This is a genomic window from Novosphingobium sp., assembly GCF_019748365.1.
In the GTDB taxonomy this organism is placed as follows: Bacteria; Pseudomonadota; Alphaproteobacteria; order Sphingomonadales; family Sphingomonadaceae; genus Novosphingobium.
Genome location: NZ_JAIEPN010000018.1, coordinates 1 through 56,343 on the forward strand (window position 1 = coordinate 1; position 56,343 = coordinate 56,343).

Here is a 56,343-nt window from a genome sequence, read left to right on the forward strand (position 1 = left end):
TCGTCCGCCAGGATCACGCGGCTGTAGTCGCCATCCCAGATGCGGCCGAACTCGAGCTTGAAATCGACGAGGCGGATGTTGATCGCGGCGAACATACCGACCATGAAGTCGTTCACGCGGATCGCCATCGAGGAGATGTCCTGCATTTCCTCGTTGCTGGCCCAGCCGAAGCAGGCGATGTGCTCTTCGGCGACCATCGGATCGCCCAGTGCATCGTCCTTGTAGTAGTATTCGATCAGGGTGTGGGGCAGCGGCTCGCCCTCGGGGATGCCGAGGCGCTTGCTGATCGAGCCGGCGGCGACATTGCGCACGACGACTTCGATCGGGATGATCTCGACCTGCCGCACCAGCTGTTCGCGCATGTTGAGGCGGCGGATGAAGTGCGTGGGGATGCCGATGTGGGCGAGGCGGGTGAACACGTACTCGCTGATGCGGTTGTTGATCACGCCCTTGCCGTTGATCGTGCCGCGCTTCTGCGCGTTGAAGGCGGTGGCGTCGTCCTTGAAGTACTGGATGATCGTGCCGGGCTCCGGACCTTCGTAGAGGATCTTGGCCTTGCCTTCATAGATCTGGCGGCGACGGGACATGGGCGATTCTTTCACTGGCGCTTGCGGCAAAGATAGGGCCGAAACGGTAAATCAAAAGCCCCGGCGCGTGCGGGATATCACGGCGAAGCGATATCGGCGCAGGGCCGGGGCGTCGCAGCGCCCTTAGGGCAAAACGCGCGTCCACGCAAATGGGTGCGTGCGGCGCTGAACGTTCGATAAGATGGAACAATAAACCTGAATTTATCCGGCTGAACCGGACCATCGGCGCGCGGTAGAAAGGCTTCACACGAAGCGGCGAGCGCGATTCGGTGCCCCCGCACAGCAAAAGGATACATCCGATGGCAAAGGTTCTGGTGCTCTATCATTCGGCTTATGGCCATGTGGAAACGATGGCGAACGCGATCGCCGAAGGTGCGCGCGCGGCGGGCGCCGAGGTTGACGTGAAGCGCGTGCCGGAAACGGTTCCCGAGGACGTCGCCAAGGCCCATCACTTCAAGCTGGATCAGGCAGCGCCCGTTGCGACGGTGGCGGAACTGGAGAATTATGACGCGATCGTGGTCGGCACCGGCACGCGGTTTGGCCGGATCTCGAGCCAGATGGCGGCGTTTCTGGATCAGGCCGGCGGCCTCTGGGCGCGCGGCGCGCTCAATGGCAAGGTCGGCGCGGCATTCGTTTCGACTGCTTCGCAGCACGGCGGGCAGGAGACGACGCTGTTTTCGGTGATCACCAATCTGCTGCATTTCGACATGACCATCGTGGGCCTCGACTATGGCTTCCAGGGCCAGCTGCGGAATGACGAAGTGGTCGGCGGGGCGCCTTATGGTGCCACCACGATTGCGGGCGGCGACGGCAGCCGCCAGCCGAGCGAGACCGAGCTGGAAGGCGCGCGCTATCTGGGCAAGCGGGTGGCGACGACGGCGGCGAAGCTGTTCGGGTAAGGCTGTCCGTCCAATCCCCTCTCCCAACCCTCTCCCCTGAAGGGGAGAGGGCTTTGGGCGTTTTGCGTTTTTGGAATGTGGCGCATCGCCTTTGGCCTCGCTAGATACGCGGCGCTGAAGGAGACCACCATGAGCCGTGCCGATACGATTGCCCTGCTGACCCGCTATTATGCCGCGTTCAATGCGGGCGACTGGCAGGGGATGCTCGATTGTCTGAGCGAGACGGTCGCGCACGATGTGAACCAGGGCGAGCGCGTGATCGGCAAGGACAAGTTTGCCGCGTTCCTTGGCCATATGGAGCGCTGCTACAAGGAAGAGCTCAAGGACATCGTGCTGATGGCGACCGATGACGGGTCGCGCGCGGCGGCGGAGTTTGTGGTGCATGGCGCGTACCTTGCGACCGATGAGGGGCTGCCGGAGGCGAATGGGCAGACTTATGTGCTGCCGGCGGGCGCGTTCATTGCGGTGGATGGCGGCAAGATCACGCGGCTGACGATGTATTACAATCTGGCGGACTGGACCGCGCAGGTGGTCGGGTGAGCATTGTCGTCCGCCCGCTGACCGGCGCGGAAATCGGGGCGGCGCTGGGGGATCTGGCCAAGCTGCGGATCACGGTCTTTGCGGCGTACCCTTACCTTTATGACGGCGATGCGGCTTACGAGGCCGAGTATCTGGCTGAATATGCGGCGGCGGCGGATGCGGTGCTGGTCGCGGCGTTCGATGGCGCGCGGATTGTCGGCGCGGCGACGGCGGCGCCGATGATCCACCAGAAGGCGGAGTTCCGCGAACCGTTTGCGGCGCGGGGGCTGGATGTGGGCCGGCTGTTCTACTTCGGCGAAAGCGTGCTGCTGCCGGAGTATCGCGGGCACGGCATCGGCCATGCGTTTTTCGATCACCGCGAGGCGCAGGCGAGGGCTTGCGGCGCAACGGCGGCGTGTTTTGCGGCGGTGATCCGGGCTGAGGACCATCCCTTGAAGCCGGCGGGCTATGTGCCGCACGATGCGTTCTGGACGAAGCGCGGCTATGCCGTGGTGCCGGGGCTGGTGACGGAACTGGCCTGGAAGGAACATGGCGAGGAGGGCGAGAGCCTGAAGGCCATGCAGTATTGGCTGAGGCGTTGGTGAAGGCCGCCTGCCCACCCCAAACCCCTCCCGCAAGCGGGAGGGGCTTACAGTGCTGCGCCATCCTCTCCCCTCCCGCTTGCGGGAGGGGTCGGGGGTGGGCATGGAGCGACCTATGACCCGCTACACTATCGCCGCCGCGCAGTATCCGATCGAGCAGCTGGCCGATTGGGCCGCCTATGAGGCCAAGCTGACGCGCTGGGTAGCGGAGGCGGCGGACGGCGGCGCGGCGCTGGCGGTGTTTCCCGAATACGGGGCGATGGAGCTGGCCAGCCTTGAGCCCGAAACGATGGGTGATCTGGCGGGATCGCTCGCGAGCGTGGCGGGGCTGATCGGGCGGGTGGATGCGCTGCATGCTGAGCTCGCGGCGCGGTTTGGCATCCACATTCTGGCGGCGAGCCTGCCCCGGCTGGATGCGGACGGGCGCTATCGCAATGCGGCGCGGCTGTTTGCGCCGAACGGCAAGGTGGGCACGCAGGACAAGCTGGTGATGACGCGCTTCGAGCGTGAGCAGTGGTTTGTTTCGGCGGGGGTGGACGGCCTTGCGCTGTTCGAGACCATGCTGGGCAAGCTGGCGGTGCTGATCTGCTATGACAGCGAGTTTCCGCTGCTGGCGCGCGCGGCAGTGGATGCGGGGGCCGAGGTGCTGCTGGTGCCGAGCTGCACCGACAGCCTGCATGGCTATTGGCGGGTGCGACTGGGGGCGCAGGCGCGAGCGCTGGAGGGGCAGTGCTATGCGGTGCAATCGCCGACGGTGGGCGTGGCGGACTGGTCTCCGGCGGTGGATGTGAACCGGGGCGCGGCGGGGGTCTATGGGCCGCCGGATCGCGGGATGCCCGAGGACGGGGTGATCGCCATCGGTGCCGAGGGCGAGAGCCAGTGGGTGTTCGCTGAAGTCGATCTGGCGCGCGTGGCGGAACTGCGCGCCGATGGCGGCGTGCTCAATGCGCGGGACTGGCGCGATCAGCCGGGCGCGGGGCCGCTGCCGCCGGTGCGGGTGGTCTCTCTCCTGTAATCGCTGCGGCCTAGCGGGTCCATTTACCTGAGAGTTTCGCCATGATGATCCGCCTCGCTCTGCTGCTTCTGGGAATGGTGATGACCGCTGCGCCGCTTGCCGCCAAGCCGCTGATCTTCGCGCACCGCGGGGCTTCCGCGTGGCTGCCGGAAGAGACGCTCGCGGCTTATGAGAAGGCGATTGCGGACGGGGCGGATTTCATCGAGCCGGACCTCGTGCCGACGAAGGACGGCGTGCTCGTCGCGCGGCATGAGAGCAATATCACCGAGACGACTGACGTGGCTGCGCATCCGGAGTTTGCTGGGCGGCAGGCGGTGAAGGTGATCGACGGGCGGCGGCAGGAAGGCTGGTTTACAGAGGACTTCACGCTGGCGGAATTGAAGACGCTGCGCGCGAAGGAGCGGCTGGGGGCGCTGCGGGCGGAGAGCATGGCTTTCAATGGCCGGTTCGAAGTGGCGACACTGGACGAGATCGTTGCGCTGGCAGAGCGGAGCAAAAGGCCGGTCGGGCTGATCCCGGAACTGAAGCATCCGACGTACTTTGCGGGGCTGGGGTTTGACACGCCGGGCAAGCTGGTCGCCGCGATCAGGGCTTCGGCCTATCTGCGGCGCGCGCCGGTGATTGTGCAGTGCTTCGAGATCGCGACATTGAAGCGGCTGCACAAGGAACTGGCCGGGCAGCGCAATGTGGCGCTGCTTCAGCTGATCCAGTCGCCCGATGTGAAGCAGCCGGCGGACGTGGTCGCGGCGGGCGGCGCGCTGACGTTTGAGGATATGGTGACACCGCAAGGCCTCGCCGAGATCGCAACCTATGCGCAGTGGATCGGCCCGCCGCTGCGGCGAGTGATCCCGCTTGATGCTGCGGGCAATGCCGCTGCGCCGAGCGCGTTTATTGCAGACGCACACCGGGCGGGGCTCAAAGTGGGCGTGTTCACATTCCGGCCGGAGAACCAGTTCCTGCCGGCAAACTTGCGGCAGGGTGCAGACACCGCGCGCTCGCCGCAGGGCATGATCGCCGATGTGCGCAGCTTCGTGGCGGCGGGGGTGGACGGGTTTTTTACCGACGATCCGGCGCTGGGGCGCGCGGCGGTGGAGGGCACTGCGGCGCAGTGAGCGTTCAAGCCGTCCGCAGCAGAGGGGCGGCAGGCGCGGGCGCGGTTTCTTGCAGGTCCGCCTTGGCCTGATAGAGCGCCTTGTCGGCGAATTCGAACAGCGCGTCTGCGTCTGCACCGTCATCCGGCCAGAGCGCGGCGCCGACGCTGGCGCCCACGGTGATGGGCAGGCCATCGATGCTGTGCGGGCGAACGAGCGCGATGAGGAGCTGGTCGGCCAGCGGCGCGGTGATCAGCGGGGAATGCGGGGGGATGAGCACGGCGAATTCGTCGCCGCCCTGCCGCACGACGAGGCCGCGACTGCCGATGGTTTCGGTGAGGCGCACGGCGACCGAGCAGAGCAGCCGGTCGCCGAAGGCATGGCCGTAGCGGTCGTTCACCGACTTGAAGCCATCGAGATCGAGCAGCGCAAGGCGGAAGGGGCGCGGATGGCCGGACGGGCGCAGGAATTGCGCGATCTGTTCATCGAGAGCGCGGCGGTTGGCGAGGCCGGTGAGCGGATCGGTGTGCGCGAGATCGCGGGTCTGCGCCTGGAGCTGGAGCAGATCGACCAGCATCGCGTGGCCCTGCAGGATGAAGCGGATGAGGATCGCGGTGGCGAGAACGAGGCTGGTGGCAGCCGCCATTTCCCCCACCCGGCCGGACGAAAGCATCAGCGCCGTGATCGGCACCACCCCGACCGCGAGATTGAGGATCGCGGCGGCGCGGATCGAGGAGAGGCAATAGGCCGTGGCGAGCGAGCCCATGGTGAGGATCATCGCGAAGTTGGCGTGGTTCTCGGGCGGGGAGGCAAGCCAGTTCACCACGCACCACGCGCTGCACATCATGCCGACCCAGCCGGAGACATGGTTGGTCTTCGCCACGAGGATCCGCGCACGGCGCAGGCTCATGCGGCGGCGGCGGCTCTGCGCATTCTCGAGGAGGCCGAGCACGCAGAGCAGGGCGAGCAGCGCCGGCATGCCGAAGCGCACACCCCAATGCACATCCGCGCCGCCGACCCAAGCCGCAGTGGGCGTGGTGGCGAGCAGCATGAGATACATCAGCGGCGTCTGCGATTCGACGCGCCGGGCGCGCAGCATGGTGAAATCATCCCGGATCGCTTCGGGAATGGGCGGCATGAGCCGCGCGCGCAGGCGGGTGAAAGCACCGATCATGCTCAGGGGTTCTACGGATCGGGCGTAAAGGCGGTGTTAACGATGATCCCGAGGTCGCGGATGTCTGCATCCCAAAATCCGCCGATTGATTGCCATCGGCCCGGCGCTGAAGCATATGGAATCAGCCAATCGATTGGAGAGTGAACCTCATGCGTATGGCATTCCCGCTCATGGCGATGGCAGCCATCCTCGCTGCGGTGGCGTTCTGGCATGGTGCCACGGAATCGCCCGCATCGAAAACGGCGCTGTACCTGCTTCCCTTTATCCCGGTGATCTTCCTGTTCGGATTTGCCCTGCATCGTTCGCGCTTGAGACGGCGCTGAGGGACTGGCCCAACCACAACGGGGCTGACGCGCCGCGGCGCATCGGCTAGGGCTGCCGGGATGATCACAGACGAAACCGGTTCGCGCTGATGGACGCCGCACAGCAGGTTCATGAGCAGTTTGTCGCCGCGCTGGATGCGGGGACGTTGCAGCGCAGGAGCAATCTGGGGCTCAGTGCGGTCGGGCTTGATCCGAAGCGCGCGGCGGCGATCCTGCATAGCCAGATGGTGAGCCGGCAGCTCGACCGGCTCAGCCGCAAGCTGCAGGCGCGGGGCGAGGGGTTCTATACCATCGGCTCTTCGGGGCACGAGGGGAATGCTGCGCTGGCCGAGGCGCTGCGGGTGGATGATATCGCGTTCCTCCATTACCGCGATGCCGCGTTCCAGATCCACCGCGCCAATCGCGTGCCGGGTGAAAACCCGATGTGGGACATGCTGCTTTCCTTCACCGCAAGCGCCGAGGACCCGATTTCGGGCGGGCGGCACAAGGTGCTGGGATCGAAGCGGCTGATGATCCCGCCGCAGACTTCGACGATTGCGAGCCACTTGCCCAAGGCGGTGGGGGCGGCGTTTTCCATCGGGATCGCGCGGCGGATGGGCTTCGAGGAGACGGTGCTGGCGAAGGACGGCGTGGTGCTGTGCTCGTTCGGCGATGCATCGGCCAACCATTCGACCGCAGTCGGCGCGCTGAACACGGCGGCCTGGGCGGCGTTTCAGGGCACGCCGATGCCCATCGTGTTCCTGTGCGAGGACAACGGGATCGGAATTTCGACCAAGACGCCCAAGGGGTGGATCGAGGCGAACTGGTCGGGCCGGGCGGGGCTGCACTATATCCAGTGCGACGGCTGCGATCTGGCCGATGCGTGGCGTGCGGCGAGCGAGGCGGTCGATTTTGCGCGGCGCTACCGCAAGCCCGTGTTCCTGCACATGAAGACGGTGCGGCTTTATGGCCATGCCGGGAATGACGTGCAAGGGGTCTATCTCAGCAAGGACGAGATTGCTGCGGACAATGCGCGCGATCCGCTGCTGGCAAGTGCAGCATTGCTGATCGAGGAAGGCGTGATGTCGGCCGCCGATGTGCGGCGCGAGTACGACGCCATCGAGGCGCAATTGCTGCGGCAGGTGGAACTGGCGATCAAGCGGCCGAAGCTGCCCGATGCCGAGGCGGTGATGGCAAGCATTGTGCCGCCGAAGCGCGAAGGTGTGGCGCGGCCCTTGGCCAGCGCCGAGGCGCGCACGGCGATCTTTGCGGACGAGGCAGCGGCGATGGAAAAGCCGCAGCATATGGCGAGGCTGATTTCGTGGGGCATGGCGGACCTGCTGCTGCAATATCCCAACGCGATTGTCTGCGGCGAGGATGTGGGGCCAAAGGGCGGCGTCTATAACGCGACGGCGCGGCTCCATGCGCGGTTTGGCTCGGCGCGGGTGATCAATACCTTGCTCGATGAGCAGGCGATTCTGGGGCTCGCCATCGGCGCTGCGCACAATGGCTTGCTGCCGCTGCCTGAAATCCAGTTCCTCGCCTATGTGCACAATGCCGAGGACCAGATCCGCGGCGAGGCGGCGACTTTGTCGTTCTTTTCCAATGGGCAATATACCAATCCGATGGTCGTGCGGATTGCGGGCCTGCCCTATCAGAAGGGCTTTGGCGGGCACTTCCACAACGACAACAGTCTGGCGGTGTTCCGCGATATTCCGGGGCTGGTGATCGCGGTGCCTTCGTGCGGGCGCGAGGCGGTGCTGATGCTGCGCGAATGCGTGCGGCTGGCGCACGAGGAGCAGCGGGTGGTGATCTTTGTGGAGCCGATTGCGCTCTACATGACGCGCGATCTGCATGCCGAGGGGGATGGGCTGTGGACTTCGGTCTATGAGGCGCCGGGGCAAGCCGAGATCCGCGTCGGCGAGATCGGGGTGCATGGGGACGGCGCTGATCTGGCGGTCGTGACCTATGGCAATGGCGTCTACCTTTCGCTGCAGGCGCAGAAGCTGCTGGCGGAGCAGGGCGTCAATGTGCGGGTGATCGATCTGCGCTGGATTGCGCCGCTTGCGGAGGATGCCTTGCTGGAGGCGGTGGCGCCGTGCAGCCGTGTGCTGGTGGTGGATGAATGCCGCGAGACAGGTTCGCAGAGCGAGGCCTTGCTGGCGCTGCTGGCGCTGAAGGCACCGGACAAGGCCTTGGGCGTGCTGGCCGCGACGGACAGTTTCATCCCGCTTGCACGTGCTGCAACGCATACCCTGCCGAGCCGGGACGGGATTATCGCCAAGGCGCTGGAGATGGTGCGTGGCTAAGGAAACCGTTGTTGTCGTGTGCCCGGGGCGGGGGACGTATAATGCGCCGGAGCTGGGCTATCTCGCGCGGCACCATGCGGGTTCGCCGTGGCTGGCGGACTTTGATGCTGTGCGCTCTGCTGCGGGGAAGCCGACGCTGAGCGATCTCGACGGCGCAAAGAAGTTCGATCCCAAGCTGCATCCGCGCGGGGATGTGGCGGCGCCGCTGATCCATGCCTGCGCCTTTCTGGATTTCCTGACGCTGGACCGGGAGCGGTTTGAAGTTGTCGCCGTGACCGGCAATTCGATGGGCTGGTATACGGCGCTTGCCTGCGCAGGCGCGGTTTCTGGCGAGCACGGGTTTGCGATTGCCGATGCGATGGGGATCAATTCGCAGAAGCATGCGCCCGGCGGGCAGGCGGTGATCGTGATCGCAGGCGAGGACTGGCGGGTTGATCCGGCGACCGTGCGTGCGGTCGAAGCGGCCTGCGCCAAGGTCGGCGTGCTGCCTTCGATCCGGCTGGGCGGGATGCTGGTGGTGGCGGGGCCGGAAGCGGCGCTTGATGCGCTGAATGCCGCCTTGCCGCCGCTGCCGCGCCCGCCGCTGCGGCTGCCGGGGCACGGGCCGTTTCACACGCCGCTGATGCAGCCGAGCGCGGACGCGGCGCGCGGCGCGCTGCCGGAGGCGTGGTTTGGCGCGCCGCAGGTGCCGCTGATCGACGGGCGCGGCAAGATCTGGCGGCGGTTCGAGACCGATCCTGTCGAGCTGTGGGACTATACTTTCGGGCACCAGATTCTCAGCGCTTACGACTTTACCGCAGCGATGACCGTCGCGCTGAGGGAGTTCGCGCCGGACCGGGTGGTGCTGCTGGGGCCGGGCGAGACGCTGGGCGGCGCCATCGGGCAAACCATGATTGCGCAGCGATGGCTGGACATTGACAGCAAACATGTGTTCTCCCTCAGGCAGGAAGAGGATCCGTTTCTCGTCGCAATGGGCAGGGAAGCCCAGCGGCGGGTCTTAGCCATCTGACCCATGAGGTATCTCGTGAGCCAGCCGTCCGTCCTGTTTGTGTGCCTTGGGAACATCTGCCGCTCTCCGCTGGCGGAGGCCGCGCTGCGCGCCGAGGCGGTTGCGGCGGGGCTGGCTGTCACCGTCGATTCCGCGGGGACCGGCGGATGGCATGCGGGCGAGCCGCCGGACCACCGCGCGATTGCCGAAGCGGCGCGGCACGGCGTCGACATTTCGGGCTATCGCGCAAGGCAGGTCCGCCGCGAGGATTTCCAGCGCTTCGGCCATATCTTCGCGCTCGACCAGCAGAACCTGCGCGACCTGAAGCGGATCGAGCCGAGCGGCCTGCTGGGCCGCTCCACCGCGCGTATCAGCCTGCTGATGGACATGGTGCCGGGGCGCGAGGGAACCGCGGTGATCGATCCTTATGGCGGGAGCGCGGAAGACTTCGCGCAGACCTGGATCGATGTGCGCGAGGCGGCGCGCTACATCATCACGCGGCTGGCGGGCTAGGCTTTGAGGCGCCGTTCGGCGTCGAGCAGGGCGCGCTTGCGATCGAGGCCCCAGCGGTAGCCGCCGAGGCTGCCGTCCGCGCGCAGGGCGCGGTGGCAGGGGATGAGCACGGCGATGCGGTTGGCGGCGCAGGCACTCGCTGCGGCGCGGACGGCGCGGGGCTTTTCGGCGCCGGCGGCGAGTTCCGAATAGCTGACCACATCGCCGGGTTTGACGGACATCAGGAAGCGCCAGACGCGGATCTGGAAGGCAGTGCCGCGCAGATCAAGCGGGAGATCGGGGCGCGGGGCGGCCTGTTCGAGATGCTCGGCGAGTGCGGCCATCCAGGCATCGAGCGGGGCGGCTGCCGCCAGCGCGGCGGGAAGCAGCGCGGCCTTGGGGAACTCGGCGGCGAGCTGGGCAAGCAGGCGCTCCGCGCTTTCGCCGAACTGGACGAAGCAGACGCCGCGCTGCGTGGCGGCCATCATCAGGAACCCAAGGGCGGTTTCGCGGGTGGCATGGACGATATGCTCGCCCTCGCCGCCCGCGCGGTAGGCGCTAGGAGTCATGCCAAGGCTGCCATCGGCCATATCGTAGATGCGGCTGGTCGAGCCGAAGCCGGCGTCGAGCCCGGCTTCGAGCACCCCTTCGCCTTCGCGCAAGGCCAGCTTGAAGCGGGCAAGGCGCTGCGCGGCCTGATACTCGCGCGGGGAGACGCCGAGCGCGGCCTTGAAGGCGCGCTGGAAATGCGTGGGAGCCATGCCCGCCTGATCGGCGAGGTGGGCGAGCGTGAGGCTCTCCTCGGCATGGCTGACGATATAGGCCGCCATGGCCTGCATCAGCGAGGTGGCCGGTTCCTGCGCGGCAGCGGGGTGGCAGCGGCGGCAGGCGCGGAAACCCGCCGCTTCGGCTTCGGCGGGGGCGGCGAAGAAGCTGACATTTGCGCGCTTGGCGGGGCGTGAGGGGCAGGAGGGGCGGCAATAGACGCCGGTCGTCTTCACAGCATAGACGAACTGGCCGTCCGCGGCCTTGTCGCGCGCGGTGACTTGCTGCCAGCGGGTTTCATCGAGCGTATCGGTCATGGCCTTGCCTTTCGCTATCACGCGGCGCGGGCGCGGTCGACGTCGGGGCTGCGGTAGACCGCCTCCGGGATCGTCGCGAGGGTCGAAGGGCGAAGCTGCGGGCCGAGGCCGTAGAACTTCTGGAAGCTCATGATGAGGGGCCGCCAGAGATCGGGATCGATGCGGTTCGGATCATCCGCCGAAACGATGCTTTCGTGGAGATGCACGCGGGTGATCCGCGCCTCGAAGGTAAGGATCTTGCCGGCCTGCGCGGGATCATCCTCGGCGAGGGCATGGACCGCCTCGATGCGCGCCTCGAGCTGGACAGGGGCTTCGGCGCCGCGGGGCGGGGCGACGGACTCGGACGGAACCGGGGTGAGCCCGGCGCGGGCGAACTTGTCGCCCACATGGCGGTAGCCGCGCGCGGCCTTGTAGGCGGGGACGGGATCGCTGGCGGTGGTGAGCGCGAGGGCATCGACGTGATGCGCCATCGCGGCGGAAGGCAGGTTGATCACCACTTCGCGGCGCGCGAGCAGGTTCCGCGCGGTCTGCGAGGCGGCGCCCAGGCCAAGCATGGCGCGCCAGCCGAGCCAGAACACCGAGGACATCGGCGCGAGATTGGCGCTGCCGTCGTCGTTCAGCGTGCTGAGCAGCGCAACGGGCGTGCCGAAATAGAGGATCGCGGGTTCGCGGGTGACGATCGGAGGCGTGGCGGGCATCGGCGGGGTTCCTTGCGGGGATTGGCTGGAACCCTTTTGGCCGATGCGGCGCGGCGGGGCGCTCCGGAGCTTGCGGTGCAATTCCCGTCACGGCTTGGCTGGTGCGGCTTCCTGCTGCGCGGCCATGCAGGTGTTCACCATGTCGAGATAGGCCGAGACGGTACGGCGCTGCTCCTCGCTCATCCGCGCGGCGGCGGCGATCATCGCTTCGGCGACGGGCAGGAGATCGAGCGCGGCACGCTCCAGCGCGGTGGGGGTCATCGACACGAGAACGCTGCGGCGGTCCTCGGGGTTCGCCTTGCGCACGATCATCCGCTTGCCCTCGAGCCGGTCGAGCAGCGCGGTGACGGAGGCCGAAGGCATCGACAGGCGCCTGCCGAGTTCGCCCGGCGAAAGATCGCCGCCCACTTGCAGGTGTTCGAGCGCGGCGACTTCGGCGAGGCCGATCTTCATGCGGCGGCCAGCGAAAGACGTGAAACTGAACAGCGCGGCGGCGTGGCGTTGCCATTCGAAGGTGAGTGCTTCCGGGCTCATATTTCTCTCACATACCGAGATAGTAGATATTAAAGTATTCCGAGTCTCGAGCATGATTGATAGATGGACCGACCATGAGCACGCAATCCCCGCTTGCGCCGCTGATGGGTCTGGCCCTCGGCATGGCACTTCTCCCCGCCCCGGCCAGCGCGGCTGACGGCATGGTCGGCATGGGTCTGGGGGTGGCGCCGCCTTATCCCGGCGCACGCGAGGTAATCCTGGTGCCGCTGCCCGCGCTGGAAGTGACGACCGGCGCGGTGACCTGGCGGACCAACAATTTCGGCGTCGAGGCCGGCCTGCCGCTGGGCGGCGGGGTGAGCGCCGGGCCGATCCTGCGCGTCGATGCCGGTCGTGGCTCGCTGTTTGCAGTGAAGGACGCGGTGATCGCCCGGCTCGTTCGGGTCAAGGCCGCACCCGAGGCAGGCGGCTTCGTTGAATTCGGCCGGCCATTGGGCGCGGGCGTGCAGCTGCGCGGGCGCGCCTCGCTGGTGCAGGGATTTGGCGCCGGGCACGGCGGCCTGCTCGGCGAGGCGAGCGTGACGGTGCTGGTGCCTGCTGCGCCGCGCCTGATGCTGGGCATTTCGCTGCAGGCGAGCTGGCAGGACCGGCGCTATGCTGCGGCCTATTTCGGCGTCGACCGGGCCGGCGCGGCGGCTTCGGGGCTGCCGGAATTCGCAGGCCGCGCGGGTTTGCGCGATCTGGGTGTCGGGTTCTTTGCGAGCCGGACGCTTTCGCGCCGCTGGTCGGCGAGCTTGCTGGGCACGCTGAGCCGTTTGCAGGGAAGCGCGGCGCGATCACCGGTGGTGCGCTTGCGCGGGCGGGCGGAACAGGTCTTCGGCGGGCTGGCGCTCGCCTATCGGTTCTGAAGGAGCGCGGGTGATGCCCTTGCCACCTGCCGGGGACCGCCCCGCAATCCGGGGGAGCCTGCTCGGCGCGCTGCTCGCGCTTGGGGTCAACCTCGGCATCCAGCTTTTCGGCGTGGGTGAGGAGCCGGCGGGGGCCGGTTATCCCGGGCCGGTCAACGCCGTGATCTATCAGATTGTGCCGTTCGTGTGGATCGGCCTGTTCGCGGCGATCGGCACGGCCTGGTTCCTGCTGCGCGCGGGTGGACGGTCTAGCGCAGTGCCTGCGGCGGCGGCGGCGCTGCTGCTCGCCAATTGCGCGCTCTATCCGGTCTATACGCTAGGCTTTTCCTCGCGCGAGCTGGGCCTTGCCGGCAATGGCCTCACGGCAGTGCTCGCCGCCTTTGCCATCGGCGCCGCGCTCGAACGCTGCCCCCGCGCCGCGCTGCTCATGGTGCCGGTGGTGATCTGGGTTGCGCTCGCCTCGATCGGGCTGGTCGCGGTGATGACCGGGCGGACATTCTGAATGAGAGGGAACCCGGCCATGCTGCGAGGATTGCCGCGCCAGATGGCGGTTGTTGCGGGGCTCTTGATCATGCTCGGGCTGAATCTCGGGCTCGGTGCAGACCCGGCCGATCTGGCGGGTGAGGGGCGCACCGGGGTCTATGCGCGCTACCCCAATGCGTTTGCGCCGCATCCGTTTACCTTTGCCATCTGGCTGCCGATTTTTGCTGGCGCGGCGGCCTTGACCATCGTTCAGGCGCGGCCTGCACGGCGGCTCGATGCAGTGCTCGATGCGGCAGGACCGTGGGCGGCCGCTGCCTTCGGACTGGTTGGCCTGACGGCGCTGACGCCGCTCGGCCTGAGCAACGTCGTGGTCGCGCTGGCGCTGGGGGCGAGCCTTGCCGCGCTCGCGGCGGCCCGGCCTTGCGCGCGCGGGGCGGACCGCTGGCTGGTGCGCGCGCCGCTCGGCCTCCTTGCGGGCTGGCTGGTCGTGGCGACGGCGCTCAACCTTTGCCAGCTTGCGGTCATGCTGGGCGTGACGATCGGACCGGCAGTGGCGGCGGTGCTGATGATCGGCGCAGGGCTGGCGGGGATGGCCATAACGCGGCGCTCGGGCGAGCCGGCGGCGGTGCTGGCACTGATCTGGGCGGGCGCGGGCATTCTTGCGGCGCACCCAGAAGAAGTGGCGATATGGCTGGGTCTATCCGGCATGATTCTGGCCATTATCCAGAAAAATTACCCAGAAGGCAAGATAAGACAAAATATAGTTTAAAATATACATCCAGAAATTTACGAGTTTATCGGGGAAATGATATCAGGATATTTGGATTTAAGCGTTATCTCAATAAGATAATATCTGATTATTTCATGATTTCATCGTTAATTCTGCCTAACTCTGTTGATTCACCCGAATTCTAACATGCCGATTAACGCTCTGCACCCTACCCCGGAACGATCATCAACAGGGGGATTCCGATCATGTCCTTGCGCCGATCGCTGCTTGCTATCCTTTCGATCTCTGCCGCGCCGGTGGCGTTGGCCCAGTCTGCGCCGCCCTTGTCCGGACCTGCGCCGGCATCGCCCGCCGGCACCGCGACGCCGCCCAGCCTGGGGCCGTGGGACCGCAGTTCCGAATGGCGCTGGCAGCCGGTCGCGATCGGTGCCGGGGGCTTCATGCGCGGCATGGTGATGCATCCCAGCTATGCCGATATCCGCTACGCCCGCTCCGATACCTGGGGCGCGTTCCGCTGGGACACCAGGACGCAGCGCTGGGTGCAGATGGTGACGCCGCGTGCGATCCCGGCGAGCGCGACGGTTGCGCGTTCGGACAACCTTGCGCAGCGCTACCAGCTCACGGCCAATCCGCTTGGTGGCGGGGTGTCGTCGGTCGCCATCGATCCGCGCAGCAGATCGCGGGTCTACCTTGCCATGGCGCCGAGCGCGCCCGGTGACATCACCGGCAATGCTGCCTTCACCGGCAATGTCTACGCAAGCCGCGACGGCGGGCGGACGTTCACGCCGGCGCGCGGGCTCGATCTGCCCGGCTATGTCAACAGCCAGTGCAGCGACAAGGAACTCGACGCGATGAACACGCGTGGCGAGCGCCTGGGGGTCGATCCCAACAATCCCAATGTCCTCTACCTCGGCTCGCAACGGAACGGGCTCTACATGAGCAACGATACCGGTGCCTCGTTCCGGGCGGTGACCGGCGCGGGCGCGCCCGGGGCCTGCACCAACCTCATCAATGTGCTGTTCGACAAGCGCCTGACCATGCGCCGGGTCATCGGCGGCAAGTCGATGATAGTCAGCCGCAACATCTACATCGTCGGCGCGACGACCACGGTGCGCGAGGGGGTCGATGCGAACGGGCAGAAGACGAGGGCCGAACTCTATACCGCCAATATCTATCGCTCCGCCGATGGCGGCGCGAGCTGGACCGATATCTCGACCGGGCCGGGCGCGATTTTCGAGAATCCGGAGGACTTCGGCGGCACCGCGATCGATGGGCAGGGCCGGGTGTGGATCACCGCAGGCCGCAAGGTAGCGGTCTACGAGGGAGGCCAATGGCGCAGCACCTACGTCTACCGCGCGGGCAATGCCATCGCGATCGACCCGACCAATCCGCAGCACGCCTATGTCAGCGATCCCTATACGCTCGGCCTTTCGCGCACCAACGACGGCGGCCTCACCTGGACCGATCTCGGCGAGAACCGCTCGATCCGTTCGGGTGACGGGATCGACTGGATCAACAAGCGCGCCCGGCATTTTCCCGCCACCGCCAGCCTGATGTTCGATCCCAACGTGCCCACGGCTGCGGGCAAGGGCCGGCTCTGGGCCTCGGGTGGCAACGACGGGATCTACTACGCCGATCTCGACGAGGCGCGGCAGGTGGACTGGACGGTCGGTGTCGACTGGGTGGAGCTTGCCAAGGGCATCGAGCAGATGGTCGGCCAGAACATCGTGATCCCGCCCGGCGGCAACAATGCGGCGATCCTCACGGTGGAGGACGAGGTGCTGTTCCGCGTGACCAATCCGACGAAGTTCACCGCGCAGCACTTCGACGTGGACCTCACGCAAGGCTACAACAACAACCTCGCCTCGAATGGCATGGTGGCCTACAGCCCGGACACGCCCTCGGTCATGGTGACGAACCCGGCCAACCTTTTTGCCAGCGGCTATCGCGGCGGCGCGTGGGAAACCAACTTCGCCAGCTATTCGGTGAACTATGGCCAGAACTGGTCGATCCTGCCCTCGATCACGGTGACGCCCGACCATCTGCGCAACACGCCCAACACCCTCGTGGCCGGGCAGATCGCGATTTCGGCGCGCGGCAACGTGCTGCCGGGCAAGGGCCAGCCGGTGTGGACGGGCAAGGACAACATCGTCTGGCTGACGCTGGGAAGCCCGAGTCCCTACTGGGGTTTCGGCTCCTACAACCAGCCGCCGCGCTATTCGATGGACGGCGGCAAGACCTGGGAGATCGGGCAGGTCTATGACCAGAACGGCCAGCGCGTCGACTTCGACAATGCGGGCTTCCAGATGATCTTCGGCAATGCTGCCAAGCAGTTTGCCGTAGTGGCCGATCCGGTCACGCCGCTCACGTTCTATGCGGTGACGGTCGCCAAGTTCATGGTGACCACCGACGGCGGCAAGACCTGGCGGATGAACCCGGGCAAGGCGAGCCCGTTCGATCCGGCCTACCCCTTCTTCATCAACGCCAAGCTGAAAGCCGTACCGGGCCGCAAGGGCGATCTGTGGTTCACCTCCGGACCGGGCGATCCGCGCGCGGGCGGCTACCTGTTCCACTCGACCGACGGCGGGCTGAACTGGACACGGATCCCGACGGCCAAGACCCATGAGATCGCCATCGGCCGGGGTGCCCCGGGGACCGACTATGCGCTCTACATGTATGGCAAGCCGACCGAGGCGCAGCCCTGGGGCGTGTGGCGGTCGGATGACAAGGGCCGGAACTGGTATCTCGTTTCGGGCGACGGTGTGACGGGCTATCCGATGAACACGCTGAACGAGACGTCGGACCTTGCCGCGAGCTGGGACCGCGAAGGGTTGCTCTACATCTCCTATGGCGGGATGAGCTTTGGCTGGGGATACCAGAAGCGGCTTGGCATTCCCTATCCGAACTAGGGGAACGCCCGGGTCAGCGCCCCGTTGCCGGCCCTCGGCAGCGGGGCGCGGCTGCGGGGTTCTCTGCCGGAAACAGACCTTGGCCGGAAGCCCGTCTGCCCCGGACTTGCCGCGTGTGGCGAGCACGTCCACTTTCGGCATGATTGAAGTTGCATTCGTAACCGGATGCGCTTATCGGCGCGTCCCGGACGGCGAATCTGCCGCCCTCAGGAGATAAGCATTGCTGGAATTTCAAAACCGAATGGGCGCAGCGCCCCGGTCCTTCCAGCCCTTCGCCTAACGCGCTTTCGCGCGCCGCGGCAGGGCCGGAGGGCCCTTGTGCGCGGCAATCCCATTTCAAACCGAAACACTGGGAACGTCTCCGTGCGCGCGCTTGCGTCCGGGGCGCGAAGCGAGATTTTATGGACGAGATTACGATTGCCCGGCGGATGCTCCTCCGGGCCATGCAGGGCGTGACGGCGGCTTCTCCGGCGGGAAAGACGCTGCTGGAGTTTGGCCGGCGCAATGCCGGTGCGCTGCTGGGCCTGCGCCCGGTGGTGGCGAAGAAGCTCAACTGGACGGCGCTGAAGCGGGCGGCGGCCGGCAAGGCGGTGCCCCGGCACGAGCCTTCCGGCGCGGTGCGGCTGGCGGGCGAAGTCGCGGCGCTGCTGCGGCTCGATCCTGTCGATGCCGGGATCGTGGCGGTGGTCTTCGCGATGAACCGGGTGCGCATGGTGCGCGATCTTGGCGATATCCTACGCGGACAGGGCGACAGCCTGCCGGCGATGATCGGCGAGATCGCGGGTGCGGACCGGCAGGATGCCGAGCGGCGCGTGCGGCTGAACCCGCTGTTCCGCATGGGGCTGGCCGTGTTCCGGGCGGACTGGCGCGGCCAGATCGAGCTGGAAACGCGCTGGGCGCTCGACAATCTGCTCGACCGCATGCCGGAGAGCGAGGACGGGATCATCGCGCAGCTGGTCGGCCCGCGCCAGAGCGGGGCGCTCTCGCTGGAGGCCTTTGCCCACGTGGCGGAGGCCGATTTCCTGCGGCGGCTGCTGGAAGGCACGAAGGCGGAGCGCGCGGGCGGCATCAATGTGCTGATCCACGGGCCGCCGGGCACCGGCAAGACCGAGTTCGCGCGCGCGCTGGCAGACGCGGCTGGCCTCACGCTGCACAGCGTGGGCGAGGCGGACGACGACGGGCGCGAGCCCGACCGGGCGGACCGGCTCGCCGCGTTCCAGATGGGGCAGCGGCTGCTGGCGGGGCGGGGCGATGCGGCGCTGCTGTTCGACGAGATGGAGGACCTGATCGGCGATGCCGCGCCGACGGGAGCCGACTTCATGCGCGGGCGGCAGGGCAGCAAGGTCTTCGTCAACCGGATGCTGGAGACCAATCCGGTGCCGGTGATCTGGACGACCAACGCGATCCGCAACATCGATCCGGCGATCCTGCGGCGGATGAGCTTTGTGCTGAATCTGGGCCATCCCTCACGCGCGACGGCGCTGCGCATGCTGGAGCATGTGGCGGCGGAGGAGCGCGTGGCGGTGGGCGCGGGCTGGGCGGGCCTCGTCGATGCTGCGCCCGAGGCGGCGTCTGTTCTGCGCGTGGCGGCGCGGGGCGGGCGGCTTGCGGGCGAGGCGGATGGCGGGCTGCGCGCGGCGCAGTCGCTGGTCAAGGCGCTGCGCGGGACGAGCGATCTGCCGCCGGGACACGACGGGACGATCGATTTCGACTTGTTCGAGACCGATCGCCCGCTGGGACCGCTGCTTGAGGCGGTGGCGACGAGCGCGCATGCCGACGTCTCGCTGCTGCTGACGGGGGTGCCGGGCACGGGCAAGACCGCGCTGGCGCACACCCTTGCCCAGCGGCTGGACCGGCCGCTGCTGGTGAAGCGCGCCTCCGACCTGCTTTCCAAGTGGGTGGGCGGCACCGAGCGGCTGATTGCGGAGGCCTTTGCCGAAGCGCGGGCGCGGGAGGGGGTGCTGCTGTTCGATGAAGTGGACTCGCTGCTGTTCGACCGCACCACGGCGCGGGCGAGCTGGGAAGTGAGCCAGGTCAACGAACTGCTGACGTGGCTCGATCGGCACCCGCTGCCGGTGGTGGCGGCGACCAACCATGTCGGCAAGCTCGATCCGGCGACGATGCGGCGGTTCGTGTTCAAGCTGGAGCTGCGCGCGCTTTCGCCGGCGCGGGCGGGGCGGGCGTTCACCCGCTTCTTCGGCATGGCGCCGCCGCCGGTGCTGGCCGATGTTCGCGGCCTGACGCCGGGCGACATGGCGGTGGTGGCGCGGCAGCTGCGCTTTGCCGGGAAGGCCGATGCGGGGGAGATCCTGGCGCGGCTGAGGGAAGAGGTGGCGGCCAAGCCGGAGACCGGGGGGAGGATCGGGTTCTAGGGCCTGATCCTTCCCATCGGGGCGGAAGATGATCACAAATCGGGCGCTTTCGGAGCGGTTTGTCGGCGCTGCACCAGCTATGCGGGAATAATGTGATCACATTTTGGTTGACGGAATCGGGGTGGCCGGGTTAGGCAGCAAGGGTACTTTTGCGAGTCCTTTGCCATGAACCTGCAGACTTCTGCCGAACCGACCGACCGCGTGATCGACACGTTCTCCCCCGCATCGCCCTATGCGGGCATGCCGACCTATTACGCCGCGAGCGCGAATCCGACGCCGCGGCGGCCCGAACTGCTGGGCGAGGAAGTGGCCGACATCTGCGTGGTGGGCGCAGGCTTCACCGGCATGGGCGCGGCGCTGGAACTGGCCGAGCGCGGTTACAAGGTGATCGTGGTCGAGGGCGAGCGCGTTGGTTGGGGCGCTTCGGGGCGCAATGGCGGACAGCTGGTCAACGGCTATAGCCGGCGCATGCTGGAAGTGCGGCAGCACTACGGCGCGGAGGCCGAGAAGGCGTTTGGCGCGATGGCGCTGGAAGGCCAGGGCATCATCCGCGAACGCGTGGCGAAGTACGGCATCGCATGCGACTTGCGCGCGGGCAACGCGATCATGGCGATGAGCAAGCCGCAGCTGAAGACGCTGGCCGAGCGGACCGAGGAATGGCACCGCCATGGCCATACCCAGATGTTCCTCGCCGAAGGCGCGGCGGCGCGCGAGCATATCAATTCGGACCGCTACATCGGCGGCATGTTCGATCCCATCGGCGGGCACATGCATTCGCTGAACTATGTGCTGGGCGAGGCGGCTGCGTTCGAGAGCCTCGGCGGGCGCATCTTCGAGAACTCGCGCGTCACGAATGTCGATCGCGGGGCGGAGCCGGTGGTGCATACTGCCAAGGGCAAGGTGCGCGCGAACAAGGTGCTGGTCTGCGGCAATGCCTATCTGGGGGACGCCGCGCCCGATCTTTCGGGGCGCATCCTGCCGGTATCCAGCCAGGTGATCGCGACCGAAGTGCTGGGGGATGAGCTGCTCGAAACGCTGCTGCCGACCAACTATTGCATCGAGGATATCCGCTATATCCCCGACTACTATCGCCGCACGGCGGACGGGCGGCTGCTCTATGGCGGCGGCACGATCTATGGCGGGTTCGATCCCGCGTCCATCGAAGGCAAGATCCTGCCGGAGATGTTCCAGACCTTCCCGCAGCTCAAGGGCGTGAAGGTGGACTTCCAGTGGAGCGGCAATTTCGCGCTGACGATGACGCGCTATCCGCAGATGGGGCGCGTTTCGGACAGCGTCTATTTCTCGCAGGGCGACAGCGGCCACGGCGTGACCACCACGCAGATGCTTGGGCGGCGCCTCGCCGAAGCCATCGATGGCCAGATGACCAAATTCGACGTCTTTGCCTCGCTGCCCTACATCCCGTTCGTGGGTGGCAAGCTGTTTCGCGTGCCCTACTGCGTGCTCGGCGCATGGTACTACGGGATGCGCGATCGTCTTGGAATCTAGGGATGAATCCTGAATCTCAAGTGAACTTTAGGTGCGATTCCGGTTCTTGATTCCTTTCAATGAGTTGTTTCGTTCGGCTGGCGGTTGCTCAGGGTGTCTTGCGGGCTGCCTTCCCCCCTCTTTCGTCATTCCCGCGAAGGCGGGAATCCAGGGACTGAAGCGCTGTGCGGGCCGCTCTGGATTCCCGCCTGCGCGGGAATGACGAAGGGGTGCTTCAGGCTGCACCTGCGAGAGCGGTACGGACTTTGGCGATCAGGTCGGGCTTCCATTCGGCGGGCTCTCCGGCCACTTCGGGGCGGTCGGCACACCAGCTGATGAGCATCAGCGAGCGCGTGAGCAGAAACAGATCGAGCTGCGCGAGCACGTCAGGTGGCAGCGCGCGGCGGCTGGTGTAGCCGGCGAGCAAGCTATCACGCAGGCCCGTGAAGTGCGGCTCGCCCCACGCGCTGCGCAGGGCGACGGCGATGTCGAAGATCGGCCAGCCCCAGGCGCAGTCGTCGAAATCGATGAGGCCCAAGTGATCGCCGCTGACGAGGACGTTGGCGGGGTGGGCGTCGGCGTGGATGAGGATCAGCGGGTCGGAAAGCGCGGCGAGCCGGGCGGCGACGAGATCGCGCGCCTTGGAGAGAGTCTGGCGCTCATCGGCGGTGAGACACACAGCTTCCCAGAAGCGGCCCCAGAACGGCGTTTCGCCGACAAGGCCATCGGAATCGAGGCGGTGGCGGGTGAAGGCGGGGGGCGGGGTCCAGCTGGCGGTGGCATTGTGGAGATCGGCGAGGAGTGCGCCGGTGCGTTCGAACCAGGACCAGGTTGCGGGGCCGCGATCCTCTTCGATCAGGTCGGCAAGCGTCTGGCCGGGGTGCCACAGGGTCATGCCGGCGAGACGGCTACCCTCGGGGTCGGGGGTCTGGACTTCGGTGTACCATGCGCCGCCGGTGGTGCGGCGGCCGGTGGGTACGATCATGCCGCAGGCGGCAAGGTGCGCGGTGAGTTCGCGATCGGATTCGAGCGCGGGGAGCGCGTGGTAGCCGGGACGGTGGAGGCGCAGGGCCCAGGTGGTGCCGTCCGGCGCATCGGCGCGGAAGACGACGTTTTCGCTTTTGCCGATGGCGTGGGGTTCGGTTTCGGGGAGGCCGAACTGGGCAAGGGCGGCGCGGGCGGCGGGGAGGTATTCCTCGATTTCAGGCACTTGCGCACACGCGGTCGAAGGCGTCGAGGAAGGCCATGGCGTCTGCGCGCGGGAGGACGAGCGGGGGGCGGATCTTGACGCAATTGTTGAAAGCGCCGTCGACCGAGGTGAGAAAGCCTTCGCGGCGGAGCGCGCAGACGAGGGTGAAGGCGCGGTGGGCGTCGGGATTGCCATCGGCGTCGACGAACTCGGCGGCGAGGAACAGGCCCTTGCCGCGCACGTCGATCAGGCCGGGGGTGTGGCCGAGGCGTTGGCGCAGCGCGGCTTTTAGTTCGGCACCGAGGGTGCGGGCATGCTCGACGAGGCCTTCCTCCTCGATCACATCGAGCACCGCGAGGCCGACCGCGCCTTGCAGGGGGCTGGCGGCGAAGGTGTTGAAATAGCGGGTTTCGGCGCGGAACTGTTCAACGACGTCGCGCCGCGCGCAGGTGGCCGCGAGCGGAAGGCCGACGCCCATCGGCTTGCCGGTGACGACGATATCGGGGGTGAGACCGACATGATCATAGCCCCACCATGTGCCGCTGCGGCCATAGCCGGCCTGCACTTCATCGGCGATGATCAGGCCGCCCTCGGCGCGGACGAGCGCGGCGGCTTTGGCCATGAAGGTTTCGGGGATATCGGGCAGACCCTCGTTGGCGAGGATCGGGCAGAGGATGAGCGCGGCGAAGCCCTGACCGCTCGCCTTGAGGTCGTCGATGGCGGCCTTGAGGCTTTCGACATAGGCATCCGCCAGCGCTTCTTCAGCGATGCCGGGCGTGATCGGGCGCAGCAATTCGGGGAAAGGGATCGAGCGGATATCGGCGTGGCGGGTATCGCCTGCAGGCAAGTTGGTGAGCGCGCCGACCACGGTGTTGTTGCCGTGGTAGGTGTGGTTTGTGCAGACGATCCCCTGCGCAGCCGTCGCCATGCGGGCCATGCGCAGCGCGATTTCGATGGCTTCGGTGCCGGAGCAGGAAAACACCGCGCTTTCCGTGACGCGCTGGCGCGCAGTCAGGCGTTCGGCGAGCGCAATCGCGGGTTCGCTGAGGTAGCGGCTGTGGGTGTTGAGCGTGGCCTGCTGGCGGGCCATCGCCTCGACAATGCGGGGGTGCGCGTGGCCGACGCAAGGCACGTTGTTGTACATGTCGACATAGCGGCGGCCCGCCGTGTCGAACAGGCTGGCGCCAAGCCCACGCACAAGATGGAGCGGCTCATCGTAGAACAGCTTGGCGCCGCGCCCGAAGGCGCGGTCGCGCCGAGCCAGCAGATCGTCAGGCGTTGCGGAGATACCAGTCATAGTCGAGCGCGGTGACCTCGCTGTAGAAGCGGTCCTGTTCGGTGCGCTTCACCGCGCAGTACATGTCGACGAAGGTATCGCCGAGATAGTCGCGCATGACGGGGGAAGCGTGGAGCGCATCGATGGCGGCGTACCAGTTGCCGGGGACCTGATAAGGGCTGTCTGCCGCGGCCTTGTAGCCATCGCCGACGACGGCCGGGCCGGGATCGATCTGGTTCACCATGCCGTGGTGGACGCCCGCGAGCATGGCCGCGAGCGCGAGGTAGGGATTGGCGTCAGCCCCGGCGAAGCGGTGCTCGACATGGCGTGAGGCGGCGGGGCCTGCGGGGATGCGCAAGGAGACCGAGCGGTTGTTGACGCCCCAGATCGGCGCGGTGGGCGCGTAGGAATTGGCGCGGAAGCGGCGGTAGGAATTGGCGTTGGGCGCGAAAATGCCGAAGGCCTGGCTCTGGGTTTCGCGCAGGCCGCCGATGGCGTGGCGCATCTGTTCGGTGCCTTCGGGGTCTTCGCTCGCGAAGACGTTCTTGCCGTCTGCACCCGCCATGCTGAAGTGGAGGTGCATCGAGCTGCCGGCGGAATGGCTGAAGGGCTTCGCCATGAAGGTCGCGGCCATGCCTTGCACTTGCGCGACGCCCTTGGCGAGGCGCTTGTACATCTGCGCTTCGTCTCCGGCGCGCAGCGCATCGGGGCGGTGGTGGAGGGTCAATTCGACCTGGCCCTGCGCGTATTCGGAGATGACGGCTTCCAGCGGGATGCCCTGCACATCGGCCTGCCGCCACAGTTCCTTGAAGAAGGGGGCGAAGTCCTGAATGTCGGTGAGGCTGAACACGTCGATGAGGTGCGGCTGCGCCTGCGAATGCGGCGAGCGGGCGAGGTGGACTTCGCCCTTGGGGCCGCGCACAGGATCGACGAGGTAGTATTCGATCTCGCAGGCGACGACAGGGGTGAGGCCGAGCGGCTTGAAGCGTTCGACCACGCGGGCGAGCACATGGCGCGGATCGAGTTCGCAGGGGGTGCCGTCGGCGTAGTACATCGATGTGATCACTTGCGCGACGTCGTCACCCAGCCACGGCGCCTTCACGAGCGTGCCGGGAACGGGGCGCAGCATGTAGTCCGGATCGCCGTTGCCCCAGACGAGGCCGGTGTCCTCGCAGTCCTGCCCGGTGATATCGGCGACCAGCATCGAGCTGGGGTAAAGGCGGCCGTTCTCGTAGATCGCCATAAGCTCGCTCTTGCGCACGCGCTTGCCGCGCGGGACGCCGGAGATCGCGGTGAAGATCACTTCGATGAAGGCGATCTCGGGGTTGGCGGCGAGGAAATCGCGCGCTTCGGCCGGATCGGCGATCATGCTGGCGGGAGCGGTCATGGGTCTGCAGGGTCCTCGAACGGCGTTGGCAAAAGGTGGTATGGAGCAGGGCGGGGGGTGTCAATCGCACTTGGCGTTCCGGCAAAAATGTGATCACATGGCGGCATGACGGCAACAGACCTCGTTGCAGAGACACAGGGCGGCGCGGATGATCCGCGCACGCTGCATCAGCAGGTGCTGGCGCGGCTGCGGCAGTCCATCCTGCTCGGGCGGATCGAGCCGGGGCAGGCGCTGACGATCCGGGGGTTGGCGGTGGAGCTGGGCGTGAGCGCGATGCCGGTGCGCGAGGCGCTGCGCCAGCTGGTGGCCGAACGCGCGCTGGAGCTGATGGACAACCGCCGCGTGCGCATTCCGCCGATGACGATCGAGCGCTTCGACGACCTGATCGCGGCGCGCGTGGTGCTGGAAGCCGAAGCGGCGGCGCGGGCCATGCCCTATGTGAACGAGGCGCTGATCGCGCGGCTGGAAGCGGAGGATGCCGAGCTCAACAAGGCGGTGGCGGAGCGCGACTACGACCGCTGGATCGGCGCGAATTATGCTTTTCATTCGATGCTTTACGGGGCGGCGGGGCAATCTGCCTTCCTGCCGCTGATCGAATCGCTGTGGCTGCAGATCGGCCCGTTCCTGCGCCGCGCGATGCGGACGATTTCGGGCCACTACACGGTGGACCGGCACAGCGAGGCGCTGGCGGCGCTGCGGCGGCGCGATACGATGGCGCTGCGGATCGCGATCGAGGCCGATATTCGCGACGGGATCGCGCATATCGGCTCCACTCTGATCAGGAGCGAGGCTTTGGGGGCTGGTGCTGCACGAGGCCCTTCGACAAGCTCGGGGCGAGCGGATGTTGTGCGTGAGACAGTCTAGAGCGGGGGACTTTATGGCATGAGCGAGCAGAGCTTGGCGAAAGGCGCATTGTCGGCGCTGGAATCGACCATCATGGGGATCGCGGGGACATCGCCCGCCTTCACCGTCGCGGTGACGACCGGCACGATCTATGCCGCCATCGGGCCGCTTTCGGTGGGAAGCCTGCTCTACAGCGGCGTGATCATGCTGGGCATCATGTTCGCCTTTGCCAAGCTCAACCGGGTGATGCCCGATGCCGGCGCCGCCTTTGCGTGGGTGGGCGCGGTGTTTGGCCCGACCTGGGGGTTCTTCGCCGGGTGGGGGCTGATGGTCGCCTCGGTGGTGTTCATGGTTTCCGCCACGCTGCCGGCCGCAACCGCCACGCTGCTGCTCTTCGCGCCTGCCGAAGTCGAGAACACGCCGCTGGTGACGGCCGTCGCGGCGGTCTGGCTCACGCTGGTGACCGCCATCGTGCTGCGCGGCATCAAGCATGCCAGCACCGCGCAGGTGACCGTGACGGTGATCGAGGCGGCTATCGTCGTCGCGCTGCTGGCTGCGGCGGTCTACTGGTTCGGTGCCACCCCGGCGCATGCGCCATCGCTCGAATGGATCGCGCCGGGATCGTTCACGTTCAAGTCGTTCGCGGATGGGGCCATCGTCTCGGTGTTCTTCTACTGGGGCTGGGACGTGACGATGAACCTGGGCGAGGAGACCGAGCCGGAGGACGCCTCCAAAGGCGCGTTCTGGGCGATGATCAACCTGATCGTGTTCTTCGTGATCCTGATGACGGTGGTGCTGATTGCCTTGTCCGACAAGGAGATCGCGGCAGCGAACACCAATGTGCTCTATGCGATTTCGGCCAAGATATTCCCGGCGCCGTGGAGCTATCTCGTCGTGCTGGCGACGGTGCTGAGCACGGTGGGCGCGCTGGAGACGCAGATCCTGCAGTTCAGCCGCAGCATGTACTCGATGGCGCGCGCGGATGTTCTGCCACCCTTCTGCGCTGCGGTGCACCGCGAATGGCAGACGCCATGGGTCGCGACGCTGGTGATCTGGGGTCTGGGACTCGTGCTCCTGTTCGGCGCGTCCTACATGCCATCGGTCGCGGAGATCCTGCAAAGTTCGATCGAGGCCATCGGGCTCCAGATCTGCTTCTACATGGGGCTGACGGGCTATGCCTCGGCGTGGCATTTCCGGGGATTGCTGCGCACCGACCTGCGCGAGGCCTTTACCCACGTGATCATGCCGTTGATCGGGGCGCTGTTCATGACGGGCGTCGCCGCGTGGGTGATCCCGACGTTCAATCAAGCCGTCCTGGTCGTGGGGATTGGCGGACTCCTGGCCGGCTTTGTGCCCCTTCTGCTTTGGGCAGCGTGGAAAGCTTGGGTGAGACGGCCGGTCGCGGTCTAAAACCTTCGGAATGTAACAAAATATGCCTGGATGTTAACCGCATGTTCGGTCTGCACTGCTAGCCCTTGAGGCTGGAGACAGTGGTTTGAACGACGCGTCCTTTACCATTCGGCCGGGGAAGGCTCACCTTCCCGGAGCGGGCAAGGCTGATGCCGGCCTTGTCGTGCTCCCTTGGCGCGCGTGGGATTCGCCGGACGCGCGCGGCGCTTGGGATGCCTTGGCCGCGCGGGCGGGGACGCCCAATCCGTTTTTCGAGGCGTGGTATCTCCTGCCGGGCCTGGCGCGGTTCGATCCGCTGGGGCGCATCCAGATCGCGGCGCTGATGCGGGGCGATGCGCCCGAGGCGCTGGTGCCGGTGCAGCGCGCGCGGCGCTATGGGCAGCATCGGCTGCCGCATCTGGCGATATGGCTGCATGCCAATGCCTTCCTTGGTGCGCCGCTGGTGGCAGAAGGGGCCGAGGAAGCGTTCTGGGAAGCGCTGCTGGACTGGGCGGACCGCAATGCCGGTACGGCGGCTTTCCTCCATGCCGCCGCATTGCCGCTGGAAACGGCGCTGGCCGAGGCGCTGCTGGCGGTCGGCGCACGGCAGGGCCGGCAAATCGTGCTCGTCCACCGTGAGGAGCGTGCGATGCTGGCCTCGCCGCTGGGCCCGGCGACGTATCTGGAACATGCGCTGCCGGGCAAGAAGCGCAAGGAACTGCGCCGGCAGCAGGCGCGGCTGGCCGAGCAGGGTGTGCTGGCCGTTTCGCGCCGCACCGATGCCGAAGGAATTGCGCTGTGGATCGAGCAGTTTCTCGCGCTGGAGGCGCAGGGCTGGAAGGGGAGCGCGGGCAGCGCGCTGGCCTGCGCGGGGGAGACGGCGGGGCTGTTTCGCGAAAGCATGATGGCGGCGGCGGAGCGGGGGTGCCTCGAGCGGCTGAGCCTTGAGCTCGACGGTGTGCCTATTGCCATGCTGGCAACGCTGATCGTGCCGCCGGGGGCGTTTTCCTACAAGACCGCGTTTGACGAGCGCTTTGCACGTTTCTCGCCGGGCGTGCTGCTGCAGCTCGAGAATCTGGCGCTGCTGGAGCGCGCGGGCGTGCGCTGGGCGGACAGCTGCGCGGCGCCCGACCATCCGATGATCGATTCGCTGTGGCGCGAGCGCCGCGCGATCGGCCGTATGTCCATCGCGATCGGCGGACAGGCGCGGCGCGCGCTGTTTCGCCGGATCGTTTCCTTTGAACTGTCTCGCAATCCGCAGGGCCTGAGATGAGCTTTACCGTGTTCGAAGCGGAAGCGCGCACCGCCTTCGCTGCAGCCTATCCCGAAGTGCCGCACCGCCTGCGGCATGAACTGCGCGGCCATCCGCTGCTGACGCTGGATGCGCTGGCGGAGCTTGCCGAGGCGCTGCCGGAGAAATCCCGCGAATACAACCGCGCCGATCTGCCGGTGGGGCTCAACGGCATCGTGCCGCCGGGCAATGGCCTTGGCATCGGCGAGACGATCCGGCGCATCAATGAGACGGGCAGCTGGGCCGCGCTCAAGAATATCGAGCAAGTGCCGGCCTACCGCGAGCTGTTGCATTCCCTGCTGGAGGAACTGCGCCCGTTGATCGAGGCGCGCACCGGGGCGATGCTGCGCCCGCAAGGCTTCGTGTTCATCACCAGCCCGAACGGAGTGACGCCCTATCACTTCGATCCGGAGCACAATATCCTGCTGCATCTGGCGGGCGTGAAGACGATGACGCTGTTTCCGCAAGGGAACGCGGCTTACGCGCCGGACGAGACGCACGAGGCCTATCACACCGGCGGCGGGCGCGAGCTGTTCTGGCGCGATGAACTGGACCGCGGGGGCACCGAATGGAAGCTGCGGCCGGGCGAGGCGCTCTACGTGCCGGTGATGGCGCCGCATTATGTGCGCAACGGACCCGCGAGCGCGATCTCGCTTTCGATCACCTGGCGTTCGGAATGGAGCTTTGCCGAAGCGGACGCGCGGGCGTTCAACGCGGTGCTGCGGCGCATGGGCCTTTCCCCGCGCGCGCCGGGGCGCTGGCCGGCGGACAACAAGGTGAAAGCGGCCGGCTGGCGCATGCTGCGGCGGCTGCCGGGGTTCGGCTGAGGGCAGCTTTCCGTTGACGCAAACGTCAGGTTGGGCAATGCCGCCCGCCATGAGCGAAACACCTGCAAGTTCCGATCCTGCCGATCTTGTCGAAGGCCTGCTGCGGCTGCTGGACGTGGCCGACGAGGGCAATGACCACTTTGCCGGGGCGCGCAAGCCGGGCGGGGTGGGGCGCGTGTTTGGCGGGCAGGTGATCGGGCAGGCGCTGGCAAGCGCCGAGCGCACCGTACCCGAGGACCGGCCGGTCCATTCGCTCCACGCCTATTTCCTGCGCGGCGGCAACGAGGATTTCGGCATCGATTTCGAGGTGATGCGCGACCTTGATGGCGGCAGCTTTGCCAATCGGCGGGTGGTGGCGAGCCAGCAGGGGAAGCCTATCCTGACGATGGTGGCATCGTTCCACAAGCGCGAGCCGGGGGTGGAGCACGCCGAGGACATGCCGGTGGTGCCCGAGCCCGAGACGCTGCGCAGCGAGGCGGACTTGCGCGCCGAATATGCCGACCGCGTGCCCGAGCGGCAGCGGCACATGATGCTGCAGCCGCGCCCGATCGAGCTGCGCCCGGTGGAATCGCGGCACTGGATGGGCGGCCCCCCCCGCGAGCCATTGTCGCACACCTGGATGCGCGCTGTGGCGCCGCTACCGGATGATCCCAAGATCCACCGCGCGGTGCTGGCCTATGCCAGCGACATGACCCTGCTCGGCACGGCAACGCTGCCGCACGAGATCAGCTGGGCCAAGGGCAACATGATGGGCGCGAGCCTCGATCATGCGATCTGGTTCCACGACGATTTCCGCGCTGACGAATGGATGCTCTATGTCTGCGACAGCCCGTGGGCGGGCCGTGCACGCGGGTTCAACCGGGGGCGGATCTTCACCCGCGAAGGCAAGCTGATCGCCAACGTAGCGCAGGAAGGGCTGATCCGGCCGATCACGAAGAAGACCGGCGGGACCTGACGGTTATTTCTTCCTGGCCGGGCAGTTCACGATGGCTTCGAGCAGGGTGGCCTGCACCAGCGAGGATGACACCATGGTGAGCAGGCGGTCGGTGTTGGTCTTGTCGCCCAGCGCGACGACGATGGCATCGAAAGCCTTGCAGCGCTGCAGCGTGGTGGCGCCGCCGCCGTATTGATTGCCGATCATCGTCAGGTAGCGGTCATAGGGATCGGTGCGGCGCGAGATCTTGACCGCGGGCTTCGGAGCCAGTGCGGGGGTGGCGGCGGTGCGCGGCGGAGCCTTGCGCGCGGAGCCCGGGGCGGACTTCGCCGGGGTGGCTGGTGCCGGGGGGCCGGCCGCATCGACCAGCGGGGCGGGGCCGGGCGCGGGCTTCGTGTCGAGGCCGCGCAGGAAGCCGGCGACGCGGTCGTTCGCTTCGGCAAAAATGGTGCGGCGCACGCTGTTCATGCCGTCGAGGTGATCGTTGATCGGCACGCCGACATGGCGGCAGCGCACCGCGACGCCCATCATCATTGTCTGGAACTCGACAACGCGGGCGGCCTGCACCGTGGCGGCATCTGGGCAGACGGCAGCGGCGGCCTGTACGGTAACTGGCGCGAGCACGAGCGCAAGAACGCTGGCAAGCCCGGCCGCGCGCGGGAAGGCGGCCGGACTCACGGCTGCTTCGGCGCCTCGCACGCGCGGATCGGCACTGCCATCAGCGCGCCGAACGCGCTGACCAGCGTCGATTGGGCGGCGAAGGCGGCTGCAGCGACCGGACCATAGGCGCGCGCCTCGGCAGCGACCGCGTTCATGGGATTGATATCGCCGCTGAGCTGGTTGGTATCGTAGATATCCTGAAGCTGATGCATGTAGGCGATGGCCGCATCGTTGTTGCGCCGGGCCGTTTCGACGGCGGTGACATAGCTCTGATCATGGAAGGCATTGCGCGCCTCGGCCGAGCAGAAGCTTGGCGGGAAGGCGAGCGGCGGGATCACGGCCAGTTGCGGACGCGGCGGCAAGGCGAAACCGGGGGGCAGCACGCCGACGGCAATGGGGCGCGGGTCTGCGATGGGTGCTCCGCTTGCCGAGAGCGCTGCGGCATCGGGCACGGCAACCGGCGGCCCGGCAATCTCGACAAGGCGGGAGGGCGCAGCGGCCGGAGCGGCGAGCGGCGCAGCTGCGGGGGCGAGCGGGGCCGTGTCCGGCAGCGGGCTCACATCGGCCACGTCGATAATCGGCGATGGAGCAGGAGAACCGATGCGCTGGCTATCCCCCAGCGCGCCGAGCAGGCGGCGCAGCGCGGCGCTGTCGCCGCTTTCGGCTTCGGGCTCAGCCGGTTCGGCAGCGGTGACATAGGGCGCCGAGTCGGCCGTGGGCCGGGCGGCCGTGACCGGCGCGGATGACGGGGCCGAGCGGACCGCCCTTGCCGCGGCCATCTGCTGGGGAGCCGGAGCGGGCTTGGCAGGGACCGGAGGCGCTGGGCTGGCCGTCACGATGGCAGGTGGCGGTGGCGGGCTTGGGGGCGGGGGCAGTGTTGGTGCAGGCGGCGTCGCAGGTATGGCCTGAACGGGTGCTTGTGCAGAAGCGGGCGCGGCGATCTGGCGCAGTTTCGCGAGCTTTACCCGCGCCACTGCGGCAAACGTGCCGTTCGGATACTGGGCGAGGTAAGCTTCATAGAGCGCGGGATCGCTGCCGCTTTCGACCGACTGCCAGTAGGTCAGCTCGAACTGGGAGCCGACACCGGTTGTGGAGGGCGCTTGCCCCAAGGCCGGAACCGTGAGCGGCAGCGCAAGCGCGGCGAGTACCGCGAGGCGCCGTGCCGGCGATTGCCGTACGGGCGCGCCTGCGTCTTGTGATGCCCCTCTACCCACCGTGCCCCTCGGATCGCCTGCCGCCTGCCGACGGTAGGTGGGCGCCACTAGCACAAGAACGTAAAGAATCGAAGTCGATATGGACTCACCCGACCGGGCGTGGCGCGCTTACTGGGCAGGCGCAGCGCAGGTGCGCAGGGGAACCGCCATGAGCGCATCGAACTGGCGCACCAGCCCGGCCTGCACGGTATAGGCACGCGCCGCCTCGGACTGATAGGCGCGCGCTTCGGCGGCGATGGCATTGAGCACCGCCGTATCGCGGCCAAGCTGCCCGCGATCATAGGTCTGCTGAAGCTGGCGCAGATAGGCGACCGCCGCCTCGTTGTTGCGCGTCGCGACTTCCACCGCCGGGCGATAGGCATTGTTGTGGAACTGGTTGCGCGCATCGTTGCTGCAGAAATAGGCGGGGAGGGCCACTTCCGGCACCGGCATCAGGAACGGGCGTGCCGAGGCATAGCTGACCGCCGGCGTCGCGGCAGGGGTGAGTGCGGCCGCGGGGGTAGCGGGCGCAGGGGCATAGACCGGTTGCGCCGGCGTGGGTGTCGCCAGGCCGGGCGACGTGGCCGCAGCTTGCGGGATCGGGGCAGTGGCGGTGACCTGCGGGGCCGGGGCAGCCGCCGGATCCATCGTCCCGCGCAGCTGCGCCAGGAGTCTGGCCATCGGCGAAGGCCCTGCCTCCGCAACCGCGACCGGCGCGGCAGCGGGAATCATTTCGGCAGGCGCGGGGGCAGATTCAGGCGCGACGACTGCGACGGCGGGGGTCGGAGCAAGCGGTGGGGCGTTTTGCGGCATGGTGAGCACGGCGGGGGCGGGCTGGGGCGCGGGAGCCGGTGCGGCGGCGGGCGCAGGTGCGGGGGCGGTGGCCGCCTGCAACGCCGTGGCGCGCTGGATCGCGGCACTGCGCGCGCGGGCAAGGCCGCTGAAGGTGCCATCGGGGTAGCGGGCGAGATAGGCTTCGTAGCTTGCCGCGTCCTCGCTGCCGGTGACCGACTGCCAGAAGGTGAGTTCGAAGGCCGAGCCGACGCCGTTGGGTGCGGCGGCGGCGGTTGGTGCGGCGGTCTGCGCGGCGGCAGGCGCGGCGCTGATGGCAACGAGCGCGGCGGCGAGGACGGGCCGGGCGAAAAGGCTAGGGCGGTTCATGCGCATCGTGTGCTCCCCATGTGGCGGGTGGCGGCACGGATTGCGGCTCGTCACCCCTTGGCATACTCCCTTGAGGCGAAGGTTAGGGCGCAATGGTGGACGAGCACCCAAGGCTTGCGGTTAACCGGAAACTCACCGTGTTCGGGTGCGGATTATGCGCCGGGGTGGTAGAAATCGTAGACGGCCTGCGCGACGGTGGCGCTGACGCCGGGCGCGCGCTGCAGGTCTTCAAGGCTGGCGGCGCGGACTTTGCTGGCGGTGCCGAAGTGGAGCAGCAGCGCACGCTTGCGCGCCGGGCCGATGCCGGGGACTTCATCGAGCGGGCTCGCGGTGATCGCGCGGCTGCGCTTGGCGCGGTGCGCGCCGATGGCGAAGCGGTGGACTTCATCGCGCAGGCGCTGGAGGTGGAACAGCACGGGCGAGTTCACGGGCAGCATCTTCTCGCGCCCGTCCATAAAGTGGAACACCTCGCGCCCTTCGCGCCCGTGGTGCGGGCCCTTGGCGATGCCGATCAGGGTGACATCCTCGATGCCCATGGCTTCCAAGGTCTCGCGGGCGGCCGACAATTGCCCCTTGCCGCCGTCGATCAGCACGAGATCGGGCCACATCCCCGCCTCACGGTCAGGGTCGTCGTCCTGCGCTTTGGCGAAGCGGCGCTGGAACACTTCGCGCATCATGCCGAAATCGTCGTTGGTCTGCGCGGTCTTGATGTTCCACTTGCGGTACTGGCCGGTGAGGAAGCCTTCGGGCCCCGCGACGATCATCGCGCCCAAGGCATGGGCGCCCTGCACGTGGCTGTTGTCGTAGACCTCCACCCGCTGCGGGGCTTCGTCGAGTTCGAGGAATTCGGCCATTTCGCGCCAGGTGCGCGCCTTGGTGCCGCTTTCGGCCATGCGGCGATCGAGCGCTTCGACCGCGTTGCGCTGGGCCTGCTCCATCAGGCGGCGGCGGTCACCGCGCTGGGGGACCGAAATCTCGACCTTGCCGCCTGCCGCGCCGTGCAGCGCTTCGGCGAGGAGATCGGCTTCGGGCAGCTCGCGGTCGACGAGGATCAGGCGCGGCGGGGGGACTTCCTCGTAGAACTGGGCGAGGAAGCTGGTCATCACTTCGTGCTCTTCCAGCCCCTCGGTATGGCCGGGGAAGAAGGCGCGGTGGCCCCAGTTCTGCCCGCCGCGGATGAAGAAGGCCTGGATACTGATCTGGCCGCCCTTGTTCGCCATGGCAAAGACGTCCGCATCGCCGACGCCTTCGGCGTTCACCGCCTGGCTGCCCTGGATGAAAGTGGCGGCGCGGAGCCGGTCGCGCAGCATGGCCGCGCGTTCGAAGTCCAAGGCTTCAGCGGCCTCGGTCATCTGCGCTTCGATTTCCTTCTGCACCGCGCCCGATTTGCCGCCGAGGAAGTCCTTCGCCTGCCGCACGAGTTCGGCGTAATCGTCCTCGCTGATGCGGTCGACGCATGGGGCCGAGCAGCGCTTGATCTGGTAGAGCAGGCAGGGCCGATCGCGCCGCGACATGTAGCCGTCGTTGCAACTCCTCAGCAGGAACAGCTTCTGCAGCGCGTTGATCGTCGTGTTGACCGAGCCCGCGCTGGCGAAGGGGCCGTAGTAGTTGCCCTTGGCGCGGCGCGCGCCGCGATGCTTCTGGATGCGCGGAAAGGCGTGATCGGCGCGCAGGAGGATGAAAGGGAACGATTTGTCGTCGCGCAGCAGCACGTTGTAGGGCGGGCGATAGCGCTTGATCAGCTGCGCTTCGAGCAGCAGCGCCTCGGCTTCCGAATTGGTCGTCACGATGGTCATCGAGCGCGTCTGGCTGACCATGCGCTTGAGGCGCTGGGGTAGGCGATCGACCTGGGTGTAATTTGCCACGCGGTTCCTGAGCGCGCGCGCCTTGCCGACATAGAGCACATCGCCGCGCGCATCGTGCATGCGGTAGACGCCGGGCTTGGGCTTCAGCGTGGCGACGACTTCGCGGATGGCGGCGACGCCGCGTTCGATATCGGGCTGGTCCGAGCCGCGGACGGTGTAGGTTGCCTTGTCCTCGTTGAAGCGCTCCGAGGCCTGCGGCAGCAGGGGTTCCGGCACTTGCGGGCCGGAGAGGTGATCGGGCGTGGAAGGAGGAGTGCTGCGCGCCATGGCTCGGCCTCAGATAGTCTCTCCGGCCGGGCTTGGGGAGGGGCGGTGGGCAGATATCCCCGCGCGGAAATGCGCCTCTAGGGGAATCCTGCTAGGACCATCTCAATGGTCGCCTAAACTGTTCGGGCGCAAGTTCGCGCGCATGACGAGCGCAGGTTCCTCCCAGCCGATTGTCCCCAAGTTCCGCATCACCGGACGCCGCGCTGCCCCCCGGGTGCGGCTCTGCATTCCGGCGAGGGTGCTGTTGCTCCATGGACAGGAGAATTGCCTGCTCGATGACCTGTCGCAATCAGGCGCGCGGGTGACGATTGCGGCCAAGCTGCCCATGCCCGGCGCCGGCGTGGTGCTGACCGCGCAGGGACTGGATGTGTTCGGCAATGTGGTCTGGTCGCAAGGCGTGCGCTTCGGCATCCTGTTCGAGGAACCGCTGCCGCTGCACGACGTAGTCAACTTGCGCCACTTCGCCGATGCCCATGCCGATCACGAACGCGCCTTGCTGCGCCGGAACGCGCGCAATTTTGTGCAGGGGCAGCCGCGGCTCAGGCGCTTCAGCTGAACCCGGCGGTCAGAACTGCTTGCGCAGCTCGATGCTGAACACACGGCCTTCGGGATTGAGGTAGCCGCGCTGGTAGCGCAGCGGGGTGGCGCCGGTCTGGTCGGTGACGTTCTGGATGGCATCGAACAGGTTGTTGACGCCCAGTGCCACGCGCGTGCCCTTGAAGAACGGAGCGCGGCTGACGAGCTTGGGCATGCGGCCGAGATCGACGAAACCGCGCAAGTTGAAGGTGGCAAGATCGCCGAAGTCCAGGCGCGAGGCGCCGGGCACGCCGGAGCCATCGACACGCGTGCCGCTGGCGTAAGTGCCGGAAATCCGCAGGCCGAAGCCGCGATAGAAGCCGCCGCCTTCCAGCGTGGCGCTGCGCCGCGCAATGCCTGCGCCTGACAGGGCATCGCCGTTCAGCAGATCGAGCACGCGCCCGCCGGGGACGATCCGCGCGGTCTCGTCGAGTTCCTGCGTATAGGCGAGGCTGAGGTTCCAGTGGCCGCGCCCATCGCCGCCGCGACCGCCTCCGCCACCGCCGCCTCCACCACCGGCAGGACGCGGGCCGCCGGTGCCGCCGCCGCCCGGTCTGCGCAGGCCGGCAAAGGCGCCGCGCCGCGCATTGGGATCGGGCTTGCCGAAGGGGCCGCCGAAATTGAGGCTGGCGCGCAGGCGCGATCCGGTCGTTTCGGCAAAGGTCACCGCGCGCTGGTCCACGCTGACGATGCGCCCTGTGGCATCGCGGGTGACGCGGCCGGGGAAGGCGGCCTCGACATCCGGGGTGAGCAGCGGAAAGGCGTTGGTCGTATCCAGCGAGCGATTGCGGAAATATTCGAGCAGGAGCGCGGATTCCTTGCCAATGGGGAGGTCCCAGTTGGCCGAAAGCTTGATGTCGCGCTGGCGTTCCTTTTTCAGCGCGGAATTGCCGCCGGTGATGACCGTGGCGAGCACGCTTTCCCCGCGCGTGAAATCATAGAGCGCGACCCCGGTGGTGACGGTGACCGGCGCGCCAAGATCGGCAAGGCCGGGGGCTTTCTCGCTGGTGATGTAGTTGGCGGCGAACGTGAGCTTGGGCGTGACGCCCCAGGTGAGCCCGGCGCCCCACGCCGTGAGGCCGCCGAAATCGGACACGTTGTGCACTTCGGCATTTACGTTGAGCGAGATATCGCCGAGCTTTCTGCCGAAATTCTCGCGGCGGCTGGTGATCGGCAGATCGAGGCTGAAGCCGGCCTGCGCATCGCCGCGCTTGAGGTTGGCCGGGGTGCCAAGCTGGCGCGAATCCGAGGAACGCAGACCGTTGTAGGCAAACCCCGCCTTGAGCGTGAGCGCGGTCCGCCCGCCGGGCAGGCGCAGCGGCGAGCCTGAGACGGTGGCGAGCGTGGTCGCGGTATTGGACTTGGCTCTCGCGATTCCCTGCGGCGTGGGGAGGATCGCGTCCACCGGCAGCGGGCCGAAGGGCGAGAGCGCGCCCTGGTCTACCAGCGTCTGCAGCCCCGAAAGATCGGCACGGGCATCGATGGTGGTGGTGGTGTTCACCTGGCTGGCGTCGTTCGTCCACGCCAGCTGCCAGGCGCCGACCGGCAGATTGAGTGAGGCGCCCGCCGAGTAGGTGTCGGCCACGGTGCGGCTGGCGAGCGGGGCGGGGAGCAGGGTGGTGCGCTGGACGAGGCTGCCATCGGCCGCGCTGAGCACGACCGTGTTGAGCCCGTTGAGGCTGCGATTGTCGTTGCGCTGGACGAGGCCGTTGAGCGTGAGCGAGGCCCCGGTGCCGAGCGATTTCGCCCAGGTGCCGTTGAGAATGGCGCTGCGGGAATCGGCCAGTAGCGTGCGGTAATCGCCTTGCTTCGGGTCGATCAGGCCGGTCTGCGCGCCGCTGGTGGTGGGCTGGACGATGCCGCGCTCGGCCTCGGTCAGCGGGGAACGGCGCTCGAGCGTGCCGGTGAGGTTGAGGCGGCTTGCCTTCTCGATGCGGGTGAGGGTGGCCTCCTCGCTGAGATCGCTGAAGCCGCCCGCGCCGGGGAGCTTCACTTCGGTCTCGCTGCCGAAGCTGCGGAACTTGTCCTTGAGGATGAAGTTGACCACGCGCTGATCTGGCCGGAAGCCGTATTTCAGCGCGACTTCCTCGAGCAGGACTTCGACGCGGCGGATCGCCTCGGGCGGGATCGAGCGGATTTCGCGGAAGCTGGCGATGCGCAGGCCATTGAGCAGCACCGAGGGCGAGCCATCGCCGCGCCCGCGTCCGCTGCCCGTCTGCGGCGCCAGTGCAGCGAGCAGCGACTGGAGCGAGCCCGCGCCATAGGCGGCGATATCGTCCTCACTCAGCGAGATGATCGGCGGCACGGCGGTTTCCACCTCGCCGCGTATGCGGGTGGCAACGACGACGATATCGCCGTCCGGATCGGTCACATCCGTGGCGGGCTCTGCTGTCGGCTCGGCGGGCTCTTGCTGTGCGGGTGCGGCAGGTGCTGAAGCCGGCGCGACTGCCGCTGCGGCCGGAAGCGGTGTCAGCACGAGCAGCGCCATGGCTGCGGCGCGATCTGGCAGTACCATCGCTCTGGTTCCCATTGGCGGACCGGGCAGTGCTGCCCGGTGCGAGGTCGCTGCCGCCTGTGCCGCTCCTAGGTCGGCGTGCCGCTTCCCGACAATGACCCTTTCGTATCATTTTGTCGCAGCGCAGCAAACGGCTTCCCGCTTTCCTTTTGCGCCGCAAGCCGCTATGCGCCGCGCCCATGGGCGCTTTTGCGCCCGCAATGCGTGCAAACCTCACCCACGAAAAGGCAATCGACCCCGCCTATGGCGAAAGAAGAACTCCTCGAGATGCGCGGCCAGGTGGTCGAACTCCTGCCCAACGCGATGTTCCGCGTGAAGCTGGAGAACGAACACGAAATCCTTGGCCACACCGCCGGCAAGATGCGCAAGAACCGCATCCGCGTGCTGGTGGGCGACGAGGTTCTGGTCGAACTGACGCCCTATGACCTGACCAAGGGCCGCATCACTTACCGCTTCATGCCCGGTCGTTCTGGGCCCGGCCAGTTCTGAAGGCACCCGGCAGTGATGGCAGCGGTGTGATGGCCGTGCCGTCCGCACCCGGAACCGGTGAACTCGTCCTTGCTTCGGCCAGTCCGCGCCGCCGCGAATTGCTGGCCCGGCTCGGACTGACCGCACCCCGCATTCTCGCCACCGATATCGACGAAACCCCGCTGCCCGGCGAACTGCCGCGCGCCCATGCGGTGCGCCTCGCCGCCGGAAAGGCGCGCGCGGCAGCGGAGCTGGCGCCTGAGGCGGTGATCCTTGCCGGAGATACCGTGGTCGGCGTGGGCCGGCGCATCCTGCCCAAGGCCGAGGACGAGGCGACGGCGCGGCGCTGCCTCGCGCTGCTTTCAGGGCGGCGCCACCGGGTGTTTTCCGCAATCGCCGTGCTCAGCCCCGATGGCAGGCTGCGCGAGGCGCTGAGCGAGACGGTGGTGCGCTTCAAGCGGCTCGAGCCTGCCGAGATCGAGGCCTATATCGCCGGGGGCGAGTGGCACGGCAAGGCAGGCGGCTATGCCATCCAGGGCAGCGCGGAAGGCTTCTGCGCGTGGATCGCCGGGAGCCATTCGGGTGTCGTCGGCCTCCCGCTCTATGAAACGCGCCGCCTGCTGCGCGCGGCGGGGCTGGCGATTGCCTGAATCGCTGCCCGTGTGGCTGATCGAGCAGGGCATTGGCGAGGAGCGCGCGGTGCTGGTCGAGCAGGGGGATATCATTGCCGCACGCCTCGTCTGGGATGAACCGTGGCGCCCGGGCGCGGTGGCGGAGGCGCGCCTCGTCAGCCGCATTCCCGGCACTCGCCGCGCCGTGGTGCGCCTCCCCGATGGCGGCGAGGCGCTGGGTGAAGGCTTCGATTCCGCGCTGACCGAGGGCCAGCCGATCATGGTGCGCGTGACGCGCTCTGCGATTGCCGAGAAAGGCCGGGCCAAGTTGCCCCAAGTCCGTCCTGCCGCAGCCGGAGAGGCGGCGCGGCCTGCACCGTCGCTGCTGGAGGAGCTCTCGGCCGGCCCGTATCCGGTACGCAGCGTGCCGGTGCATGGACGCGAATTGGCCGAGGCGGGCTGGGATGATCTTGTTGCCGAGGCGCTGACCGGCGAAGTGGCGTTTGCCGGGGGGAGCCTCGTTGTCAGCCCCACACCCGCGATGACCCTGATCGATATCGATGGACCGCCGCCGCTCCCAGCGTTGGCACTCGCTGCCGTACCGGCGATTGCTGCGGCGCTGCGGCGGTTTGATATCGGCGGATCGGTGGGGATCGATTTTCCCTCGCTCGCCGAAAAGGCGCAGCGCCGCGCGGTGGACGAAGCACTGGCGGACGCGCTGGCCGCCGCTGGCTGGCAGGGCGAGCGCACGGGGATGAACGGCTTCGGCTTCGTCCAGCTTGTGTCGCGGCTGGAGCGGCCCTCGCTGATCGCCCGTTTCGCTCGCGCGCCTGCCGCCGCTGCCGCACGCCGCCTGCTGCGCATGGCCGAGCGGGTGGCGGAGCCGGGCACGCTGCTCCTTACCGCGCATCCCGCCGTGCGCCGCGCGATGCGCAGCCAATGGGAGGCGGATCTGGCGCGGCGCACCGGCCGCAGCATCCAGTGGCACGAGGATGCAGGGCTTGCGCTTGGCGCGACCTTCGCGCAGGCGATAGCGGCATGAGCCAGCCTCCCGCCACCATCCGCCGCTGCCCGATCTGCCGCAAGCCGCGCGTGGCCGAATACGCGCCGTTCTGCTCTTCCCGCTGCCGCGATCGCGATCTCGTCAACTGGCTGGAGGAGGGCTATACGCTCCCCGGCCCGGCGCATGATCCCGAAGGCGATCCGGACTAGAAATCGCGCATCAAAGGACTGGACAAGGGCCCGAGCCTTCGCCATAGGCGCGCTTCCAACGCGCGGACGAGCCTTGCCGGCCCTCCGCGACGGCGATGCCCGGGTAGCTCAGTTGGTAGAGCACGTGACTGAAAATCACGGTGTCGGCGGTTCGACTCCGTCCCCGGGCACCATTGGCCCCTTCCCAAGCTTCCACATGGCTCCGCAATCATAAGCTTCGGCCTCACCGGGGACCCTGCTGCCGCTGCTCAATGGCATCCGCGCGCTGTTATGCCCGAGCCCCTTGCACTACCGGATCGTGTCCGCGCTGGTTTGCGATGCCAATGCCGCGATCCTGTTCGGCACCGACACGTTCCGCGCCGGCAATGCCTGCATGGCGCACCGCAAGGCGATGATGCGCGTCTCGACGATGGCTGCGGCAACCCCGGCGACGCGGTGATCCACACGTAAGCGGCACCGCCGCCGCTGCGGAAATCCGTTTCCGGCGCAATTTTTTTTGCGCGCCGTGAGCCGGTTTGCCGAGAGACGTCGCCTTTACCTTCTGACTCAATCATTCTGAGGAAGAAGCTGATGCGGCAAGCGGTCGGGTTCGTGGGAGCGATGGTGCTTGTGGCGACGGCAGCGAGTGCTGCGCCGCCCTCCCGGCAACTGCTGACCGTTCCGCCCGGCGGGTCGGCAACGGTTGCCGGTCTGAAGCTCGATGCTGCCGAGGCCAGCGTCGCCATCGTCAATCTCTCCAGCGAATTCGCAACGGTGGCGGTGATTTCCGGGCGGATTTCCGCGGACCGGCATGATGCCCGCGCCGGGGAGGCGCTGCTGGCCCCGCTCGATGGCGGCAAGATTCGGCGGTTCGGCTTCGATGCGCAGCGGCTCGCGGCAACTTTGCCTGCGGAATGGGCGCTGCAGACCGCCGCGCCGCTGCAGGCGATCGCGAAGCGGCAGCAGCGCCAGCGCTTCTGGGGGCGGATCGAGCCGGTGGACATCAATGCCGGCGCGCCCGTTGCGCCGGAGCTGGAAGGAGTCCGGCAAAGCTATCTCGCCAATCCGACCGTTGCCGAATTGCGACGAACGGCAGCAGGCGATCCGGTCAGGCTCGCCGGCCTGACCGCGTCGCGGTTTGCGGTGGCGCTGGTTGCCGGTGATGCGGCGGCGGTGGCTGATCTGATCGACCCCAAGCCTTTTACCGATACTGGCACGGACACCGCCGCCTGGCAGGCCGCGCGCGCGGCCTTTGCGCGCAAGCTGGCCGCCGATCCGGTGCTGCAAGGCGCCATGGCTTCGGCGCCGACCCCCGTCGCTGGCGATCAGACCGCGTTCGACGCTGGCGGCTTTCGCATTCGCGTAATCCCGCGGGATCGGGCGATGTTCGTGTCAGCCGTGGAGGCGCTGCGATGAGCTCTGTCACCCACCGCATGGCGCTGGTGTTGCTGCTTGCGACAGTCCAACCCGTTCGCGCGCAGGACCACGGGTTCTCGTCGACCGATCTGGATGCCGCCGCCCGCGCCGCCGACCCTTCCGCGCCCGAGATTGCGCGGGAGACCGAGGCCCTGCGCCGCGCCCTCGCGCTGAATCCCGCCGCCGCGCTTGGCCAGCGTGGCCGCGGCGAACGGCAGTTGCTGGCGGACGCGCTTGGCACCGGCGACGGACCCGGCGATCTGCGCGCGCGGTGGTTTGCCGGCGGTGCCATCCTGCAGACGATCGCCGGCGGCGAGGCGCTGCTCTACAACCCTCTGGCGCGCGGCTGGCTCGCGCTTGCCTGGCGCAAGGAAGCCGGCGGGTGGCGGATCGTCGATGCCGAAGTCCGCGCTGCCGCGCCGGGTGGCTGGACCGACAGCGCGAAGCCCTATCGGCAGGCGCTGGCGCAGGATTATGCCGCAACCCGCCGCATCGTGCCGGTCGCCAATGGCGGATTGGCGGGACAGGCAACGGACCGCTGGCTGGCCGGCTTGTCCGCCTGGCTGCGGCAGCCGGGGGCGCAGGACGCGACCGATGCTGTTCGGCAGCGCATCCTGGCCGGCGCCACCGCACGCCTCGGCAGCCCGACCCTTGATCTGCTGCCGGCCCGGGTGCGCGCCACCTTCTGGCCGACGGGCGCCATCGGGCGCGCAGACGGCGGCGCGACCGTGCTCTTCGGTTCGGCCTTGCAGCCGCACATCATCGTCAGCGCCGACTTTGCGAACGGCGCGCGGCCTTCGCTGCAGAAGCTGTCCCTCATCAATCTTGATCATGCGGAGCTGGGCCAATGATCTCCTCGCGTGTTGTGCGTTGCTGCGCTTCGGTGGCTATCGCGGCGCTGGTTCTGGAACCGCTGCCGCTGCTTGCCCAGGCCTTGCCGCAGGGACCGGCCTACCCCACCGCGCCCACTCCTTCTGCCGCGCCGCGCCCCCGGCAGCCGGCCGGGAACGCCAGCCCGCCGTCTGGCGGCACAACCGTACAGGTCGATGCACAGCGAACCGGCACCCCGGTTGCCGCACCCCCGGCACGACAGGTCGAGCTGCCCAACATCGACGTCCAGCTCGCCAATGGCTGGATCACGCAGCAGCAGCACGATGCCATCACGGCCCAGGTCCGCGCTGAGAATGACCGGCTGATCCGGCTGACGACCGACAATATCCGTGATGCCATCCGGGCGCAGCAGCAGCTGAGCGATGGTCTGCTGGAATCGATCAGCAGTCTGGTTGGCGGGGGAACGCCCGATGTTGCCGAGCTGCAGCAGGCTTTGCGCGAATCCGGCTATGAAATCCCGCCCGGGACCTTGACCGACGATCCCCGGCGATCTGCCGAAGCGCTGATGAACCTGCTCGATCAGGCGGTGCGAACCGAACAGAACGCCGGCAACGTGGTCCGGCCGATCATGCAGGAGCAGAGCCGCGTGGTCGATCGACTGGTCGTGGCCAATATCGAGGCGCTGCGCGAAACCGGCCAGATTCCGCCTGACATGCTGCGGGAATACGAGCGCCTTTCGGCCAACGTTCACGACCGCGCCATCGCACGCATCGACCGGCTGCTCTATGAGCACGACCGGCAAGTGGAAAATGTGGCCCGCGTGCTGAACGAGCGGCGGGACACGGCGGTAACCCAGCTCAGCAACGGGATCACCGCCGTTCGCGACCGCTATGGCAGCGACCCGCGCAACTGGCCGCAAGCGCCGGGCCAGACTGCGCCTCAGCCGGGCTTCACGTATGGCGGGGTCCTGACGGCCGCCTGGGGCCGGCCGGGGTCAGGGCCGCAACCGCCGGCTCCACCGCCACCGCCGCCGCCCAATCCGCACGGTCTTCCGCCCTTGGGCGAGCCGACGGGAAGGCCGCTGCCGGGTCCGGAGGCCAATGAAACACCCTCGCCCACTCCGGAGCCGATATCGAACACGCCGCGAAGGCCGGTGCGGCGCGGCACGGTCCCCACCGGGGATCCCTATGAAGGACTGCGGGTTCCGCAGCAGCAGCCGGTTCCGCCGCGGCCAAGGCCCACACCACCACCGCGCGTGCCCGATCCGGTCGTGCTGACCGAAGTGCGCCGCACGCCTCCGCCGTCGCCCGTCGTCCTCAACGAAGTCCGCCGTGATCCCGTGGCCGATGAGCTGGGGCGCGATACGCGCGCGCCGTCAACCGGTTCGAGCGGCAACGGCGGCGGGATTGGCGGCATGATCGAATCGGTCATGGCCCGCATACCGCGCAATCGCGACGGCTCGATCGACTGGGCGCGTGTGCCGCTGGCGATCCGCGCGCAGATCATCCTCTATCAGTCACGCCACCCTTCGGGCGGCGGCGCGACCGGAGGGTTCGGGCAGGGCGGCGCAAGCTCGGACGATCCTCAAGTGGCCGAGCTTGCGCGCGGTCTTGACGAGCAGATCAGGCTCCAGACTGCCGCCGCTCGCCAATGGGAGCAGGATGCCAACTGGCGGCGGCTTGTCGAGGACCGCTTCAGCGACGGCGCGTGGGGTGCCTTTGCGCGAAATGGCGGGCTGACCGTTCTCGAACTCGAGCCGATCTATGCCGATTACGACCCGCTCGGTTCGGTCCCGCCCGCACGGTCGCTATCATCGGCAGGCACGTCTCTTTCATCGGCGGGGAACTCGCTGTCGTCGGCCGGGATCTCGCTTTCGTCCGTGCCGTGGTCGCTGTCATCGGCGGGGCTCGACTACCGCGATCCGGCGGTCGAATCGCTCAATCAGGTGCTCTATGGCGTTGGCCAATACCGGCGCGGCCCGTTTGCCAGCGGTGGCAGCGATATCGACACGGCGCGCGCGGCGCAGATGGCCTACAATGCTGGCAGTTTCGATGTCCGCTACAACCGCAGCGGGAGCGAGAGCTTCGAGAGCGGCGGCCGGCTGGTCGGCTCGTTGTTCGGCTATGAGGAATCGTGGCTCCGGCTGCTGACCGCCAATGGCGCTGGCGGTATCGACACGCTGCTGGCCCAGCCGTTCAACGTTGTGCTGACGTGGGGCGACAAGTCGTTCGACCTCGACCTGCACATGACCGGGCCGCTCGGGCCAGACACGACGAACCGGTTCCATATCTATTTCGATGCCCAGGGCGATCTTGCCAACCAGCCGTTCGCCAAACTGATCAAGGATTGCATCTGCGCATCAGGCTCGGAAGTCATCCTGACCTCGGCGCTCAACCGCGGCGGTGTCTACCGCGTTTCGGTGTTCAACTTCGGCGACCCGTCCGCGACATCGACCAATCTGTCCGCCCTTTCGAATGCGCGCATCGAGATCGTGCGCGGTGGCACCACGCAGTCTGTGGGCAATGGCACGACCATCATTGGCGGCCGGACGATCGTGTCGGTCAACGTGCCCAATGTCGGCGCCGGCAACACCTGGGTCGCTGCCGAACTCGATCCTTCGAACGGCCGCATCACCCGCCCGGGGATCATCAGGCAATCACCCGGTTCGGCCGGGGTCGATTGAGAAGGGGGACCCACGATGCGCATCATACCAGGGCTGATTGCGGCCCTTGTCGCTGTCCCGGCGCTGGCCCAGACGGCACCGCCAGGGCCGCCAGCGTCGGCACCGCAAGGCAATATCGAGGAACGCGCGCGCCGCCAGTTGGGTGTTCCCGGCGAACGCGAACGGCAGGACGCCCTGATGACCGGCGATACCGACATCCTCCTGCTGCGCCGCACCCCGCTGTTCACGCTCACGGCCTCGGGCGAGGTGAGCTACACCTCGAACGCCGCGCTTTCGCCCACCGATGCGCGCGAGGATGGCATTGGCGAGGCTTCGGTCGGGATCGCCATCGGATCGCGCATCGGCGGCAAGGTCGATGTCTTTGCCAGCGCGGCCATGGTCGGCGTGCGCTACTTCGAGACGCCCGGGCTCGACTACAATGCCTTCTCGGGCGCGATCGGCGCACGCGCCAGTCTGGGCAGGCTGAACGTGACCGCGACTTATCAGCCATCGGTGGTGTGGAGCCGCGATTTCGGACGCCGACAGCTGACCTCGCACCGCTTCCGGCTGGGCGCCGCCCTGCCGTTCAGGCTCCGCGGCCTGACATTGGAGCCGGAACTCCACGGCGAGCGGGCGATCACGGCTCCGGGTTTCTACAGCGCGTGGAGTGGCGGCGGTTCCCTCACCATCAGCCGGGCGCTGGGGCGGCGAACCCCTGTCTTCCTCTATGCGCACGTGGGGTATGACCGGCGCAGCTTCGACGATTACTTCGCCGCGTTCGTGGGGACGAGGCGGCTCGACGACAGCCTTTCGGCGGGCGCAGGTATCGTGTGGCGCCCCCGCAACTGGGGTGAGCTGCGCGCCTCCTACGCCTTCGGGCGCAACTGGTCGACCAGCGATGTCAACGGCTTCATCGCGCATTCCGGCACGCTCGGATTGACGGCGACGCTGCGTTTCTGATCGATTAGGCTGCCCGCCATGTCGATGGATGCGCGTGCCCTGAAGATCGTCGAGGAGGCGCTGGCGCTCGATGGCTCCGATCGCGCCGCGTTCGTTGCCAGCGCGTGTGGTCCTGACGCCGAGCTGGCCGCGCGCGTGCAGGCGCTGCTGGCCCGCGATGACGATGATGCGCGGCTGTTCCAGACCGAAAGCTTCCTTCGCCCGCTGACCCTGGTCGAGGACATTCCGGGACGGTTCGGCCCCTACCGCGTCGTCGGCGAGATCGCGCGGGGCGGCATGGGCGCGGTGGTGAAGGCGGAGCGCGACGACGGCGTGTTTGCGGCGACCGTGGCGATCAAGCTGATCCGGGCCGATCTCGGCAATGACCGGGCGCGGCATCGCTTCGAGCAGGAACGGCGCATCCTCGCCCAGTTGCGCCATCCGGGCATCGTGCGCATCATCGACGGGGGCGCTGCGGACGGGCGGCCCTGGCTTGCCATGGATTTCATCGATGGCCGCCCGATCACCGAGGCGCTCGCCGATGCGCCCGTCAATGCGCGGCTGCTGGCATTCGAGCAGGTGTGCGAGGCGGTCGCGTTCGCTCACCGCAATCTGGTGATCCATGCCGACATCAAGCCTTCCAACGTGCTGGTCGATACCACAGGGCGCGTGCAGCTGCTCGATTTCGGCATCGCACGGCTGATCGCGGATCTCGACCCGGCAGAGGCGGGCGATCCCTATCCGCTGACCAAGGGATATGCCGCGCCGGAACGCGCGGCGGGGATGGCGCCGACCATCGCCAGCGACGTCTTCTCGCTCGGCGTGCTGCTGCTCGGATTGCTCGGCAAGGACCTGCCGCGTGACGGCGCGGTCTACGAGCAAGGAACCCGCCTTCCGGTCGGCCAGCTTGAAGGCGACCTCAGGGCGATTGCCGCGCGGGCGCTCGCGGAGCAGCCTGCGGAGCGCTATCCCGATGTGCCGGCCTTGCTCGCCGACGTGCGCCGGCACCGGGCGTGGCTGCCGGTCGCCGCGCGGGCGGGCGAAGGGCGTCGCTATAGCGCCGGCCGCTTCATCTGGCGGCACCGCAGGGGATTGGCGCTGACAGCGGCGGCCATGATCGGCCTGGCGGGTGCGACGGTGGTGAGCACGACCCAGTATCTGCGCGCCGAAGCTGCCCGCGCCGAAGCGGATCGCCGCTTTGCGGAGCTGCGCCGTCTGGCGGACTTCATGCTGGTCGAATTGAGCGACCGGCTCGCGGATTCGCCCGGCACTGTTCCGGCGCGGGCGCGGTTGGCGACCGTGGCGGGCGGCTATCTCGATCGCTTGCGGCAAGTTCCCCGCGCATCCGCCGATCTGCGGCTCGATACCGCGCGGGGGTATCGCCGGCTGGCCTCGATCGAGGGCCTTTCGGGCACGGCCAGCCTTGGTCGGCCCGATCGGGCGCGCGCCGCGCTTGCCCATGCCGATGCCTTGCTGAAGACATTGCCGGACGGGCCGGAGGTCGCCGAGGAGCGCGGTTGGGTCGCGCTGGGGTACTGGACGCTGATGGCCGACGCGCCACCTTCGTCGGCCAAGCTGGCCGAGGGATGCGCGCTGTTTGACCGGGTGCATCGGGCCGCGCCGACGCGCGAGAGCGCGACGTTGGGTGCCCTCGTCTGCCGCAAGAACGAGGCCTACGAACTGATCTGGGCGGCTGACCGGCCTCAATCGGCCATCCCGATCCTGCAATCGGCATTGGCCGAAGTGCGGGCTACGCGCTGGAGCCTGGCCTACCGGCGCGATGCCGCCCTGCTGGAGGTGAACCTGCTCGGGCGGCTGGGTGATGCGATCTATTATGCGGGCGACAAGGCAGCGGCGCTTGCCCCGTTCGAAGCGCAGGAAGCGCTGGTGCGGCGCTGGCTGGCGCGCGGCACATCGCCTGTCTGGATCGACAAGCTGGGCGAAGCCACTTTCAACATTGCCGGCACGCTGGGCGAACTTCCGGGGCGGAGCGGCGAAAGCCTGAAGGTTGCGGACGAAGGTATCGGGGCGGTCCGGGGGGCGCTTGCTTTCGGAACCGATGCCAATCTGGAAAAGCGGCTGGTGATCCTGCTTGGCCAGAAGAGCCTTGCGCTCGCCGATCTGGGCGAGAAGCAGGCTGCAGCCAAGGTATCGGGCGAGGGCATCGCAATCCGCCGACGGCGCCTTGCCGGTGCCCCAAGCGACCCGCAGCGCCGCCGCGACCTCGCCGTAGCGCTGGTCAATCATGCCGCGCTTCTGGCGGAAGCGGGCCAGCGTGGGGCCGCCTGCGCGACCGTGCGTGAGGACGTCGCGCTATGGCAGGCGTTGGCGCGCGACAACCAGCTCGGCGCGCGGGATCGCAGCAACGATCTGCCCAAGGCGCAGGAGGCGGTCGTCCGCTATTGCGGCTGATCGGGCTTCAAGGCATCGAGCAGCCATAGCCGTGCTGCCTGCCAGCGCCGCTTGACCGTGGCTGGCGACTGATCGAGGACCACCGCGATCTGATCGACCGGCAGACCGACAAAGAAGCGCAATTCCACGATCTGCGCCAGTTCCGGGGCCGTGCTCTCCAGCCGGACCAGCGCGGCATCAAGCGCCTCGATCTCGACGTCCTGCGCCAGGGGCGTATCAAGAAAGACGTCCGGGGCCTGGCGCTTTGCCCTGCGGCGGCTGCGCACCGCATCGAGCATGGCCTGCCGCATGATGCGAGCGCTGGTGGCGAAGAAATGCTGGCGATCATTCCAGCTCATCCGTTCCAGCCGCACGATCCGGATGGCTGCCTCATTGACCAGTTCGGTTGGCTGAAGCGTCAGCAAGGGCGCCTCGCGCCGCAGCATCCGGGCCGCTGCGGCACGCAATTCGTCGTACAACGCCGCCAGTGTCGCATCCCGGTCGAGCACGTTACCTCCCCCGGCGAAATCCCCGGATGGCTATTTCCTACAACGACTTGGCAGCGGGGCATATCCGCAATCGAGCTGCGCGCCTGTCCCGCGATAGGGCTTCCTGCGCGGGGAGGGGCAGGGCGGCCGGCATGACCCGCTCAGCGCCCGATGATGACATGCGCATCGCTGACCAGCAGCGTCTCACGGTTGAGGGTGACCGGCACCGCCGCCGCATGCTCCGCCTCCAGCCGCCACTGACCCATCGGCACGCCGTCGAAATAGGCCAGACCTTCGAAATCGCTGCGCGTCACGGCGAAGCGCTTGCCGGTGGCGTCGACCAGCGCGACTTCGACACCCGGCAGCGGCCGGCGCACATCGCCGTTGACGGCTTCGACCATGGCCTCGATCTCGCCCGTCTGGCGCAGCGGCACCGGGACATCGAGCACCTGGCCGGGGCGCAGCACGGCGTTCACCCCGCTCTGTACCGGCCGCAGCCGGAGATCGGGGAGCGAGGCGAGCTGCACTTCCACGTCGACAGCGGTGTTCGGCATCAGCCCGCCGATCCGCACCCGGCCATCACCGGCGGTCGCCTCGCGGCGCACGCTGCTGTCGACGATGAAGCTGGCGCCGGCGATGTCGGGCTCGCCCGCCCCCTGCGCGCCGTCACCATCGACGTCTTCAAAGACATGCGGCTGCAAGGTGCCGCTGCGGCTGATGCCGCCCCTTGTGAGGTGATAGCCGCGATGGTCGGGGAACAGCGCTGCCGAGAGTGACAAGCCCACCCGCCAGGCACCGGCGCCGAGGCCTGCGCTGACACCGACCGAAAAGGCACCGAAGTGGCGCTGCGCCGTCGCTGCGATGCTGGCGTTGCGCCGCTCCGCATCCCAGCCCAGATCGAGCCCGAGACTGCCGTACTGTGTGGCGTGGGCCGCCGAAAGACCGAACTGGCGCAGGCGGAGCCCCCGGTTGGCGCTGAAATCGGCGCCGGCGCGCAGGCGCCAGCTGCCCACGGCGCGTGCCACGGAAAAATTGCCGAGCAGGGTCGGCGCATCGCCGCTGCGCTTTTCAAGGCTGAAACCCTGATTGAAGCGCAAATCGCCCAGCGCCAACGCGAGCGCGGTATCGATCCGGTCCCGCGTCATGCCAGCGCGGCTGACCGAATGCCGCCAGCTGGCGAGCAGCGGCAGGCTGCGGCGGCCTGCGGCGATGCGGGTTTCCGCCGAAATGCCGAATTCGCGTGCCAGATCGCTGACCGCAGCAGGCAGCGACGGTCCGCTGAGGCTGCCATAGTCGGCGGCATCGAACTTGATGTTGGCCCGCCCCCATTGCCGCACGCCGCGCATGGCCAGCGCCGGGCGGCCCGTGCCGTCACCGGCGACAAGCAGGCTGCCAAAGCCGCCCAGCAGCGCGGCATGGACCCCCGCCGCCACCGCCGGCGTGCCGCCATCGAGCGGCGCCCGCACGTCGACGCGCATCGAGACACCGCCCGACATGCCATGTTCGACCGTGGCAAAGGCGACCTTGCCCGTCGCGGTCTGCGTTGCAGTCGGCGCGCCGAGCAGCGGCACGCCGCTGTCGACGATGCCGGCGGCATAGACCCATTCGTTTTCGGGATTGAGTTCGCTGCCGACATAGCGACTGAACGACCGCACCTCGACTTCGCCGTGGGGCCCATAGAGCTTGACGACATAATCGTTGGCACCGGAACGCAGCGGCACATCGGCAAAGACATAGTCGCCGCTGGCATCAGGCTTGTCGCACACGGCCACCAGCCGGTCATCGCGGTGCAGTTCGGCATCCCAGCCGCGCGGCAGCGGACCGCGCAGCTCGATCTGGTCGAACAGGTCGGCGCGCCATGTCGGGCGGTTGGAGATGACCAGCCCGCGGCCGCTGCTGGCAACGCCGATCAGTGGCTGCGCCGGCGCGTTGACATCGCCGATGGCAAAGCTGCGGGCGTGGAGGAAGCCGAGCTGATCGGCGGCCTCGCTATCACGGCCTAGCGAGACGCGGATGCTGGCCTTGCCGCTGCTGTCTCCGGCCAGCCGGGCGCGCGCGGTCATGCTTGCCAGATCGGCGACCATTTCGACGTCGCCGGCGACCGCATTGCTGCGGCTGCCACCTTCGGCGGTGAGCGCCATGTCGATCGTCGGCATGCCGGCCAGGCCCCAGGGGTTGGCGATACGCGGGAAATGCGGCCGCGCCGGTGCGGTGCCACTCAGCGCCCGGGCTCGGCGCTCGGCGCGATCGAGGCGGGCGATGACCGGCAGCGGCTCGCTGGCGTCCATGTTGATGCGCAGATTGGCTTCGTCGTGACGCACCGTGACCGGCAGCAGCCGGGAAAATGCTGCCAGGGCAAGGCACGGGCCTTCGGGCGATGGCGTCAGCGCCTCGGCAGGCACGGGCACGCGGCGTTCGGGCGCGTGGAGTTCGATCACCTGCTGGCCGTCCGCTTCGGCATGGCCGAGCTCGAGCGCATCGAGCACCGGCAGTAGCGGCAGGCACAGCCCGGTCGGTGTGGTGTAGGCCGGGAGGGATTCCACCAGCTGGTAGCGGCCGAGGTGGAGCGCGACGATGGTGAGGTCGTCGCGGCCGGCGCGGGGTCCGCGGGTGCCGATCACCCGCGCCGGTTCGGTGCCGAACAGGTCGTCAAAGACCTTGTCGCTGTCCTGCGACTGGGCGTGCGCCGGGGCGGCCAGCAGCAAGGCTGCCAGCAGAGCGAAGAGAAATCGCATGTCCCGGCACTGGCCGCTCGTTCCAGCCGGTTCAGAGCTGGACGCGGCGCGTGGCGATCAGCCCCGGCGCCTTGGGATCGGACGAGACATAGTCGATGCGCACGTCATGGCCGGCCAGCTTGGCCTTGATGTCGGCCGGCAGCGGCAGCAACACGTCGCGGTCGGTGTTGGGGGTATAGATGGCAATGCCGCGCACGCTGTAGACCGGGTTGGCTTCCCCGGCGATCGTCAGCCTGAGATCGCCATAGGTCGAGCGCGTGCCGGCGCGGGTCAGCTTCACCACCAGCATGTCATCGCCCGCGCGGTTCATTGCCGCGTTGTCGATGGTTGCTGAGGCATCAAGCGTGCCGATCCGGACGATGACCGGGATGGTGACCGAGCGCACGGCGATGAGCTGGATCGAGAGCGAGCCATCGTTGGCATCTTCGGCAGGGGCGGTCGATGCGGTTCCGGCATTGGTCGGCGCCGCCATCAGCCGCAGGTGGCTGCGATATTCGCCAGGAGCAAGTCCGGCCGGCGGTGTCACCGAGACGCGCACCGACTGACGGGCGCCCGCCTCGAGGATAACCCGGCGCGGGGAGAAGCGGATCATGTCGGCGGCGAACAGCTCACCGTCGCGGGTGTCGGTGGCGGTTTCCAGCGAACCGTCGCGGCGCATGCGGCGATTTTCGACATCGATGCGGTAGGCCGTCTGGGCGTCGCTCTTGTTGACGAGGATGAGTTCGGTGCTGCGTTCGGCACCGGCGAGGACGACGCGGGTCGGCGCGACCATGAGCTGGGCGGCAGCGGGCACCGGCAGTGCCTGGGCGGCAAGCGTCGCCAGCAGGAGCGCGACAGGCGAACGGCGGGTTGAAAAGTACATGGCAGGGGACTTTCCAGTGGCGGGGCAGGGGGGCTCGACAGGGTCGTCAGGAAGGGGTCGGGGCCCGAACCGCCTTGCAGCGATCCGGGCCCCTTCCCCTGCCAGAGACGATTACTGGTATTCGACGGCGACGACGAAGCGGCCGGTGTACTTGCCGGCAGCCTGACGGACGCCGACGTCGAGCGTGCCGCCGACGGTGAAGCTGTCCGCGCCCTTGACGAGGCGGCCGTTGTCCTTCGAACCCGTGAAGTCGAACACCTTCATGGCGTCGCCCTTCTCGTTGGTGATCTCGATGCCGCCGGGGAGCGAGATCGTGTAGACGGCATCGGCTTCACCGGCGACGTCGAAAGCAGCCGCGGTGTGGTCGGCGGTCAGGCAGGTCAGCGCGGCGCCGCACTTCTTGTCGCCGGCCGGGGTCACGACGACCTTGTCGCCCTGCGTCAGCGACGGGGCAACGGTGCCGAAGTACAGCGACGAGGTGTTCTTGATTTCGAGCGGGGCAATGATCTTCGCACCGGCGCCGGCTTCGGCGGTCACGGGCGCAGCATTGGCAGCGGTAGCGCCGGCAAGGGCGAGGACGGTGCCGAGAGCGAGGGTCGAGATGAAGTTGCGCATTCGAGTTCTCCGTTAGAATTGCCATCTGGCAGAAACGAGCGTCGGAAACGTTCCGGCTCTGCGCCCTTCCACTTCAAGGAGCGTGCCAAAGGGAATTATTACTGAAAAACAAAGGTATAATCTTTTCGGCCCACTTGCAGCGGCGTGCGGCGATTGCAGATCCGGAAAAGTGGGCTTTGCAAATCGCGCTATTTTTGCAGCTTGCGAAGCGCTGGCGCCGAGGTTTGCCTGCGCACCATGATCACCGGTTCCTTGCCGAAGTTGTGGCGGATGAAGTCGCCTTCCTCCTCCAGTTCGGCCAGTACGCCGCCAAGGTGCCAGACCTTGGGCCAGAGGCGCCTGGTCTTGAGCCCCATGCACTCGTGCGTGATGTACCGCTCACACTTCATGCACCGTGATGCTTCGGCGCATGAGATAAACTAGGCAGGAGTGCCTGTTTGCCGATTTGCCCTCTTGCGAAAGCTGCGATTTTGGTGAGGGGTGGGGTGTGATCGCGCGCGCAGGGCAGGATATGGACTCGATCGTTTCGACCTCGCAGGAGAGGATACTGGCTGCCTTGCGCCCGGCGGACCTCGCCGAGCAGCCCGCGCGCTGGCAGCAGCGCAAGAGCGTGCGCACGCGGGTACGGCTGGTGGAAGCGGCGATCAGCTGTCTGGTGGAGGGCGGCTATCAGGGACTGACGACGCAAGCGGTTGCGGAACGCACCGGTTCATCCCGCGGGGCGATGCACCACCATTTCGCGACCCGCATGGATCTCGTGGCGGCGGTGATTGACCACGTGTTCTACGAGCGCATGCGGCTCTATCTGGGGGAGTACCTCAAGGATATCGTCTGCAAGGACGATGCCGACGTGGTGCCCATCGCCACGGCGGCGCACTGGCGCAGCGTGCAGACGCGCGAATATGCCGCCTATCTCGAACTTGCGATGGCCGCGCGCACGGATGCCGAGCTCGACCAGATCTTCACGCCTGCCGCGCGCCGGTATGACGAAGTCTGGATATCCGAAATGACCCTCGCGTTTCCCTTCTGGCGCGACAAGTGGGAGGCCATGCTCAAGGCCAATGACTTCGTCAGCGCGGCGCATATGGGGATGCTGATCCAGCGCTCGGTCCTGGGCGAGGCGCGCACCGAGGCGATGAACCGCCTGATCGCCGAGGTTTCCGCGACGCTCTACGAGGCGTGAAGCAGATCGGCAGAAAACCGGCAGAAATACCGGAAATGCCCGGTTGCGGCGCCAGGTGAATCGCGCAAGCCGGCGATGCGGCCCGTGCGGTCTGCTACGCGAGCGAGACCTTCGACGATCCCGCCAGCGGGCAGACCCTGCGCGTGTGCGGGCGCCATGATGACGAACCGGCCCGGACTGATCACCATTGGCGCTTCACACGGCGCGCGTACCGGACCATGCATATGGCCTTGGGCCTGAACCGGAGTGCCGAGACGTGGATAGTGCCAGCTTGCGCGTGAACGCCAACCGCTTGTGGGCCTCCCTTGAAGCGATGGCCGAGATCGGCGCGACGGCAGCGGGGGGCTGCAACCGGCAGGCGCTGACCGATCTCGACCGGCAGGGCCGCGATCTTTTCGTGCGCTGGGCGGGTGAAGCCAGCTGCTCGGTCGAGGTCGACGAAGTGGGCAACCTTTTCGCGCGGCGGCCGGGCAGCGATCCCGCCGCGCCGCCGGTGCTGGCGGGCAGCCATCTCGATACGCAGGCGACCGGCGGCAAGTATGACGGCGTTTACGGCGTGCTTGCCGGGATCGAAGTGCTGCGCGTGCTGGCCGAGAACGCGGTGCAGACGCGGGCGCCGATCGAAGTGGCCGTCTGGACCAACGAGGAAGGCTGCCGCTTTGCACCGGCCATGCTCGGTTCGGGCGTGGTAAGCGGAACGTACTCGCGCGATTTTGCCTATGCCGTGAAGGACAAGGATGGCCTGACCTTCCGCGATGAGCTGGAGCGGATCGGCTATCTCGGCACGCGCCCCGCAACGCCGCAGACCTATGCCGCCATGTTCGAGGCGCATATCGAGCAGGGCCCGATCCTCGAAAAGGAGGGGCTGACGATCGGCGCGGTCACCGACATCCAGGGCGCCTACTGGTTCGATGTGACCTTCACCGGCCAATCCTGCCACGCCGGGCCGACCCCGATGGAAATGCGCCGCGATCCGTGGGAGGCCGCGCTGCCGGTCATGGCCGGTGCCTTCGCGCTGGCCCGCGCCAATGGCCCCTGGGGCCGGGCGACGATCGGCGATGTGCGGGTCGAGCCTGGCTCGCGCAACACCGTGCCCGCGCGGCTGGTCGTTTCGATCGACATCCGCCATCCCGATGCCGGGACCCTAGAAGGCATGGTTGGGGCGCTGCGCGCGCTGGTGGATCGCGAATGTGCGGCGCGCGGCATTGCGGGGGCGATCGATCAGGTCTGGCATATGCCCGCAACGACGTTTGATGCCGCGCTCGCCGAGCGGGTCGCGGCGGCGGCGGAGCGGCTGGGGCACAGCTGCATGAAGATCGTCAGCGGTGCGGGCCATGATTCGCTGCACACGGCGCAATTCGCGCCCACCACCATGATCTTCGTGCCCTGCGCCGGCGGCCTCAGCCACAACGAGGCTGAAGCCGCGACCATGGGCGATCTG

52 protein-coding genes and 1 tRNA gene (1 of these 53 only partly in view) are annotated in these 56,343 nt (G+C 67.7%); 34 read left to right on the plus strand and 19 right to left on the minus strand.

Features of this window, described 5'->3' with window-relative positions:
- The coding region (locus K5Q19_RS02680; protein WP_292940899.1) for a phosphoribosylaminoimidazolesuccinocarboxamide synthase at positions 1-587 on the minus strand (587 nt) is incomplete at its 3' end.
- Positions 588-886: 299 nt separating this feature from the next.
- On the opposite strand from K5Q19_RS02680, the gene wrbA reads away from it, so the two are divergent.
- The 5 genes from wrbA (at position 887) to K5Q19_RS02705 (ending at position 4,734) form a co-directional block, all read left to right on the plus strand.
- Complete coding sequence (gene wrbA, locus K5Q19_RS02685) at positions 887-1,486, plus strand: NAD(P)H:quinone oxidoreductase (RefSeq protein ID WP_292940901.1); 600 nt, start codon at positions 887-889, stop codon at positions 1,484-1,486.
- Between the two features lie 129 nt (positions 1,487-1,615).
- Positions 1,616-2,026, plus strand: coding sequence for a ketosteroid isomerase-related protein (locus K5Q19_RS02690; protein ID WP_292940903.1), 411 nt, complete (start codon positions 1,616-1,618; stop codon positions 2,024-2,026).
- Complete coding sequence (locus tag K5Q19_RS02695; RefSeq protein WP_292940905.1) at positions 2,023-2,610, plus strand: GNAT family N-acetyltransferase; 588 nt, start codon at positions 2,023-2,025, stop codon at positions 2,608-2,610. Before K5Q19_RS02690 ends, K5Q19_RS02695 begins: the two co-directional genes overlap by 4 nt.
- Positions 2,611-2,722: 112 nt before the next feature.
- Positions 2,723-3,622 carry a carbon-nitrogen hydrolase family protein gene (locus K5Q19_RS02700; RefSeq protein WP_292940908.1) on the plus strand — a complete coding sequence of 300 codons (900 nt, stop codon included), beginning with the start codon at positions 2,723-2,725 and terminating at the stop codon, positions 3,620-3,622.
- A 41-nt stretch (positions 3,623-3,663) separates the two neighbouring features.
- Positions 3,664-4,734 carry a glycerophosphodiester phosphodiesterase family protein gene (locus K5Q19_RS02705; RefSeq protein ID WP_292940911.1) on the plus strand — a complete coding sequence of 357 codons (1,071 nt, stop codon included), beginning with the start codon at positions 3,664-3,666 and terminating at the stop codon, positions 4,732-4,734.
- 4 nt (positions 4,735-4,738) lie between these two features.
- Here K5Q19_RS02705 and K5Q19_RS02710 read toward each other — a convergent pair whose 3' ends face one another.
- Entirely contained in the window at positions 4,739-5,887 is a 1,149-nt protein-coding gene (locus K5Q19_RS02710) for a diguanylate cyclase (RefSeq protein WP_292940914.1), read from the minus strand.
- Positions 5,888-6,042: 155 nt separating this feature from the next.
- On the opposite strand from K5Q19_RS02710, the gene K5Q19_RS02715 reads away from it, so the two are divergent.
- The 4 genes from K5Q19_RS02715 to K5Q19_RS02730 all read left to right on the plus strand — a co-directional run bounded on the left by K5Q19_RS02715 (position 6,043) and on the right by K5Q19_RS02730 (position 9,999).
- On the plus strand, positions 6,043-6,210 hold the full coding sequence (locus K5Q19_RS02715) for a hypothetical protein (RefSeq protein ID WP_292940917.1): 168 nt from the start codon (positions 6,043-6,045) through the stop codon (positions 6,208-6,210).
- 89 nt (positions 6,211-6,299) lie between these two features.
- Positions 6,300-8,498, plus strand: a complete 2,199-nt coding sequence (locus K5Q19_RS02720) for an alpha-ketoacid dehydrogenase subunit alpha/beta (protein ID WP_292940920.1) — start codon at positions 6,300-6,302, stop codon at positions 8,496-8,498.
- Positions 8,491-9,507 carry an ACP S-malonyltransferase gene (locus K5Q19_RS02725; RefSeq protein ID WP_292940923.1) on the plus strand — a complete coding sequence of 339 codons (1,017 nt, stop codon included), beginning with the start codon at positions 8,491-8,493 and terminating at the stop codon, positions 9,505-9,507. Before K5Q19_RS02720 ends, K5Q19_RS02725 begins: the two co-directional genes overlap by 8 nt.
- 3 nt (positions 9,508-9,510) lie before the next feature.
- A complete protein-coding gene (locus tag K5Q19_RS02730; RefSeq protein WP_292940926.1) occupies positions 9,511-9,999 on the plus strand; it encodes a low molecular weight protein-tyrosine-phosphatase in 489 nt (162 codons plus the stop codon).
- Here K5Q19_RS02730 and ada read toward each other — a convergent pair.
- The 3 genes from ada to K5Q19_RS02745 form a co-directional block, all read right to left on the minus strand.
- Positions 9,996-11,060, minus strand: coding sequence for a bifunctional DNA-binding transcriptional regulator/O6-methylguanine-DNA methyltransferase Ada (gene ada / locus K5Q19_RS02735; protein WP_292940929.1), 1,065 nt, complete (start codon positions 11,058-11,060; stop codon positions 9,996-9,998). The two genes, K5Q19_RS02730 and ada, sit on opposite strands and share 4 nt — an antisense overlap.
- Positions 11,061-11,077: 17 nt before the next feature.
- A complete protein-coding gene (locus tag K5Q19_RS02740; RefSeq protein WP_292940931.1) occupies positions 11,078-11,758 on the minus strand; it encodes a flavin reductase family protein in 681 nt (226 codons plus the stop codon).
- Positions 11,759-11,845: 87 nt separating this feature from the next.
- Entirely contained in the window at positions 11,846-12,292 is a 447-nt protein-coding gene (locus tag K5Q19_RS02745; protein ID WP_292940933.1) for a MarR family transcriptional regulator, read from the minus strand.
- A gap of 74 nt (positions 12,293-12,366) precedes the next feature.
- On the opposite strand from K5Q19_RS02745, the gene K5Q19_RS02750 reads away from it, so the two are divergent.
- The 6 genes from K5Q19_RS02750 to K5Q19_RS02775 all read left to right on the plus strand — a co-directional run bounded on the left by K5Q19_RS02750 (position 12,367) and on the right by K5Q19_RS02775 (position 21,158).
- Positions 12,367-13,158: a MipA/OmpV family protein gene (locus tag K5Q19_RS02750; RefSeq protein WP_292940936.1), complete on the plus strand. Its 792-nt coding sequence runs from the start codon at positions 12,367-12,369 to the stop codon at positions 13,156-13,158.
- A 13-nt stretch (positions 13,159-13,171) separates the two neighbouring features.
- Positions 13,172-13,660 carry a tryptophan-rich sensory protein gene (locus K5Q19_RS02755; protein ID WP_292940939.1) on the plus strand — a complete coding sequence of 163 codons (489 nt, stop codon included), beginning with the start codon at positions 13,172-13,174 and terminating at the stop codon, positions 13,658-13,660.
- Positions 13,661-13,678: 18 nt separating this feature from the next.
- On the plus strand, positions 13,679-14,410 hold the full coding sequence (locus tag K5Q19_RS02760; RefSeq protein WP_292940942.1) for a hypothetical protein: 732 nt from the start codon (positions 13,679-13,681) through the stop codon (positions 14,408-14,410).
- A 206-nt stretch (positions 14,411-14,616) separates the two neighbouring features.
- Entirely contained in the window at positions 14,617-17,280 is a 2,664-nt protein-coding gene (locus K5Q19_RS02765; protein WP_292940944.1) for a sialidase family protein, read from the plus strand.
- Between the two features lie 401 nt (positions 17,281-17,681).
- Positions 17,682-19,652, plus strand: coding sequence for an AAA family ATPase (locus K5Q19_RS02770; RefSeq protein WP_292940946.1), 1,971 nt, complete (start codon positions 17,682-17,684; stop codon positions 19,650-19,652).
- A gap of 165 nt (positions 19,653-19,817) precedes the next feature.
- A complete protein-coding gene (locus K5Q19_RS02775) occupies positions 19,818-21,158 on the plus strand; it encodes an FAD-binding oxidoreductase (protein ID WP_292940948.1) in 1,341 nt (446 codons plus the stop codon).
- Positions 21,159-21,372: 214 nt separating this feature from the next.
- On the opposite strand, the gene K5Q19_RS02780 is transcribed toward K5Q19_RS02775, so the two are convergent.
- From K5Q19_RS02780 to K5Q19_RS02790, 3 genes are read right to left on the minus strand one after another with little or no spacing between them, the layout of a single operon-like run.
- Positions 21,373-22,347, minus strand: coding sequence for a phosphotransferase (locus tag K5Q19_RS02780; RefSeq protein WP_292940950.1), 975 nt, complete (start codon positions 22,345-22,347; stop codon positions 21,373-21,375).
- Positions 22,340-23,623 (minus strand): aminotransferase class III-fold pyridoxal phosphate-dependent enzyme, encoded by a 1,284-nt coding sequence (locus K5Q19_RS02785; protein WP_292940952.1) that lies wholly within the window; start codon positions 23,621-23,623, stop codon positions 22,340-22,342. The genes K5Q19_RS02780 and K5Q19_RS02785 overlap by 8 nt, the downstream gene beginning before the upstream one ends.
- The gene (locus K5Q19_RS02790; RefSeq protein WP_292940954.1) at positions 23,598-24,989 is read right to left on the minus strand and encodes a glutamine synthetase family protein; all 1,392 of its coding nucleotides are present in this window, start codon (positions 24,987-24,989) and stop codon (positions 23,598-23,600) included. The genes K5Q19_RS02785 and K5Q19_RS02790 overlap by 26 nt, the downstream gene beginning before the upstream one ends.
- A gap of 105 nt (positions 24,990-25,094) precedes the next feature.
- Here K5Q19_RS02790 and K5Q19_RS02795 point away from each other — a divergent pair, with 105 nt between their 5' ends.
- From K5Q19_RS02795 to K5Q19_RS02815, 5 genes are all read left to right on the plus strand, one after another.
- A complete protein-coding gene (locus K5Q19_RS02795; protein ID WP_292940957.1) occupies positions 25,095-25,853 on the plus strand; it encodes a GntR family transcriptional regulator in 759 nt (252 codons plus the stop codon).
- A gap of 18 nt (positions 25,854-25,871) precedes the next feature.
- Positions 25,872-27,242, plus strand: a complete 1,371-nt coding sequence (locus K5Q19_RS02800) for an APC family permease (RefSeq protein ID WP_292940960.1) — start codon at positions 25,872-25,874, stop codon at positions 27,240-27,242.
- 85 nt (positions 27,243-27,327) lie between these two features.
- Complete coding sequence (locus K5Q19_RS02805; protein ID WP_292940962.1) at positions 27,328-28,494, plus strand: GNAT family N-acetyltransferase; 1,167 nt, start codon at positions 27,328-27,330, stop codon at positions 28,492-28,494.
- Positions 28,491-29,339, plus strand: coding sequence for a cupin-like domain-containing protein (locus K5Q19_RS02810; RefSeq protein WP_292940964.1), 849 nt, complete (start codon positions 28,491-28,493; stop codon positions 29,337-29,339). Before K5Q19_RS02805 ends, K5Q19_RS02810 begins: the two co-directional genes overlap by 4 nt.
- A gap of 49 nt (positions 29,340-29,388) precedes the next feature.
- The gene (locus tag K5Q19_RS02815) at positions 29,389-30,294 is read left to right on the plus strand and encodes an acyl-CoA thioesterase II (protein ID WP_292940966.1); all 906 of its coding nucleotides are present in this window, start codon (positions 29,389-29,391) and stop codon (positions 30,292-30,294) included.
- A 3-nt stretch (positions 30,295-30,297) separates the two neighbouring features.
- On the opposite strand, the gene K5Q19_RS02820 is transcribed toward K5Q19_RS02815, so the two are convergent.
- From K5Q19_RS02820 to uvrC, 4 genes are all read right to left on the minus strand, one after another.
- On the minus strand, positions 30,298-30,951 hold the full coding sequence (locus K5Q19_RS02820) for a hypothetical protein (RefSeq protein WP_292940968.1): 654 nt from the start codon (positions 30,949-30,951) through the stop codon (positions 30,298-30,300).
- Positions 30,948-32,147, minus strand: a complete 1,200-nt coding sequence (locus K5Q19_RS02825) for a hypothetical protein (protein WP_292940970.1) — start codon at positions 32,145-32,147, stop codon at positions 30,948-30,950. Before K5Q19_RS02825 ends, K5Q19_RS02820 begins: the two co-directional genes overlap by 4 nt.
- Positions 32,148-32,255: 108 nt before the next feature.
- A complete protein-coding gene (locus tag K5Q19_RS02830; RefSeq protein ID WP_292940972.1) occupies positions 32,256-33,287 on the minus strand; it encodes a hypothetical protein in 1,032 nt (343 codons plus the stop codon).
- A 152-nt stretch (positions 33,288-33,439) separates the two neighbouring features.
- Complete coding sequence (gene uvrC, locus K5Q19_RS02835) at positions 33,440-35,419, minus strand: excinuclease ABC subunit UvrC (RefSeq protein WP_292940975.1); 1,980 nt, start codon at positions 35,417-35,419, stop codon at positions 33,440-33,442.
- A gap of 142 nt (positions 35,420-35,561) precedes the next feature.
- Between uvrC and K5Q19_RS02840 the strand changes: the two genes are divergently transcribed.
- Positions 35,562-35,975 carry a PilZ domain-containing protein gene (locus K5Q19_RS02840; RefSeq protein ID WP_292940978.1) on the plus strand — a complete coding sequence of 138 codons (414 nt, stop codon included), beginning with the start codon at positions 35,562-35,564 and terminating at the stop codon, positions 35,973-35,975.
- A 9-nt stretch (positions 35,976-35,984) separates the two neighbouring features.
- On the opposite strand, the gene K5Q19_RS02845 is transcribed toward K5Q19_RS02840, so the two are convergent.
- Complete coding sequence (locus tag K5Q19_RS02845) at positions 35,985-38,510, minus strand: TonB-dependent receptor (RefSeq protein WP_292940981.1); 2,526 nt, start codon at positions 38,508-38,510, stop codon at positions 35,985-35,987.
- A gap of 243 nt (positions 38,511-38,753) precedes the next feature.
- Here K5Q19_RS02845 and infA point away from each other — a divergent pair, with 243 nt between their 5' ends.
- The 11 genes from infA to K5Q19_RS02900 all read left to right on the plus strand — a co-directional run bounded on the left by infA (position 38,754) and on the right by K5Q19_RS02900 (position 49,040).
- Positions 38,754-38,999, plus strand: coding sequence for a translation initiation factor IF-1 (gene infA / locus K5Q19_RS02850; protein ID WP_292940983.1), 246 nt, complete (start codon positions 38,754-38,756; stop codon positions 38,997-38,999).
- A 29-nt stretch (positions 39,000-39,028) separates the two neighbouring features.
- Complete coding sequence (locus tag K5Q19_RS02855; RefSeq protein WP_292940985.1) at positions 39,029-39,628, plus strand: nucleoside triphosphate pyrophosphatase; 600 nt, start codon at positions 39,029-39,031, stop codon at positions 39,626-39,628.
- The gene (locus K5Q19_RS02860; RefSeq protein WP_292940987.1) at positions 39,621-40,631 is read left to right on the plus strand and encodes a ribonuclease E/G; all 1,011 of its coding nucleotides are present in this window, start codon (positions 39,621-39,623) and stop codon (positions 40,629-40,631) included. Before K5Q19_RS02855 ends, K5Q19_RS02860 begins: the two co-directional genes overlap by 8 nt.
- The gene (gene yacG, locus K5Q19_RS02865) at positions 40,628-40,801 is read left to right on the plus strand and encodes a DNA gyrase inhibitor YacG (protein WP_292940990.1); all 174 of its coding nucleotides are present in this window, start codon (positions 40,628-40,630) and stop codon (positions 40,799-40,801) included. The genes K5Q19_RS02860 and yacG overlap by 4 nt, the downstream gene beginning before the upstream one ends.
- Before the next feature lie 97 nt (positions 40,802-40,898).
- Positions 40,899-40,974 (plus strand) — tRNA-Phe (locus tag K5Q19_RS02870).
- A gap of 125 nt (positions 40,975-41,099) precedes the next feature.
- Positions 41,100-41,240 (plus strand): hypothetical protein, encoded by a 141-nt coding sequence (locus K5Q19_RS02875; RefSeq protein ID WP_292940993.1) that lies wholly within the window; start codon positions 41,100-41,102, stop codon positions 41,238-41,240.
- A gap of 131 nt (positions 41,241-41,371) precedes the next feature.
- Complete coding sequence (locus K5Q19_RS02880; RefSeq protein WP_292940996.1) at positions 41,372-42,196, plus strand: hypothetical protein; 825 nt, start codon at positions 41,372-41,374, stop codon at positions 42,194-42,196.
- The gene (locus K5Q19_RS02885; protein WP_292940999.1) at positions 42,193-43,047 is read left to right on the plus strand and encodes a hypothetical protein; all 855 of its coding nucleotides are present in this window, start codon (positions 42,193-42,195) and stop codon (positions 43,045-43,047) included. The genes K5Q19_RS02880 and K5Q19_RS02885 overlap by 4 nt, the downstream gene beginning before the upstream one ends.
- Positions 43,044-45,710, plus strand: a complete 2,667-nt coding sequence (locus K5Q19_RS02890) for a hypothetical protein (RefSeq protein WP_292941002.1) — start codon at positions 43,044-43,046, stop codon at positions 45,708-45,710. The genes K5Q19_RS02885 and K5Q19_RS02890 overlap by 4 nt, the downstream gene beginning before the upstream one ends.
- Positions 45,711-45,725: 15 nt before the next feature.
- Positions 45,726-46,649: a hypothetical protein gene (locus tag K5Q19_RS02895; protein WP_292941005.1), complete on the plus strand. Its 924-nt coding sequence runs from the start codon at positions 45,726-45,728 to the stop codon at positions 46,647-46,649.
- Positions 46,650-46,667: 18 nt separating this feature from the next.
- The gene (locus K5Q19_RS02900) at positions 46,668-49,040 is read left to right on the plus strand and encodes a serine/threonine-protein kinase (RefSeq protein WP_292941008.1); all 2,373 of its coding nucleotides are present in this window, start codon (positions 46,668-46,670) and stop codon (positions 49,038-49,040) included.
- Here the strand turns inward: K5Q19_RS02900 and K5Q19_RS02905 are convergent.
- The 5 genes from K5Q19_RS02905 to K5Q19_RS02925 all read right to left on the minus strand — a co-directional run bounded on the left by K5Q19_RS02905 (position 49,028) and on the right by K5Q19_RS02925 (position 54,108).
- Positions 49,028-49,528, minus strand: a complete 501-nt coding sequence (locus K5Q19_RS02905; RefSeq protein WP_292941011.1) for an ECF-type sigma factor — start codon at positions 49,526-49,528, stop codon at positions 49,028-49,030. The genes K5Q19_RS02900 and K5Q19_RS02905 overlap by 13 nt on opposite strands.
- A gap of 140 nt (positions 49,529-49,668) precedes the next feature.
- On the minus strand, positions 49,669-52,242 hold the full coding sequence (locus K5Q19_RS02910; protein WP_292941014.1) for a hypothetical protein: 2,574 nt from the start codon (positions 52,240-52,242) through the stop codon (positions 49,669-49,671).
- 31 nt (positions 52,243-52,273) lie between these two features.
- Complete coding sequence (locus tag K5Q19_RS02915) at positions 52,274-53,104, minus strand: molecular chaperone (RefSeq protein WP_292941017.1); 831 nt, start codon at positions 53,102-53,104, stop codon at positions 52,274-52,276.
- Between the two features lie 111 nt (positions 53,105-53,215).
- Entirely contained in the window at positions 53,216-53,719 is a 504-nt protein-coding gene (locus tag K5Q19_RS02920; protein ID WP_292941019.1) for a DUF4402 domain-containing protein, read from the minus strand.
- Between the two features lie 188 nt (positions 53,720-53,907).
- Positions 53,908-54,108, minus strand: coding sequence for a hypothetical protein (locus K5Q19_RS02925; RefSeq protein WP_292941021.1), 201 nt, complete (start codon positions 54,106-54,108; stop codon positions 53,908-53,910).
- Positions 54,109-54,206: 98 nt separating this feature from the next.
- Between K5Q19_RS02925 and K5Q19_RS02930 the strand changes: the two genes are divergently transcribed.
- Entirely contained in the window at positions 54,207-54,902 is a 696-nt protein-coding gene (locus K5Q19_RS02930; protein ID WP_292941023.1) for a TetR/AcrR family transcriptional regulator, read from the plus strand.
- On the opposite strand, the gene K5Q19_RS02935 is transcribed toward K5Q19_RS02930, so the two are convergent.
- Complete coding sequence (locus K5Q19_RS02935; RefSeq protein ID WP_292941026.1) at positions 54,890-55,090, minus strand: hypothetical protein; 201 nt, start codon at positions 55,088-55,090, stop codon at positions 54,890-54,892. The two genes, K5Q19_RS02930 and K5Q19_RS02935, sit on opposite strands and share 13 nt — an antisense overlap.
- 68 nt (positions 55,091-55,158) lie before the next feature.
- Between K5Q19_RS02935 and K5Q19_RS02940 the strand changes: the two genes are divergently transcribed.
- A protein-coding gene (locus tag K5Q19_RS02940; protein WP_292941028.1) for a Zn-dependent hydrolase crosses the window boundary here: on the plus strand, positions 55,159-56,343 show its 5' portion. Its footprint extends 51 nt past the window's final position; 1,185 of the gene's 1,236 nt are visible here — the first part of the coding sequence; the start codon lies at positions 55,159-55,161; the stop codon falls past the right edge of the window.

What these genes read in the sequence shown, in the direction of transcription:
- wrbA (WP_292940901.1), top strand. Translation starts at nt 887, where the DNA reads ATGGCAAAGGTTCTGGTGCTCTATCATTCGGCTTATGGCCATGTGGAA.
- K5Q19_RS02690 (WP_292940903.1), top strand. Translation starts at nt 1,616, where the DNA reads ATGAGCCGTGCCGATACGATTGCCCTGCTGACCCGCTATTATGCCGCG.
- K5Q19_RS02700 (WP_292940908.1), top strand. Translation starts at nt 2,723, where the DNA reads ATGACCCGCTACACTATCGCCGCCGCGCAGTATCCGATCGAGCAGCTG.
- K5Q19_RS02705 (WP_292940911.1), top strand. Translation starts at nt 3,664, where the DNA reads ATGATGATCCGCCTCGCTCTGCTGCTTCTGGGAATGGTGATGACCGCT.
- K5Q19_RS02710 (WP_292940914.1), bottom strand. Translation starts at nt 5,887, where the DNA reads ATGATCGGTGCTTTCACCCGCCTGCGCGCGCGGCTCATGCCGCCCATT.
- K5Q19_RS02715 (WP_292940917.1), top strand. Translation starts at nt 6,043, where the DNA reads ATGGCATTCCCGCTCATGGCGATGGCAGCCATCCTCGCTGCGGTGGCG.
- K5Q19_RS02720 (WP_292940920.1), top strand. Translation starts at nt 6,300, where the DNA reads ATGGACGCCGCACAGCAGGTTCATGAGCAGTTTGTCGCCGCGCTGGAT.
- K5Q19_RS02730 (WP_292940926.1), top strand. Translation starts at nt 9,511, where the DNA reads ATGAGGTATCTCGTGAGCCAGCCGTCCGTCCTGTTTGTGTGCCTTGGG.
- ada (WP_292940929.1), bottom strand. Translation starts at nt 11,060, where the DNA reads ATGACCGATACGCTCGATGAAACCCGCTGGCAGCAAGTCACCGCGCGC.
- K5Q19_RS02740 (WP_292940931.1), bottom strand. Translation starts at nt 11,758, where the DNA reads ATGCCCGCCACGCCTCCGATCGTCACCCGCGAACCCGCGATCCTCTAT.
- K5Q19_RS02745 (WP_292940933.1), bottom strand. Translation starts at nt 12,292, where the DNA reads ATGAGCCCGGAAGCACTCACCTTCGAATGGCAACGCCACGCCGCCGCG.
- K5Q19_RS02750 (WP_292940936.1), top strand. Translation starts at nt 12,367, where the DNA reads ATGAGCACGCAATCCCCGCTTGCGCCGCTGATGGGTCTGGCCCTCGGC.
- K5Q19_RS02755 (WP_292940939.1), top strand. Translation starts at nt 13,172, where the DNA reads ATGCCCTTGCCACCTGCCGGGGACCGCCCCGCAATCCGGGGGAGCCTG.
- K5Q19_RS02760 (WP_292940942.1), top strand. Translation starts at nt 13,679, where the DNA reads ATGCTGCGAGGATTGCCGCGCCAGATGGCGGTTGTTGCGGGGCTCTTG.
- K5Q19_RS02765 (WP_292940944.1), top strand. Translation starts at nt 14,617, where the DNA reads ATGTCCTTGCGCCGATCGCTGCTTGCTATCCTTTCGATCTCTGCCGCG.
- K5Q19_RS02770 (WP_292940946.1), top strand. Translation starts at nt 17,682, where the DNA reads ATGGACGAGATTACGATTGCCCGGCGGATGCTCCTCCGGGCCATGCAG.
- K5Q19_RS02775 (WP_292940948.1), top strand. Translation starts at nt 19,818, where the DNA reads ATGAACCTGCAGACTTCTGCCGAACCGACCGACCGCGTGATCGACACG.
- K5Q19_RS02785 (WP_292940952.1), bottom strand. Translation starts at nt 23,623, where the DNA reads ATGACTGGTATCTCCGCAACGCCTGACGATCTGCTGGCTCGGCGCGAC.
- K5Q19_RS02790 (WP_292940954.1), bottom strand. Translation starts at nt 24,989, where the DNA reads ATGACCGCTCCCGCCAGCATGATCGCCGATCCGGCCGAAGCGCGCGAT.
- K5Q19_RS02795 (WP_292940957.1), top strand. Translation starts at nt 25,095, where the DNA reads ATGACGGCAACAGACCTCGTTGCAGAGACACAGGGCGGCGCGGATGAT.
- K5Q19_RS02800 (WP_292940960.1), top strand. Translation starts at nt 25,872, where the DNA reads ATGAGCGAGCAGAGCTTGGCGAAAGGCGCATTGTCGGCGCTGGAATCG.
- K5Q19_RS02810 (WP_292940964.1), top strand. Translation starts at nt 28,491, where the DNA reads ATGAGCTTTACCGTGTTCGAAGCGGAAGCGCGCACCGCCTTCGCTGCA.
- K5Q19_RS02815 (WP_292940966.1), top strand. Translation starts at nt 29,389, where the DNA reads ATGAGCGAAACACCTGCAAGTTCCGATCCTGCCGATCTTGTCGAAGGC.
- K5Q19_RS02830 (WP_292940972.1), bottom strand. Translation starts at nt 33,287, where the DNA reads ATGAACCGCCCTAGCCTTTTCGCCCGGCCCGTCCTCGCCGCCGCGCTC.
- uvrC (WP_292940975.1), bottom strand. Translation starts at nt 35,419, where the DNA reads ATGGCGCGCAGCACTCCTCCTTCCACGCCCGATCACCTCTCCGGCCCG.
- K5Q19_RS02840 (WP_292940978.1), top strand. Translation starts at nt 35,562, where the DNA reads ATGACGAGCGCAGGTTCCTCCCAGCCGATTGTCCCCAAGTTCCGCATC.
- K5Q19_RS02845 (WP_292940981.1), bottom strand. Translation starts at nt 38,510, where the DNA reads ATGGTACTGCCAGATCGCGCCGCAGCCATGGCGCTGCTCGTGCTGACA.
- infA (WP_292940983.1), top strand. Translation starts at nt 38,754, where the DNA reads ATGGCGAAAGAAGAACTCCTCGAGATGCGCGGCCAGGTGGTCGAACTC.
- K5Q19_RS02855 (WP_292940985.1), top strand. Translation starts at nt 39,029, where the DNA reads ATGGCCGTGCCGTCCGCACCCGGAACCGGTGAACTCGTCCTTGCTTCG.
- yacG (WP_292940990.1), top strand. Translation starts at nt 40,628, where the DNA reads ATGAGCCAGCCTCCCGCCACCATCCGCCGCTGCCCGATCTGCCGCAAG.
- K5Q19_RS02880 (WP_292940996.1), top strand. Translation starts at nt 41,372, where the DNA reads ATGCGGCAAGCGGTCGGGTTCGTGGGAGCGATGGTGCTTGTGGCGACG.
- K5Q19_RS02885 (WP_292940999.1), top strand. Translation starts at nt 42,193, where the DNA reads ATGAGCTCTGTCACCCACCGCATGGCGCTGGTGTTGCTGCTTGCGACA.
- K5Q19_RS02890 (WP_292941002.1), top strand. Translation starts at nt 43,044, where the DNA reads ATGATCTCCTCGCGTGTTGTGCGTTGCTGCGCTTCGGTGGCTATCGCG.
- K5Q19_RS02895 (WP_292941005.1), top strand. Translation starts at nt 45,726, where the DNA reads ATGCGCATCATACCAGGGCTGATTGCGGCCCTTGTCGCTGTCCCGGCG.
- K5Q19_RS02900 (WP_292941008.1), top strand. Translation starts at nt 46,668, where the DNA reads ATGTCGATGGATGCGCGTGCCCTGAAGATCGTCGAGGAGGCGCTGGCG.
- K5Q19_RS02910 (WP_292941014.1), bottom strand. Translation starts at nt 52,242, where the DNA reads ATGCGATTTCTCTTCGCTCTGCTGGCAGCCTTGCTGCTGGCCGCCCCG.
- K5Q19_RS02915 (WP_292941017.1), bottom strand. Translation starts at nt 53,104, where the DNA reads ATGTACTTTTCAACCCGCCGTTCGCCTGTCGCGCTCCTGCTGGCGACG.
- K5Q19_RS02920 (WP_292941019.1), bottom strand. Translation starts at nt 53,719, where the DNA reads ATGCGCAACTTCATCTCGACCCTCGCTCTCGGCACCGTCCTCGCCCTT.
- K5Q19_RS02925 (WP_292941021.1), bottom strand. Translation starts at nt 54,108, where the DNA reads ATGAAGTGTGAGCGGTACATCACGCACGAGTGCATGGGGCTCAAGACC.
- K5Q19_RS02935 (WP_292941026.1), bottom strand. Translation starts at nt 55,090, where the DNA reads ATGGTGATCAGTCCGGGCCGGTTCGTCATCATGGCGCCCGCACACGCG.